Source organism: Pseudomonadota bacterium, from assembly GCA_016195085.1.
Taxonomy (GTDB): Bacteria; Pseudomonadota; Alphaproteobacteria; order SHVZ01; family SHVZ01; genus JACQAG01.
Window position 1 is genome coordinate 1 of sequence record JACQAG010000084.1, and the last position, 57,671, is coordinate 57,671.

44 protein-coding genes, 1 tRNA gene, 1 pseudogene and 1 riboswitch (1 of these 47 running past the window's edge) are annotated in these 57,671 nt (G+C 66.4%); of the genes and pseudogenes, 28 read left to right on the top strand and 18 right to left on the bottom strand.

The annotated features are described in order from the left end of the window. Nucleotides 1–290: 290 nt before the first annotated feature. From HY058_21660 to HY058_21700, 9 genes are all read right to left on the bottom strand, one after another. The gene (locus HY058_21660; GenBank protein ID MBI3499914.1) at nucleotides 291–1,529 is read right to left on the bottom strand and encodes an aromatic ring-hydroxylating dioxygenase subunit alpha; all 1,239 of its coding nucleotides are present in this window, start codon (nucleotides 1,527–1,529) and stop codon (nucleotides 291–293) included. A 52-nt stretch (nucleotides 1,530–1,581) separates the two neighbouring features. Beyond that, nucleotides 1,582–2,658 carry an ABC transporter ATP-binding protein gene (locus tag HY058_21665; GenBank protein MBI3499915.1) on the bottom strand — a complete coding sequence of 359 codons (1,077 nt, stop codon included), beginning with the start codon at nucleotides 2,656–2,658 and terminating at the stop codon, nucleotides 1,582–1,584. After that, nucleotides 2,646–4,271, bottom strand: a complete 1,626-nt coding sequence (locus tag HY058_21670; GenBank protein MBI3499916.1) for an iron ABC transporter permease — start codon at nucleotides 4,269–4,271, stop codon at nucleotides 2,646–2,648. Before HY058_21670 ends, HY058_21665 begins: the two co-directional genes overlap by 13 nt. 232 nt (nucleotides 4,272–4,503) lie before the next feature. Beyond that, the gene (locus HY058_21675; GenBank protein ID MBI3499917.1) at nucleotides 4,504–5,481 is read right to left on the bottom strand and encodes an ABC transporter substrate-binding protein; all 978 of its coding nucleotides are present in this window, start codon (nucleotides 5,479–5,481) and stop codon (nucleotides 4,504–4,506) included. Between the two features lie 156 nt (nucleotides 5,482–5,637). Next, nucleotides 5,638–6,012, bottom strand: a complete 375-nt coding sequence (locus tag HY058_21680) for a carboxypeptidase regulatory-like domain-containing protein (protein ID MBI3499918.1) — start codon at nucleotides 6,010–6,012, stop codon at nucleotides 5,638–5,640. Continuing rightward, nucleotides 6,009–6,821, bottom strand: coding sequence for a carbohydrate ABC transporter permease (locus tag HY058_21685; protein MBI3499919.1), 813 nt, complete (start codon nucleotides 6,819–6,821; stop codon nucleotides 6,009–6,011). Before HY058_21685 ends, HY058_21680 begins: the two co-directional genes overlap by 4 nt. A 10-nt stretch (nucleotides 6,822–6,831) precedes the next feature. Next, nucleotides 6,832–7,764 carry a sugar ABC transporter permease gene (locus HY058_21690; GenBank protein ID MBI3499920.1) on the bottom strand — a complete coding sequence of 311 codons (933 nt, stop codon included), beginning with the start codon at nucleotides 7,762–7,764 and terminating at the stop codon, nucleotides 6,832–6,834. Nucleotides 7,765–7,912: 148 nt separating this feature from the next. Beyond that, entirely contained in the window at nucleotides 7,913–9,163 is a 1,251-nt protein-coding gene (locus HY058_21695; GenBank protein ID MBI3499921.1) for a sugar ABC transporter substrate-binding protein, read from the bottom strand. A 74-nt stretch (nucleotides 9,164–9,237) separates the two neighbouring features. Then, nucleotides 9,238–10,281, bottom strand: a complete 1,044-nt coding sequence (locus HY058_21700; GenBank protein MBI3499922.1) for a Gfo/Idh/MocA family oxidoreductase — start codon at nucleotides 10,279–10,281, stop codon at nucleotides 9,238–9,240. Between the two features lie 170 nt (nucleotides 10,282–10,451). Between HY058_21700 and HY058_21705 the strand changes: the two genes are divergently transcribed. Next, the gene (locus HY058_21705; GenBank protein MBI3499923.1) at nucleotides 10,452–11,495 is read left to right on the top strand and encodes a succinylglutamate desuccinylase/aspartoacylase family protein; all 1,044 of its coding nucleotides are present in this window, start codon (nucleotides 10,452–10,454) and stop codon (nucleotides 11,493–11,495) included. 232 nt (nucleotides 11,496–11,727) lie between these two features. Here the strand turns inward: HY058_21705 and HY058_21710 are convergent, their stop codons facing one another. After that, on the bottom strand, nucleotides 11,728–12,585 hold the full coding sequence (locus HY058_21710) for a glucosamine-6-phosphate isomerase (protein MBI3499924.1): 858 nt from the start codon (nucleotides 12,583–12,585) through the stop codon (nucleotides 11,728–11,730). A 163-nt stretch (nucleotides 12,586–12,748) separates the two neighbouring features. On the opposite strand from HY058_21710, the gene HY058_21715 reads away from it, so the two are divergent. The 3 genes from HY058_21715 to HY058_21725 all read left to right on the top strand — a co-directional run bounded on the left by HY058_21715 (nucleotide 12,749) and on the right by HY058_21725 (nucleotide 16,271). Then, complete coding sequence (locus HY058_21715) at nucleotides 12,749–13,978, top strand: MFS transporter (GenBank protein ID MBI3499925.1); 1,230 nt, start codon at nucleotides 12,749–12,751, stop codon at nucleotides 13,976–13,978. A gap of 355 nt (nucleotides 13,979–14,333) precedes the next feature. Beyond that, a complete protein-coding gene (locus HY058_21720; GenBank protein MBI3499926.1) occupies nucleotides 14,334–14,669 on the top strand; it encodes a cupredoxin domain-containing protein in 336 nt (111 codons plus the stop codon). Between the two features lie 15 nt (nucleotides 14,670–14,684). After that, the gene (locus tag HY058_21725) at nucleotides 14,685–16,271 is read left to right on the top strand and encodes an FTR1 family protein (protein ID MBI3499927.1); all 1,587 of its coding nucleotides are present in this window, start codon (nucleotides 14,685–14,687) and stop codon (nucleotides 16,269–16,271) included. 15 nt (nucleotides 16,272–16,286) lie between these two features. Here the strand turns inward: HY058_21725 and HY058_21730 are convergent, their stop codons facing one another. Continuing rightward, a complete protein-coding gene (locus tag HY058_21730) occupies nucleotides 16,287–17,105 on the bottom strand; it encodes an MBL fold metallo-hydrolase (protein ID MBI3499928.1) in 819 nt (272 codons plus the stop codon). A 138-nt stretch (nucleotides 17,106–17,243) separates the two neighbouring features. On the opposite strand from HY058_21730, the gene HY058_21735 reads away from it, so the two are divergent. Together HY058_21735 and HY058_21740 are read left to right on the top strand one after the other, a co-directional pair. Then, nucleotides 17,244–17,792: a GrpB family protein gene (locus HY058_21735; GenBank protein MBI3499929.1), complete on the top strand. Its 549-nt coding sequence runs from the start codon at nucleotides 17,244–17,246 to the stop codon at nucleotides 17,790–17,792. Between the two features lie 24 nt (nucleotides 17,793–17,816). Beyond that, nucleotides 17,817–18,254 (top strand): hypothetical protein, encoded by a 438-nt coding sequence (locus HY058_21740; GenBank protein ID MBI3499930.1) that lies wholly within the window; start codon nucleotides 17,817–17,819, stop codon nucleotides 18,252–18,254. Between the two features lie 45 nt (nucleotides 18,255–18,299). On the opposite strand, the gene HY058_21745 is transcribed toward HY058_21740, so the two are convergent. Further along, nucleotides 18,300–19,190, bottom strand: coding sequence for a DMT family transporter (locus HY058_21745; protein ID MBI3499931.1), 891 nt, complete (start codon nucleotides 19,188–19,190; stop codon nucleotides 18,300–18,302). A gap of 81 nt (nucleotides 19,191–19,271) precedes the next feature. On the opposite strand from HY058_21745, the gene HY058_21750 reads away from it, so the two are divergent. Then, nucleotides 19,272–20,204 carry a LysR family transcriptional regulator gene (locus tag HY058_21750; protein MBI3499932.1) on the top strand — a complete coding sequence of 311 codons (933 nt, stop codon included), beginning with the start codon at nucleotides 19,272–19,274 and terminating at the stop codon, nucleotides 20,202–20,204. 82 nt (nucleotides 20,205–20,286) lie between these two features. Here HY058_21750 and HY058_21755 read toward each other — a convergent pair whose 3' ends face one another. Next, a complete protein-coding gene (locus HY058_21755) occupies nucleotides 20,287–21,780 on the bottom strand; it encodes a M81 family metallopeptidase (GenBank protein ID MBI3499933.1) in 1,494 nt (497 codons plus the stop codon). 534 nt (nucleotides 21,781–22,314) lie between these two features. Here HY058_21755 and HY058_21760 point away from each other — a divergent pair. Continuing rightward, nucleotides 22,315–23,160 carry a universal stress protein gene (locus HY058_21760; GenBank protein ID MBI3499934.1) on the top strand — a complete coding sequence of 282 codons (846 nt, stop codon included), beginning with the start codon at nucleotides 22,315–22,317 and terminating at the stop codon, nucleotides 23,158–23,160. Nucleotides 23,161–23,248: 88 nt separating this feature from the next. On the opposite strand, the gene HY058_21765 is transcribed toward HY058_21760, so the two are convergent. Continuing rightward, on the bottom strand, nucleotides 23,249–25,084 hold the full coding sequence (locus tag HY058_21765; protein ID MBI3499935.1) for a peptidoglycan DD-metalloendopeptidase family protein: 1,836 nt from the start codon (nucleotides 25,082–25,084) through the stop codon (nucleotides 23,249–23,251). Nucleotides 25,085–25,326: 242 nt separating this feature from the next. Continuing rightward, nucleotides 25,327–25,428: riboswitch (TPP riboswitch) on the top strand. Between HY058_21765 and thiO the strand changes: the two genes are divergently transcribed. From thiO to HY058_21810, 9 genes are all read left to right on the top strand, one after another. Beyond that, nucleotides 25,397–26,599, top strand: coding sequence for a glycine oxidase ThiO (gene thiO / locus HY058_21770; GenBank protein MBI3499936.1), 1,203 nt, complete (start codon nucleotides 25,397–25,399; stop codon nucleotides 26,597–26,599). It overlaps the preceding riboswitch by 32 nt. Beyond that, complete coding sequence (gene thiS / locus HY058_21775; protein ID MBI3499937.1) at nucleotides 26,596–26,808, top strand: sulfur carrier protein ThiS; 213 nt, start codon at nucleotides 26,596–26,598, stop codon at nucleotides 26,806–26,808. The genes thiO and thiS overlap by 4 nt, the downstream gene beginning before the upstream one ends. Before the next feature lie 8 nt (nucleotides 26,809–26,816). Continuing rightward, entirely contained in the window at nucleotides 26,817–27,587 is a 771-nt protein-coding gene (locus HY058_21780) for a thiazole synthase (protein ID MBI3499938.1), read from the top strand. 17 nt (nucleotides 27,588–27,604) lie between these two features. Continuing rightward, nucleotides 27,605–28,231: a thiamine phosphate synthase gene (locus HY058_21785; protein MBI3499939.1), complete on the top strand. Its 627-nt coding sequence runs from the start codon at nucleotides 27,605–27,607 to the stop codon at nucleotides 28,229–28,231. A 70-nt stretch (nucleotides 28,232–28,301) separates the two neighbouring features. Beyond that, nucleotides 28,302–29,321 carry an alpha/beta fold hydrolase gene (locus HY058_21790; protein ID MBI3499940.1) on the top strand — a complete coding sequence of 340 codons (1,020 nt, stop codon included), beginning with the start codon at nucleotides 28,302–28,304 and terminating at the stop codon, nucleotides 29,319–29,321. Nucleotides 29,322–29,650: 329 nt separating this feature from the next. After that, on the top strand, nucleotides 29,651–31,222 hold the full coding sequence (locus HY058_21795) for an ABC transporter substrate-binding protein (GenBank protein MBI3499941.1): 1,572 nt from the start codon (nucleotides 29,651–29,653) through the stop codon (nucleotides 31,220–31,222). Between the two features lie 148 nt (nucleotides 31,223–31,370). Continuing rightward, complete coding sequence (locus HY058_21800; GenBank protein ID MBI3499942.1) at nucleotides 31,371–32,123, top strand: class II aldolase/adducin family protein; 753 nt, start codon at nucleotides 31,371–31,373, stop codon at nucleotides 32,121–32,123. A 272-nt stretch (nucleotides 32,124–32,395) separates the two neighbouring features. Further along, nucleotides 32,396–34,342: a CocE/NonD family hydrolase gene (locus tag HY058_21805; GenBank protein ID MBI3499943.1), complete on the top strand. Its 1,947-nt coding sequence runs from the start codon at nucleotides 32,396–32,398 to the stop codon at nucleotides 34,340–34,342. Between the two features lie 3 nt (nucleotides 34,343–34,345). Next, complete coding sequence (locus HY058_21810) at nucleotides 34,346–35,581, top strand: MFS transporter (protein MBI3499944.1); 1,236 nt, start codon at nucleotides 34,346–34,348, stop codon at nucleotides 35,579–35,581. Nucleotides 35,582–36,478: 897 nt separating this feature from the next. Here HY058_21810 and HY058_21815 read toward each other — a convergent pair. Then, a complete protein-coding gene (locus HY058_21815) occupies nucleotides 36,479–36,748 on the bottom strand; it encodes a hypothetical protein (GenBank protein MBI3499945.1) in 270 nt (89 codons plus the stop codon). Nucleotides 36,749–36,937: 189 nt separating this feature from the next. Here HY058_21815 and HY058_21820 point away from each other — a divergent pair, with 189 nt between their 5' ends. After that, on the top strand, nucleotides 36,938–40,870 hold the full coding sequence (locus HY058_21820) for an AAA family ATPase (GenBank protein ID MBI3499946.1): 3,933 nt from the start codon (nucleotides 36,938–36,940) through the stop codon (nucleotides 40,868–40,870). 568 nt (nucleotides 40,871–41,438) lie between these two features. Here the strand turns inward: HY058_21820 and selD are convergent. Continuing rightward, nucleotides 41,439–43,670: pseudogene (gene selD, locus HY058_21825) on the bottom strand (selenide, water dikinase SelD). A gap of 254 nt (nucleotides 43,671–43,924) precedes the next feature. Here selD and fdnG point away from each other — a divergent pair. From fdnG to HY058_21875, 10 genes are all read left to right on the top strand, one after another. Continuing rightward, on the top strand, nucleotides 43,925–46,999 hold the full coding sequence (gene fdnG, locus HY058_21830; protein MBI3499947.1) for a formate dehydrogenase-N subunit alpha: 3,075 nt from the start codon (nucleotides 43,925–43,927) through the stop codon (nucleotides 46,997–46,999). Nucleotides 47,000–47,010: 11 nt separating this feature from the next. Further along, nucleotides 47,011–47,910, top strand: a complete 900-nt coding sequence (gene fdxH / locus HY058_21835) for a formate dehydrogenase subunit beta (GenBank protein ID MBI3499948.1) — start codon at nucleotides 47,011–47,013, stop codon at nucleotides 47,908–47,910. Further along, a complete protein-coding gene (locus HY058_21840) occupies nucleotides 47,907–48,554 on the top strand; it encodes a formate dehydrogenase subunit gamma (protein MBI3499949.1) in 648 nt (215 codons plus the stop codon). The genes fdxH and HY058_21840 overlap by 4 nt, the downstream gene beginning before the upstream one ends. Nucleotides 48,555–48,721: 167 nt before the next feature. Continuing rightward, nucleotides 48,722–49,654: a formate dehydrogenase accessory protein FdhE gene (gene fdhE, locus HY058_21845; protein MBI3499950.1), complete on the top strand. Its 933-nt coding sequence runs from the start codon at nucleotides 48,722–48,724 to the stop codon at nucleotides 49,652–49,654. A 94-nt stretch (nucleotides 49,655–49,748) separates the two neighbouring features. Continuing rightward, nucleotides 49,749–51,140, top strand: a complete 1,392-nt coding sequence (locus tag HY058_21850) for an L-seryl-tRNA(Sec) selenium transferase (protein MBI3499951.1) — start codon at nucleotides 49,749–49,751, stop codon at nucleotides 51,138–51,140. Between the two features lie 3 nt (nucleotides 51,141–51,143). After that, the gene (locus tag HY058_21855) at nucleotides 51,144–51,926 is read left to right on the top strand and encodes a sel1 repeat family protein (protein ID MBI3499952.1); all 783 of its coding nucleotides are present in this window, start codon (nucleotides 51,144–51,146) and stop codon (nucleotides 51,924–51,926) included. After that, nucleotides 51,923–53,839 carry a selenocysteine-specific translation elongation factor gene (selB, locus tag HY058_21860; GenBank protein ID MBI3499953.1) on the top strand — a complete coding sequence of 639 codons (1,917 nt, stop codon included), beginning with the start codon at nucleotides 51,923–51,925 and terminating at the stop codon, nucleotides 53,837–53,839. Before HY058_21855 ends, selB begins: the two co-directional genes overlap by 4 nt. A gap of 23 nt (nucleotides 53,840–53,862) precedes the next feature. Then, nucleotides 53,863–53,958 (top strand) — tRNA-Sec (locus HY058_21865). A gap of 44 nt (nucleotides 53,959–54,002) precedes the next feature. Then, nucleotides 54,003–54,470, top strand: a complete 468-nt coding sequence (locus HY058_21870; GenBank protein ID MBI3499954.1) for a hypothetical protein — start codon at nucleotides 54,003–54,005, stop codon at nucleotides 54,468–54,470. A gap of 16 nt (nucleotides 54,471–54,486) precedes the next feature. Next, entirely contained in the window at nucleotides 54,487–54,870 is a 384-nt protein-coding gene (locus HY058_21875; GenBank protein ID MBI3499955.1) for a hypothetical protein, read from the top strand. Nucleotides 54,871–55,010: 140 nt separating this feature from the next. Here HY058_21875 and HY058_21880 read toward each other — a convergent pair whose 3' ends face one another. Both HY058_21880 and HY058_21885 read right to left on the bottom strand, forming a co-directional pair. Continuing rightward, nucleotides 55,011–55,460 carry a glycine cleavage system protein H gene (locus tag HY058_21880; GenBank protein MBI3499956.1) on the bottom strand — a complete coding sequence of 150 codons (450 nt, stop codon included), beginning with the start codon at nucleotides 55,458–55,460 and terminating at the stop codon, nucleotides 55,011–55,013. An 8-nt stretch (nucleotides 55,461–55,468) separates the two neighbouring features. Further along, nucleotides 55,469–57,671, bottom strand: the 3' portion of a protein-coding gene (locus HY058_21885) for a hypothetical protein (protein ID MBI3499957.1). It continues 965 nt past the right edge of the window; 2,203 of the gene's 3,168 nt are visible here — the last part of the coding sequence; its start codon lies off the right edge, out of view — the gene reads right to left on this strand; the stop codon is at nucleotides 55,469–55,471.

The following is a 57,671-nucleotide window of genomic DNA, read 5'->3' on the forward strand; positions in this document are numbered from 1 at the left end:
CCCGCTCGATCAGCCAATCCGCCCGTGCCGCAACCCGAACGTCCCCAAAGGCCATGGCAAAGCCTCCGGCAAAACCAGCCCTACTCCTTTGAATCAGATTCGCATTCACCACGGAATCATTTCCGTGAACGCCATAGCCCATGGGGAGAGGTCGCGAGCGATCCCGAGCGGGTGAGGGGAAGCGGTAGGTGGGACGCTCGGTGAGGCACAGCATGCGGCCATCGCCACCCCTCACCCCAGCCCTCTCCCTATGGGAGAGGGAGAAGGAATGCGATGCCGATCTGCCTCCATCAGCGCTCGCGCTGATACTGGATCGCCGCGTTCTTGTACCAGTTGGTGAATTTGAGGACGCCCTGTTCGGCTAGCTCGGAATAGGGACCGGGGATGTAGGAGGCGGCGTTGACGCCGCGCTGGTTGTTCTCGGCGAGCCAGCGGTCCTGCAGATTGGTCTTGTCCCAGACCTCGATCAGCTTGGCGAGGTCGTAGTCCACGCCTTCGACGGCGTCCTTGTTGACGACCCATTTGGCCGTTACCACCGTCTCCTCGGGCGCGGTCGGCAGCGCCTGGAAGAAGAAGACATAGTCGCCCACCGCGTGATTGAAGCAATTCGGCTGCATCGCCCAGCGCATGGAGCCGACGTCGCCGTCGCCGGTCCGGCCGAGGGGCTTTGCCACGGCGGGACTTCCATCCATGGTGATGGATTTGGCGTCCCCCAGCAGCGGAAAGCGCGAGGCTTCCCAGAACGCGCCGCTCACCGGCCCCGAGGGCAGTCCTTCAGCTTCGCAGCGCGCCGCGAACTCCCGACGTCTCGCCTCGCGCTCCGCATCATCGCCGTCGACGCCGCGGGCGGGAAAGCTGCGCACCAGCTCCCGGTGCTTGGCGGGGCAGTGATAGCACTCCCGCGCGTTCTCCATGACCAGCTTCCAGTTCGCCTTCTCAACCAGGGTGGCGGTGTGGGCGAGCTTGGCGTTCTGCAGATCGTGGGGCGCCAGCAGCCTCTCGATGGCGCTTCGGAACGGCGCCAAATCCGGCGGCGAGGGGGCGAGCGAGACATAGACCACGCCCGCCACCGTCTCGGCCGCGACCGGAACCAGGCCGTGGCGGTCGGGCTCGAAGCTTTCCTGCATGCGACCGGCATAGACGAGCTTGCCGCCGAGATCGTAGGTCCATTGGTGATAGGGACAGACCAGTCGGCGGAGGCTGCCCTTCTCCTCCTGGCAGATCTGCGCGCCGCGATGGCGGCAGGTATTGAAGAAAGCGCGGATGCGGCCCGCCTCGTCGCGGAGGATGACGATCGGCGAGGTGCCGACGATCATGGTCAGGAAATCGCCGGGTTCGGGAATCTCGATCTCCAGGCATGCCTGCAGCCAATGCCGGTGGAAGATCGCGCGCAGATCGAAGTCGTAGAGAAGACGATCGTTATAGAAAGGCTGCGGCAGGGTGTGGCCGGGTTTGCACGCTTCCAGCAGACGATCGATCGTCGAGGCGCCGATGGGCGCGTCTTCCGCGTAGGCCCGCTTCGAGGTCATTCCTATTTCCTTCTGTCGCCAACAAGCGTTGTTGATTCCGAATGGGTTCCCACTAACCGAAGAGGCGCTCCGGGATGACCCAGCCATCGACCACGGCGAGCTGCATGCTGGTGCCCTCCGCGGGTGCTTCGTGGGCGGGCAGAGCGACCCAGAGCGGCATCTCGGCGCGCCCATCGGCGATCGCCTCGACCAGCACGCTCCCGCCTCGATAGATGACCCGGTGCACGCGGGCGGCAATCGAATCCGCCCCGGCCGCGACGATCTTGAAGCTCTCCGGCCGAAGACAAAGCGGGCCGGCGCCCGGGGCTTGGCCGGTCTCGGCGCGTACTTGGATCTGCTTGCCGAAGGCCTCGACCGTGACCTGTCCGGCGCGCTCCCGCTCCAACACGCGCGATGGCACCACCGTGCCGCCGCCGACGAAGCGCGCGACCATGGTCGTCGCCGGCTCGCGGTAAAGGCCCTCAGGCGATGCCACCTGGACGAGACGTCCGCCATCCATGACCGCGATCCGATCCGCCAGCGCCATGGCCTCGCTCTGATCGTGGGTGATGTAGATCATGGTTGCCCGGGTCGCCTTGTGCAGCGAGGCGAACTCGTCCTGGAGCGCCATGCGGAGATGCACATCGAGGCTCGCCAAGGGCTCGTCCAGGAGCACCAGCGAGGGTTCCATGATGAGGCAGCGCGCCAGCGCCACGCGTTGGCGTTGACCGCCGGAGAGCTCAGCCGGCCGCCGCTCCTCGAGGCCGGAGAGGCCGACGGTGGCCAAGCTCTGGTGGATGCGGCGCCGGTACTCCTCGCCGTTGACGCCCCGGACGCGGAGCGGATAGCCGACATTGCCGGCGACCGTCATGTGCGGCCAGAGCGCGTGCGACTGGAAGACGACGCCGATGCGCCGCCGCTCCGCCGGCATGTGCTGGCCCCGGCCGGAGACCAGCGTGGCGCCGACGTGAATGGCGCCGGCATCGAGCTCTTCGAAGCCGGCGATCAACCGGAGGAGCGTGGTCTTGCCGCAGCCGGAGGGGCCCAGGATCGCCACGAACTCGCCGTCGGCCACATCCAGATCGAGATCGGCCACCGCCTGGGTCGCCCCGAAGCGCTTGGCGGCCTTGGCGACGGTCAAGCCTGCCATGGCAAGATCCCCGGCGGCAGGCGACGCGAGAAGAACCAGCCTGCGGCCATGGCGGCCACGGTGGCGATCACGGTGAGCACGGCGACGGCAGCGGCCGAGACCGAGTCCCCGCCCTGCTCCAAGGCGAAGAGGATGACCCCCACCGTCTCAGCCCCGGCCGACCACAACAGGGCCGAGACGGTGAGCTCGCTGAAGGAGATCAGGAAGACGAGGATGGCACCGGCCGCGGCGGCGGGCGCCACCAAGGGCAGGATCACCTCCAGCCAGCGCCGGAAGAATCCGGCCCCGGCCGACTCCGCCGCCTCTTCGAGCGCGCGGTCGAGCTGGCGATAGCCCGCCACCGCCGGGCGCAAGGCGATCGGCAGGAAGCGGGCGAGGTAGGCCGCGAAGATGATCCAGAGGGTGTTGTAGAGGGAGATGCCCAGGATCGGCAGCGGCTTCAGGAAAATGAGGATCATGGCGACGGCGAGCACGACACCCGGGAGCGCATAGGGAATATCGGCCACGTAACCGGTGAGCCGGGCGAGGCGGCTGCCGCGCCAGGCGATGAAATAGCCCAAGAGCGAAGAAACCGCCATCAGCGCCAAAGCCGCGCCGGCGGCAAGGGCGAAGCTGTTGCGGAAGGCGCGGCGGGTGGCGCCATGTTCGAACAGCACATAGGCATAGTGCTCGAGAGTGGAGCCTTTCCAGGTGAGCCGGACGCCGTAGGCCGGCGTCAGCGAGGTCGCAACCAGCGAGGCCAGCGGCAGGACGAGGACGAGGGCAAGGAAGCTCCATGAGGCGACCTCGATCGGCCGGCGCCAGCGGCCGAGCGGCCACAGCGTGCGGGCCCCACCCTCGGGGATGAGCCTGGCCTCGCCGCGGAGCAGCCAGCCTTGCAGCGTGATTCCGGCAATGACGATGCCGCCCAAGAGCAAGGAGAGGGCGGCGACCTCCGAGAGCACCGCCGGGCCGAAGCCGGCCAGGCGCTGATAGATGAGGGTGGTCAGCACCGTGTAGCCGCCGGGGATGCCGAGAAGGGCCGGAATGCCGAAATTGCCGATGGCGGAGGTCAACGCCAGCATGGCGCCGGCGGCGAGGCTCGGCATCATCAGGGGCAGGATCACGGTTGTTAGAATGCGCGTGCGCCCGGCGCCGGCGGATTCCGCCGCCTCGATCAGCTCCCTGGGCAAGCCCCTCAATCCGGCGCGCAAGGTCAAGAACACCAAGGGCGCGTGCTGCAGCCCCAGGAGGAGCGCGATGCCGCCCGGCCCATGCAGCGGATTGGGCGAGCCCGGCGCCGGTGCTATGCCGATTGCGGCCAAAAGCGGGCTCGACGGCCCGAAGACCTGCAGCCAGGCGAGCGCCGTTACTTGCGGAGCGATCAAGAGCGGCAGCATGAAGGCGAACACCAGCAGCGCCTTGCCGCGGATGTCGGTCAAGCCGATGGTGAGCGCGATCGTCCCGCCGATGGCAAGGGACAGCACCGTGCCGGCGATCGCGGTTGCGAGCGTGTGGCGGAGTGCCACCCAGGTCTGCGGCCTGGCGAAGGCGCCGGCGACGATCGCAAGATCGAGCCGTCCGCCGGGCGCCACTCCCTCGAGCGCCAGCCTGAGCAGCGGCCATAGCGACAGGACGGCGACAAGCGCAACGAGGAGGGCATAGACCCAGCGCTCGCTCCCGAAGCGCCAGGGATTCCAGGTTGTGTCCACTAGATTGGATTCCGATGGGACAGATCGACGACCCTAAGTTTCCCTTCACCCTAACCCTCTCCCCATGGCAGAGGGAACAGGAGTAGCCGCTCACCTCCTTCCGACTCCCCCTCCTCCAGGGAGGGGTGAGGGACCTTACGGTGCGCGCCTGGAGCTATCCGCCGAAGAGATCGGCGAATCTCCGCTTGTTCGCCTCGTCATGGGCGATCACGTCGGGGACGTCGACCGGCATCAGCTCGACCTCGTCGACCTTGGGAAAGCCCGTGGGCGGGTCGACGTCGCGGCGTGCCGGCAGGTAGCCCTGGCTCGCGGCCAAAGCCTGACCTTCCTTCGACAAGACGAAATCAATGAAGGCGCGCGCGGCGGCCGGATTGGGCGCGGTCTTCAGCATGGCGACGGGCTCGGTCACGGCGGAGACGCCTTCTTCGGGAAAAATGAAGTCGACCGGCGAGCCCTTCGCCTTGGCGTTCAATGCCATAAACTCGACGATGACGCCGTAGAACCGCTGGCCGCCGGCGACCGCGGTCATTACCGCGCCGTTGCCGCGCGCCGCGATCGCGCCGTTCTTGGCAAGCGCGTCATAGAAGGCGGGACCGATGCGGCGATCGGCGCCGAGTGCTCCCATATGAATGGCGGCGGCGCCGGAGTAGAGCGGGCTCGGCAGGATCACCTGGTTCTTCGCCTCCGGCCACAACAGATCGTTCCAGGATTTCGGCCGCATCGGCGCCGCCGTGTTGATCATGATGCCGGTGGTGATGAGCTTGGTGCCGAAGTATGTCTTCTGCGGATCGTAGCTGCCGGGCGGCAGCTGGCTCACATCGGCGGCCGCATAGGGTTCGAGCCTGCCATCGGCCTTGAGCCGCTCCATGGTGACCGCATCGGCGATGAACACCACATCGGGCTTCGGCTGGCCCGCGGCGAACTCCGCCTGCAGCTTCGCCATCACCTCGGTGGTGCCGGAGCGGAAGATGTCGACCTCGATCTCGGGATTCCGCTTCCTGAACCCGGCCACGGTCCTGGCCGCGTCCTGGTCAGGCTGGGAGGTGTAGAGAACGAGGCTCGACCCGGCCCGGGCGGCAGACCCCGAGGCGAGGCTCGCGAGCAGGAGAAGGCCGAGGAGGAGTCTAGCCATGGTCGTTGGTCCCTTTGCGGTGGGCGCCTCGGAAGCGGCCGGAGCATGCCGCCCGGCCGGTGACGGAACGGAGACGGTCCGGTGACCTATTCATTACACCATCGCATCATCAAGCCGTGGCTCATCGAGCCGTCGGCTTCTGAAGCAGGCGGCTTCTCATGCCGGCGGCTTCAGTACCAGAGGTTCGGCCAGAGTGCGATCCTGACCCCGGAACCACAACCGGAGATCCAGGCGCTCGGATCTGCCGCTGGGAGAATCGGCCATGAGCTGGACGTGGTGGGAAGAGTTGTCGGCAAAGCGGAAAATACCGCCCGCGTCGGTCGTCGTCCGGGCCTTTTCGGCGTAAGTGGTGACGTTGAGGACGAGCAAGGTGACCGTGGCGCCGGCCACCGGCCCGCCCGCGGCGTCCATCACCCGGCCCAGGATGACCCCGCCATTGTTGAAGGAGACATAGAGGTTCCAGGCGAAGGCGCCGATCAGGATAGCACCTGGCACCAGCACGAAGCGATTGATGAGCCAATCCCGTCTCATCCTCTGGTCGCTCCGGTGGTGAGGCCGTGGATGAAGTCGCGCTGCGCCATGAGGAAGAGCAGGATGCCGGGCGCCAGCACCATGATGCAGAAGGCGTAGAGCGCGCCGGTCGTGTCCTCGTGATAGGAGAGGAAGCGGGCCAAGCCCAGCGGCAGGGTCTGCAGATCGGCGTCGCGGGTGATGATCAACGGCCAGAGGAAATTGTTCCACGACCAGGTGAAGGCGAGGATGACGTTGGTGGCGATCGCCGCCCGGGACAAGGGCAGCATGATCTTCTGGATGATCCGCCATTCCGCCAGCCCGTCGATCCGGGCGGCATCGATGAGCGAGCGCGGCACCGCATCGAAGCTCGCCTTGAACACGAAGATGCACACGATGGTGGAGAAGAGCGGCAGCGCCAGGCCGAGATGGCTGTTGAGGAGGCCTAGATAGCCGGTGATGAGATAGGCCGGGATGATGGTCGCCTGGAACGGAATCATCATGCAGGACAGAAACAGCATGATGACGAACCCCTTGCCCTGGAACGGCAAGGTCAGCGCATAGCCCGCCATGGCGTTCAGGATGACATTGGCGGCGACCGCCAGGCCGGATACGATGATGCTGTTCATGAAGTAGCGCAGGAACGGAATGAAGTACCAGACGTCGACGTAATAGAAGAGGTGCAGATTCCTCGGGATGACGGCGGGCGGATAGGCGAAGATGTTGTCGCCGGTGAGGCTGGTCTTGATGACCCAATAGAAGGGCAGCAGCATGATCGCGCTCACCAGAATGAGCACGAGATGAATGGGCCATGTCGGGCTCGCTTTCATGGGCGCCGGCTCAGCCCCTCTCAACCGCGCCGGCATCGCCGCCGGTCGCCCGATTGCCGGCCCAGGTGAGCGCCAGCAACAGGAGAAACAACACCACCGTCACCGCGGCGGCGGTATCGAACTTCGTCTGCACGAAGCCGAGCTTGTAGATGTAGGTCACCAAGAGCTCGGTCGCGTGACCGGGGCCGCCATTGGTCATGATGTAGACGAGATCGAAGCTGGTGAAGGAGTTGAGCATGCCGATGACGAAGCAAAGGAACATCGACGGCCTGAGGAGCGGCAGCGTGATGCGCCAGAACCGCGCCCCGGCGTCGGCGCCGTCGATGGCGGCCGCCTCGTAGAGCTCCCTCGGGACGCTCTGCAGGCCCGAGAGCAGCACGATCATGTAGAATCCGAGGATCTGCCAGATGCTGGCGATGATCACCGCCGGCAAGGACCAGGCGAAGGACTGCAGGAAGGCGATCGGCTCGCCGATGAGTCCCAGCGCCCGCAGCACGAAGTTGATGAGCCCGACCCGCTCGTCATACATCCAGCGCCAGATGATGCCGACCGCGACCGTCATCAGCGGATAGGACAGAAAGACGATGGTGCGATAGGCATCGCGGCCGCGGATGTCGGCATCGACCAGGACGGCGATGCCGAGGGCAAACGCTATTCCGACCGGGGCCGAGGCCATGAAGATGAGGGTGTTCCAGAAGGCCTGCCAGAACACGTCGTCGTAGAACAGCATCTCCTGGTAGTTGTCGAGCCCGGCCCAGCGCGCCGGCCGGTAGGGCGACCATTCCTCGAAGGAGAGCAGCAGATTCCAAAGGAGTGGAAGAATGCGATAGGCGAGGAAGATCAGGAGCGAGGGGGCAAGAAAGCACCAGATCAGCACCCTCTGGCGCACCTGCTCGCGCCCGAAGAAGCCGGGGCGGCGGTCAAGTCCGGCTAGGCTTGCCATGGCTTCCGCGCGCGTTGCCCCCACCCCATCCCTCCCCCAACAAGTTGGGGGAGGGTGCAGCAAGCGATCCTTCTACCCCCTCCCCCGCGCGTCAGCGTGGGGGAGGGCCGGGGTGGGGGCATGCGACAGAGCGTGTGCGGCAATCGCCTCAGCCGCGCTTCAGGAGCCGGTTGACCTTGCGCTCGGCTTCGGCGAGCGCGTCCTTGGCGGAGCGTCGGCCCAAGAGGCAGTTCTGCAGCTCGGGATAGAAGGCTTCCTTGATCTGCGAGTCGATGGGCACGCGCCAATTGCCGACGAGCTTGTCGGTGTGCTCGAGCTGGGTGCGCAAGACCGCCTCGGCCAAGGGATCGTCCTTCTTCAGGCTCTCGAGCACGCTCGCGTCCGACTTCGCGTGCGCCGTCAGAACTTTCCGCTCGCTGGCAAGGCGCAGCGTCCATTTCTCGTTGGTGATCATCTTCAGGAACTCCCAGGCCACTTCCGGGTTCTTCGAGCCTTTGGAGATGCCGAGCCCGTGCGAGTTGGGCGTAGCGTAGCCGCCCGGCAGGTGGGAGACGCCGAGAGTATCGCCATTCACCCATTTGCCTTGGCCGCGCACGAAGAAGAAGGCCGGGGCGTGGGCGTGGTGCATGCCGACGTTGCCGGCGGCGAACGCGCCGTTGTTTTCCACCCAGCGTCCGGTCCAGGACACCTTGTTGATGCCGCCGGAATCCGTCGCCTTGGCCAGCCGCTCCAAGACCTCGATCGCCCTCGGCGTGTTGAACGCCGCGGCCTTGAAGTCGGGCGTCATCAGCTCGACGCCGTTCATGGCGAAAAGCGGCCAATACAGCCAATCGAAGTTGAGGGTGACGAAGCCGGTGTTCTCGCCCTTCGCCATCTTCTGAGCGAAGCCAAGGATGTCGTCGAAGGATTGCGGCGGGCCCGCGAGCCCGGCCGCCTTGAACATGGTCTTGTTCCAGAACAGCAGCGTCTTGCTGATATAGAAGGGAAGCATGAAGCTCTTCCCCTCATAGACCCAATTGGAGAGATAGTCGGCGTTGAACCGCGCCTTGACCTCCGGCTCCTTGGCCAGCATCGGCGTCATGTCGAGGAGCGCCCCATTGGCGGCGTATTCGAGCCAGAGCGCTCCTTGGGTGTTGATGATGTCGGGCGGCGTGCCGGCCACGAGCTGGGTCTGGTAGAAGGTCGGCAGCTCCGGCCCCTTCTTGTCGAGCCACTCCACCTCCGCATCCGGGCGGATCGTCCGGAACTCGGCGATCCAGTCCTTGATCAGCGCCTCCAGGTCCGGGATGTTCCAGGTCAAGATGCTGATTTTCTTTTTACTTTGCGCTTTCGCCAGACGCGGTAGCGAGAGCGCGGCGGCGGTGCCGACCGCACCCTTGAGGAGAGTTCTGCGCTTCATGGCCATCCTCCCTGATGTTGTCTTGATTGGCTCAGATCCTGCCGCAGCGCGGTCGTGCTGGCAAATCGGCGTCTTTAGAATGTGAGCGGCTGGGCGCGGCCGGTGGCGACCGACTCTTCGGCGGCGAGGCAGACGGCGATCCGCTTCCTTGCCTCCTCGGCGCTGACCAGCGCCCGTCCGGCCGCAAACGCCTCCGCCGTCAACTGGATCTCCTCTTCCAGCTCGAACACCTCGCCCGATTTCTCCAGATGGATGGTCTCGGCCTGGTCCTGGCCGCGCCTCTTGACCTTGAGCTCATGGCGGGGCTCGAGGGTCCGGTCCATGACCCCGGACCACCACGTCCGGGCAGCACCCTCGCTGCCGACGATCTCCACCACGTGGTGGTGCTCGAATCCGGCCAGCGTCTGCGTCACCACCGCATGCACGCCCCGAGGAAAGCTCAGAAGTGCCGTGAAGTTGTCGTAGCGGCCGCGCCCGCCCTTGCCGTCGTCGCGGGGCTTGGCATTGCCGAAGGCGACCACCGAGTGAGGATCGCCCAAGGACTCGAAATACCACATCAGCATGTCGAAGAAGTGCACCGGCTCCTCCAGGATCCAGGAGCCGACCCGTCCGGGGTCGTGGCGCCAACCACCCGAGCCCAGCCGATAGGGAAAGCGAAACAGGCTGACATTGGCATAGAGCGGCCGGCCGAGCTCGCCCGACTCCAGGAGGTGCTTCAACAGGCCCCATTGGCTGGAAATACGGAACTCGTGGCCGATAGAGAGCTGCTTGCCGCTCCGGCGCCGGGCTTGGATCAGCCGGTCGCAATCGGCGAGGCTGGTCGCCATCGGCTTCGCCAGCAATACATGCTTGCCGGAATCGAGCGCGGCGACGCCGACCTCGGCATGCAGATCGTTCGGCAGCACGATGTCGACCGCATCGATGCCGGGATCGGCGAGGAGAAGACGCCAGTCGCGATGGACGGCAAGGCCGGGATAGGCCGCTCTCGCGGCCGCCTCCGTCGCCTGGCTCTGGCAAGCGATCGCCGCCAGCTCGGCAGCTGGCGCCTTGAGGATCGCCTCAGCGTGATATTTGCCCCAGGCGCCGAAGCCGATGAGGCCGAACCGCATGACACCCATCGCCGTCTCCCGCGCCCGTTGCAGCCTCTCCGCCGGCAGCCTCGCATGGTGCGATGCCGGACGGTCATCGGCAAGCGGACCCAATGAAGCGGCCGCACCATTCCCTTGGCGTCGGGCGGCCGGGCGAGGCATCCTCACGGGTTCTCCCTCCGATCGACCGAGGTAAGCCCATGCGCAGCCTGCCGGACACCAACAGCCAGCCGCCGCGCGTGCGCGCCGACATCGATTTCGACCATACCGGCAAGCACTACGGCCATATCCGCGTGCCGCGGCCGCATACCCATTCCGGTTTGGGCGTGATCGGCATCCCCGTGGTCGTGATCAAGAACGGCACCGGACCCACCTTCCTGTTGACCGCAGGAACCCATGGCGACGAGTACGAGGGGCAGGTGGCGTTGATGAATCTCGCGCGCGAGCTCGACGCGGCTTCCATTCAGGGGCGGCTCGTCATCGTTCCCTCCCTCGATCTGCCGGCGGTCAAGGTGGGGCACCGGCTCTGTCCGTTCGACGGCAAGGATCTGAATCGCGTCTTCCCCGGCCAGCGCAACGGCAGCTTCACGGAAATGCTGGCGGACTATGTGACGCGCGTGCTGTTGCCGATCACCGACTACAACATGGACATCCACACCGGCGGCACCTATCACGACACCGGCTTCAACACTTGCTCGCACTTCGTCGACGATCCAAAGCAGATGCGGGCCAACATCGATCTAGGCCTTGCCTGGGGCGCGCCTTACCACGCGGTCCTGCGCGAGAGCGATCACACCAACAGCTTCATGACCATCGCCGACCAGCTCGGCGTGCCCGCCTTGAGCTCGGAGTTCGGCGGGCTGGCGCGCATCGGCAACGCGGCGCTCGCCATGGTCGAGCGGGGCTTGCGCAACATCCTGAAGCTGCACCGGGTGATCGAGGGCGTAATTGAGAAGCCCGATGCCCCGACCCGGCTCATGGGCGTGCCGGACCCGGCCAAGGCCATCGTCTACGCACCCCATGGCGGGCTGTTCCACGCCTTCCACAATGGCGGCGATTGGATCGAGGAGGGCGAGGAGGCGGGCCGCATCTATGATTTCGAGGATCCGGCGCGACCGCCGACGGTGATGCGCTATCCCCGCTCCGGCTGCCTGTGGGCGGTGCACACCGGCGCCCGGATCGAGGCCTTCGATGCGCTCTGCATCGTCATGAACGAGATCGACCGGTCGACCGTCGGACTTTAATAGCCTGATCGGGACGTTCGTCAGTCGTGACGAAGGCTTGGATCACTGCCGTGCGTGCTCCGACAAGCTCAGCATGAGGCTGTTCTTTCTGCCATTTCGATCTTTGTGCCACGCACAAATCCCTCTCATCCTGGGCCCGTCGAAGGACGCACACCCGGCATGCAGGTGCTGCCTTATCCGACGAACGTCTCCATCAGGACACTAGCCGGTCCGAGACCCCCCTCCGCCCGCCTCAGCTCAGCGTCGGCTCCGGCACGTCCGTCACATAGGATGCCGCGGTCACCTCGGCGTCTTGGTGGCGCTGCACCAGCGAAGCCGGCACGGCGGCGCTGACCGGCCCGTGCAGCATCCGGCGCAATATCGCCGCCTGGTAGTCGCGCCGCATATAGAGCCGGAGCTTGCGGGAAGCCAGGATCTCCCGCATGCCGACGGTCACCGCCAGCGGCGGCAACCGGTCGACATTGCCGCGGCAGGCATTGATGGCGTTGATGAGCCTGGTCTCGCGGCTAAGCTTGACGACCCGCGTGGAGAGGCGGGCGAAATCCTCGAGCTGGATGCTCTCGCCCGGCTCCGGCGGATCGTTGAAGGCGATGTGGCCGTTGATGCCGACCCCGGCGAAGCAGACATCGACGCCGCCCAGCCCTTCGATCATGCGGCCGATCGCCGCTGGTTCCTTCGGATCCGGCCACACGCATTGGCTGGCTGGCGGCGACAAGGTCGGTTCGATGAGCCCGTAGAAATGGTCCTGCATGTGCCGGCGGAAGCTCAAGGGATCGTCGGTCGGGATCAGCGCCTTGCCGTCCGGGGTCAGATACTCGTCCATGTTGATGATGACGAGATCGGCGAGGCTTTGGCGCTCGTCGTTGCAACGCTTGGCGAAGCGGTCGTATTGGCCGACCGGTCCGACCGGCACGATGAAGACGACCTTATCGCGGCCCGCTTGCTTCGCCGCCCGATACTCGCTGAACAGCGCATCGGCGAAGGCCTGGATGACCTGGTCGGCGGTGGCCACCACGCGCAAGCCGATGCTCGAGCCTTGGCCCAGCTTTTCCTTCGGCATCGCGAGCGCGGTGCGGGTCGCAAGATCCATTGGTTCACCTACGGGATTCGTCTTTAGGATGCGTCGAGCGGAGACCGACAGGGTGCCGGCATAGTGCCTTGTCCCTCTATGGAGGATCCCCGGGTATGAGTGCAAGGTACCGCTTCGCCACCGGTCTCTTGGATGGCCACGCATGACGTGGGAGCGCGCACCCATGGCCGCGGGTGAGGTCGCATCGAGCCCGGCCGAGCTTTCCCGCGGCTTGCGCGATATCCCGCGGGGCGTCTGGGCACTCGGTTTCGTCAGCCTGTTCATGGACATGTCGAGCGAGCTCATTCACAGCCTGATGCCGATCTTCATGGTCTCGGTTCTGGGTGCCAGCCTCCTGTCGGTCGGGCTGATCGAAGGGGCGACCGAGGCGATCGTCGCCGTCGCCAAGGTGTTTTCGGGCTGGCTCAGCGATGCGAGCGGCAAGCGGAAGCCCTTGACCGTCATCGGCTACGGCTTGGGGGCGCTGACCAAGCCGTTCTTTCCGCTGGCGACCAGCCTCGAATGGTTGCTGGCCGCACGGCTCGTCGACCGCTTCGGCAAGGGTCTCCGGGGCGCGCCGCGCGATGCCATGGTCGGCGATTTGGCGCCCCCCGACTTGCGCGGCGCCAGCTACGGGCTCCGCCAATCCTTGGACAATATCGGCGCCTTCATCGGCCCGCTCATGGCGATCCTGCTCATGCTTTGGCTCGAGGGCGACATCCGCCAGGTCTATTGGTGGGCCTCGGTGCCGGCGCTCTTGTGCGTGCTGACTTTGGTGTTCGGCGTGAGCGAGCCCGCTCGGCCGCCCTTGGCATCCGGCGCCGCGCCGGCGCCAATCCGGCTCGCTGATCTCGCTTCCATGGGCGAGCGCTATTGGTGGCTCTTGGCGATCGGCACGGTCATGACCTTGGCGCGCTTCAGCGAAGCCTTCCTCCTCCTGCGCGCCCAGAGCTTCGGCCTTGCCGACGCCATGCTGCCGCTGGTGTTCGTGGCGATGAATCTCGTCTACGCGCCGTCTGCCTATCCGGTTGGCCGGTTGTCCGATCGGATCGGCCGGACCGGACTGTTGTTCGCCGGGTTTGCCGTCTTGATCCTGGCGGACCTTGTGCTGGCATTTGGCGGCAGCCTCGCCTGGACTTTCCTCGGCGTCCTGCTCTGGGGCCTGCATATGGGCCTGACCCAGGGGCTCATTTCGACCATGGTGGCGGACTCGAGCCCCGAGCGTCTCCGGGCCACGGCCTTCGGTGTCTTGAGCCTGGTCTCCAGCGTGGCGCTGCTGCTGGCAAGCGGCTTGGCCGGGCTGTTCTGGGATCTTTACGGTCCCGCCGCGACGTTTCTCGGCGGTGCCGTTTTCGCGTCTTTGGCGCTGATCGGCCTGGCGTTTGCCGAGCGCCGGCGCCGCGATCGGTGGTGAGGGGCGCTCCGCCGGGGAAGGGAGGGAGGCCGGCCGTTTCGGGCTCGGCGTCTGGCGCTGCGATCGCCGCGGCATCGCGCCGCACCTGACCACGCCGCCGGCGGTTGCCTGGGTCACCGACTGCGCCTTCGGCGGACACGGCAACCGATTGCTGTATATGGCGGATTCGGGCGCCTGTCGGATCCTCGTGGCAGTGCCGCCGGTGCCCAGGCGCCCGCCGTTTTCCTACCCTTGGGGGGCGCGCGAGCAAGGGTTCGCCGTGCAAATCTCCTTGCAATTGCAAGTCGCTTGCATTTAGCTCGGGCCGTTGTCTAATAATGCAAGTCAGTCGCAGTCGCAGGAGGATGGGGTGAGCTTGTTGAAGCTGTGGTTTTCGGCCCTGGCGGTGCTGGTGATCGTGCTGGGGGGCGTTGCCGCATCGGCCGATGAGCCTGTCTTCATGCTGACGATCAAGAACCACCAGTTCGAGCCGACGGAAATCATCATTCCGGCCGACACCAAGGTGAAGCTCCTGGTCAAGAACGCCGACGCCACGCCGGAGGAGTTCGACAGCAAGGATTTGCGCCGCGAGAAGGTGATCCCGGCCGGGCAGGAGGGAACGATCTTCATCGGGCCGCTGAAGGCCGGCACCTACAACTTTATCGGCGAATTCAACCCGGCGACGGCCAAGGGCCGGGTCGTGGTGAAGTAGCAGGCGCGCGGATCCATGCTCGGCACCGCCATCATCGTCTTCCGCGAGGTCATCGAGGCGGCCCTCGTCGTCAGCATCGTCATGGCGGCCTGCCGGGGGCTCGTCGGTCGGGGCTTCTGGGTCGGAACGGGCATCCTGGGCGGGCTCGCCGGCGCCGGCTTGGCCGCCCTCTTCGCCGGCAGGCTCGCTCAAGCCGCCGAAGGCATGGGGCCGGAGCTGTTGAACGCCGGCATCCTGCTCCTCGCGGTGGCGATGCTCGGCTGGCACAACGTGTGGATGGCGCGTCACGGCCGCGAGCTGGCGAACCAAGTGCGCGAGGTGAGCCGGGCGGTGCTCGCCGGCGCGCGTCCGCTCTATGCCTTGGCGATCGTGGTCGGCGTCGCGGTCTTGCGCGAGGGTTCGGAAACAGTGCTCTTCGTCTACAGCATCGCCACCAGCGAAGGTGCCGATGCAGCGATGATGCTGACCGGCGGATTCATCGGTCTCGTGCTCGGCGCCGGCCTCGGCGCCGGGCTCTATTTCGGCCTTCTCAGGATCCCGATGCGCCACCTCTTCACCGTGACCAACGCGCTCATCCTGATGCTCGCCGCCGGCATGGCGGCGCAAGCCGCCGATTTCCTGATCCAGGCGAATGTGCTGCCGGCTTGGGGCGAGGCGGTCTGGGACACGTCCTCGATCCTGGATGAGCGCAGCATCCCCGGCCGCGTGGTGCACACCCTGACCGGCTATGTCTCGCAGCCGACGGGCATGCAGGTGCTGTTCTATGCAGCGACGCTCGCGATCATCCTTCTCCTCATGCGCACGATCGGGCGCAATGGCCAGGAGGCCGGCAAGCGTCCGCCCGGTGCGGCCATGCATGCGGCGATCGGCACGCTCGTCGCCGGCGTCTCCCTCGGCGCCGTCGCGACCGAGGCCAGCGCCGATTTCAAAGTGCGCTCACCGATCGTCGAGCAAGGCGAGATCGAGCTCGAGCACAACGGCTCGGTTACCTTCGACAAGAGCAACTCGGGCAAGGACAACGCCCGGAGCTACACCAACTCCATCGGCTATGGCGTGACCGAGTTTTGGAAGACCGAGCTCGAAGGCGAATGGGGTGCCGATCCCGGCAGCACCCTTCGCTACAGCGCCACCACCTGGGAGAACGTGTTCCAGCTCGTGGCCCAGGGGCAATACTGGGCGGATCTCGGCTTCTTTGCCGAGTATTCGCGCGCCGCCATCCGCGGCTCGGCGGATTCGGTCAAGTTCGGTCCGCTCGTGGAGAAGGAGTGGGGCGACAGCCTGCACACCGCAAACCTGCTGTTCGAGAAGGAAGTTGGCCAGGGCCGCACCGAGCGCACCGGCTTCAGCTATGCCTGGCAGTCCAGGCTGCGCCTACATCCGCTGTTCGAGCCCGGGGTCGAGCTCTATGGCGAGGTTCCCGACATCCATAGTCCGGGCAAGCCGGCCGATCAGCAGCATCGTATCGGTCCGGTGGCGGCGGGGCTCTATGACGGGCTGCCATTCGGCAAGCTCAAATTCGAGGTGGGGTACCTCTTCGGTCTCACCCCGGCGACCGAGAAGGGTGCGGCCCGCTGGCGCCTGGAATACGAGTTCAGATTTTAGCCCGGTCCAACGCGCTCAATAGCCCGGCAGCACCAGCACTTCCGGCTCGTTGGGTAATCTTGCCCGCGAGGTGACCACGCTCGCCACCTCCGAGATTTTGACCGGATGCAGCAAGGCGATCCGCTCGAGGAAGCGCGCGAGCGTGCTGGTGCCGAAGAAGTGCATGGGGATGATCAGCTTCGGCTTGATCTGCTGGATCACCTCCATCATGTCGTCCTGGCTCATCGTCCAGGCACCGTCGACCGGCACCAGCAGCACATCGATGCGGCCCAGCACCTGCAGATCGGCCGGCGTCAGCGTGTGATGCAGATGGCCCAGATGGGCGATGCAGAGATCGGCCACGTTGAAGATGAAGATCGAATTGCCGTTGACGCGGGTGTCGCCGCCGAAACCACGGATGCTGGTCGGCAGGTTGCTGACCCGCACATCCCTGAATTCAAGATCGTGATGCGCCGGCACGCCATTGGTGTCCCAACCCTTCAAGGGGAAGCGGATGCCCGCCACTTGGTTGGTGTTGTGGGTGGCGTGCGCGATGTTCATGGTGACGATGTCGGGGGTGAAGGGCGGCCGGTTGAAGCCGTTGTAGTCGGTGACGATGGCAACACCGCCCGGGCTCTCGATGAGGAAGCTCGCATGGCCGAGGAAGGAGATCCTGACCTCGCCCTGGCTCAGGAGCTGGGCCCAATCGGCCGAGGCCGAGGCAAGACGCAACGGCGTGGCGGCGACCCGCTCCTCGCAGGCCCCGGCCAGCGCTGCGGTCGGCGAGGAGAAGAACCAAAGCGCCGCCAGCGCCAACGCGGTCTTTCGTGCGAGCCGCCTCCAACCGAAGCGCATGGGGAAACTCCCGGGCTTGTCCCGTCCGCATTCGATCAAGGAACCGGCGCCTCTGTCGAGACGAATTCGGCGACGGATCGATGACGGAGGCCGGTCTGCCGTTGCCCAAACATGAGGCATTCGCTACTGACTGTCGCCATGACGCCTTTGGACTTTCCCGTCGAGCTGTTGCCGCATTCGCCGGAATGGGAGATCCAGGCGCGTCACGAGGCTGAGCGGCTCGGTGATGCCCTGGGCGAGCGCCTCATCGTCGTCCACCATATCGGCTCGACGGCCATTCCGGGCATCGCCGCGAAACCCATTCTCGACCTCATGCCGGAGTTCGTCAGTCTCCCGATACTGGATGCGGCCGAGCCGGTGTTGCGGCGCCTCGGCTATGAATGGTGGGGCGAATACGGCATCCCGACGCGCCGCTATTGCACACTCGCGGACCCGCAAACCGGCCGCCGGCGCATCAATCTCCACAGCTTTGCGCAAGACTCTGCGGAGATCGAGCGACATCTGGCATTTCGCGACCATCTCAGGCTTCACCCCGCCAAGGCGCGCGAATACGAAGCGGTGAAGCAGCGCTGCCGTGACCTGCATCCGACCGACCTCGGTGCCTACACGGAGGCAAAGGGATCGTGGATCAAGGCCACAGAGCTGGAGGCGCTCGCCTTCCGGCGCATGCGGGCGCTTGGCTCATAGGTCGCCGCTGCCGATCTGCCGCCGTTGCGTGCCGATCGCAGAGCGCTGCTGCAGGTCCTCCTCAACCTGCTCAACAACGCGGTCAAATTCACCGAGCCGGGCGGCACGGTGACGCTGTCGGCGTCGGTGATGCCCGGCAAGGAATTCGCGATCGCGGTCGTCGACACCGGCATCGGCATCGACGCTCGGCGTCTGCCGCATGTCTTCGAGCCGTTTCAGCGCATCGACCCCTATTGCAGCCGGCGGCACGGCGGCAGCGGCCTCGGGCTGTCGATCAGCAAGATGATCGTGGAGCGGCATGGCGGGCGACTCTCGATCGAGAGTCGGCTCGGCGTCGGCACCACGGTGACGATCCATGTTCCCCCCGAACGCCAGCTGCTCCTGGCCGAAGGCAAGCCGACAAAAGACGCGCGAACCGCCCGGCCGACGCGGATCCGCGCGCCAGCCTATCCGGGAGAGTGAAAAGGGCTCGGCCCGAAGCCGGAGGCTGACAACGCCTGATGCGGGTCAGGTGTGGCCTCTCCGGTTCCACGCGGCGCACCCGATGCCGAGGATCACCAGCGCCAGACCGGCCGCCAAGGTCCAGCTCACTTCCTCGCCCAGGAACGCGGCACCGAGGAAGGTGGCGACGATCGGGTTGGCGGTCACGCTGATCGCAACCCTCGTGGGCGTGGTGTGCTCGAGCGCCCACACCCAGAGGAAGAAGGTGAGCGCGCAGCCGATGATGCCAAGGAAGGCGATCGCCGACCAACCGCCGGTGCCGAGCTCCCCTGGGACCGCGAGCCAGCCGCCGATCCAACCGAGGATGAGGAGCACAAGCGTGCCGGCGAGGAGGCAGAAGCCGGTGAATGCCAGCGCCGGAAAGCGCCTGAGATAGACGCGCGAGGCGACATTGTAGATCGCACCTGAGGCGGCAGCGCCGATCATCAGAAGGTCGCCCTGCCAGGTCGCGCCATTGCCGGCGATGCCGGCGCCGAGCGCCAGCGCCACACCGCCGAAGGCGATGGCGACGCCGAGGAGCTTGGTCCAGCCGAGGCGCTCGGCGCCGACGGCGCCGGAAAGAGCCATGGTGAGGAGCGGCAGGGTGGAGAGGGCGAGTGCCCCATGGGCGGCGGTCGTCCGCGCCAGCGAAGCGTTGAAGAAGAGCGGAAAGAGCGCGCAAAAGAGCGTGCCCAAGCCCGCCATCGCCAGCCAGTCGCGGCCTTTCGGCAGCGCTCTCCGCCCGTCCAGCCATAACGCCAGGGGCAGCAAGCAGGCAGCGCCGATGCCGTAGCGCATGAGCGCCAGCATCAAGGGATCGACCCTGCCCGCAATCGACCGGGTGACGGCGACGGCGCTGCCGACGATCAGGCTGGAGAGAACCGCCGCCAGCACGCCCAGGAGATCCGATCGCTGCATGATGCGGCAATGCTAGGGAACGCCATTTGATCAACAAAGAGAATATCTGTTATATTTACTATCATGTTTCGTGATGCAACAATCCGCCGCGCCATGCTCGACGGCGAGCTCTTGAGCGTGTTTGCGGCGGTGGCCCGCAGCGGCAGCTTCACCCGCGCCGCCCGGCAGCTGAACCGCACCCAATCGGCGGTCAGCATGCAGATCAAGCGTTTGGAAACCGGCCTGGGCGCCGTCTTGTTCCGGCGCCACGGCCGCAGCATCGAGATCACGCGCGAAGGCGAGAGGCTGCTGGGATATGCCAGGCGCATCCTCGCCCTTGGCGAAGAGGCGGCGGCGGCGATGGCCGAGGAGCGGGTCGCCGGACGCGTCCGCTTGGGCGCCATGGACGATTATGCAACCCGTCTGCTGCCGCCGATGCTGGCTGCCTTCGCCCGAGCCCATCCCGGCATCGAGGTCGAGCTGCATACCGGCCTCACCCTCCAGCTCCTGGAGCGCCTCGGCGGCGACTTCGATCTGGTGCTGGCCATGCACCCGGCCGGCAGCGGCCGCGGCACGGTGCTCTGCGAAGACCAGCCGGTCTGGGCGACATCGGCCAAGCACGCGCTCGAGCACCGCACGCCCTTGCCGCTGGCACTTTCGCCCCAGGGCTGCCTGTTCCGGCGCTGGGCGACCCAGGGTTTGGACGATCTCGGCCGGCCCTGGCGGCTCGCCTATATGAGCCCGAGCCTGGGCACCGTCGAAGCCGCCGTCATCGCCGGTCTGGCGGTCGGCGTGTTCAAAGCGAGCACGATGTCGCCCAAGCTGAAGATCCTCGCTGCGACGGAGGGATTTCCCGATCTGCCCCGGGTCGAGATCGCGCTCCACCGCGCATCCGGCGCCGAGACTCGCGCTGTGGTGCTTCTGGCCGAGCATTTGGAAGGGAGACTGAGAACCGAAGGCCAAGGCTTTGCTCAGCAGCCTGCGATGTGCCCCCACCCCAGCCCTCCCCCACGCAAAGCGCGGGGGAGGGGGTAGAAGGCTATGTCCACCACTCCCTCCCCCACGCAGGTGGGGGAGGGTTGGGGTGGGGGCATGCAGAGCCGGGCACGCGCCTGTCCTACGCCACCTTGTCGATGGGCCAGATCGGGTGGCGGACGCGCTTGTAGACGCCTTCCTTGTAGTTCTCCGAGCAGAGCGAGCCCGAGTCGACCAGGATCACCTCGCGCGCGATCGGCTGGAAGGCGGCGCGGAAGTGGTGCATCGACTTCACGAACACCGTCTGCTTGCGTGCGGGATCGATGCCGAAGGCGGTGAACTGCGCCAGATCGGTCGCCTGGGCGTTGTTGGTCACCACCACGATCTCGATGCCGTCCAAGCCGCCGAGGCGGAATACCATGGTCAAGCCATGGTCGCGCTTGACGCCGCCGCCCATCGGGCCCCAGGCGGTGTACTTGCCATCGGCGATGAGCCCGACCTCGCCCGTGAGCTCGACGGGTCCCCCACCCATCGCCGGGTCGACCTTGCCGCCGAGCTTGATGGTCGCGGTCTTGCCGACGCCGGCGGCTTGGCCTGCCAGCACCGCGTCCGGATCGCAGATCGCATGGAAACCCACACCCCTGAGGCCGGCCTCCACCATCGCCTTCAGGACCGCGGTCGAGTCGCCATAGCCGCCGCCGCCGGGATTGTCGGTGTAGTCGGCGATGACCAAGGGCTTGTCGCCGGGCTTGCCCTGCCGGGCGCGGTGGATCACCTCGGGGATCGGTAGGAGCTTGATCGATCGGTAGGCGCGCTCGGCCCAGGCATAGTCCATGAACTCCTCGGCGATCTTCTCAGCCTTCGGATCCGCGCCGTTGCTGGTGACGGTGACCGTCGGGCCGACATCGTGGATGTCGGCGGCGGTGAAGCCGGCGCAGATGCTGACCACCAGCGCATCGCCCTTGGTCTCGATTGCGTCGGCGCGGCTGAGGAGCTCGGCCATGGGGCCGCCCTGGGTGCGGCCATGGTCGAGACCTTCCAGCATCGGCCGGCGCGCCAGCACCGTCTTCGGCCGGATCTCGCCCCGCATCGCGCGCTCGAGCAGATCCGCACCCTGCCAGGCGCGCTCGTACTGATCGATATGCGGATAGGTGCGAAAGGCGATGAGCGCGTTCGCGTGCCGGCACATGGCCCCGGTCACGTTCGCATGCAGATCGAGGGTGACGATGATCGGAATGTCCGGGCCGACCTTCTGGCGTATGCGCTCGAGCAGCGCCCCTTCGCCGTCCTCGTGGCTCTCCGTCACCATGGCGCCGTGCAGATGGAGCAGCATGCCGTCGATCGGGCCCTGGCGCAGGATCGCATCCAGGACCGATTTGGTCATGGACTCGAACGCCGCATCGGTGACCAGGCCCGCAGGATTGGCCGACGCGGAGATCGGATGGACGAGCGTCCAGCCATATTTGTCGGCGGCCTCGAAGGTGGCGCCGAAGGCCGAGCGGGTGCCGCGGAAGGCCTGGGGGATCTCGTTGTCCAGATAGAAGGTGCGGCGGCGGAAGGCCGCCATGTCGGTCTTGACCCGGCTGAAGGTGTTGGTCTCATGCATGATCGCAGCGGAAAGCACGCGCTTAGGCATGGAAGTCTCTTATCAGGGGCGGGGATCGGTCGGTCGGCGGGCCCGAGTGTTCCAGAAATCGCCGCATAGAGAAACCCCGCCAACTGTCCCTGGCGCCCGAGGGCGGGGATGGGCGGGGTTTCGGTTTGCGGAAGCGGAGCTCCGCGCCCGGTACAATGACCGGGCCAATAGTATCTGAAGACGCCAGATTGTCTTGCCAGCGGCGCTGGTGTGGCGGCCCGTCTGATGTGGCAGCCCGGGCGGCTGGCCTCTAGGACTCCTCCGGTGGAGTCATGGTTTTATCCACCCTCCCTTTCGAGCCTGGCCCCGCATGGGCCAAGCAGGGGGACCGCTCCCCCCAGGCCGGCAGGCTCGACGCCTACAGTTATAGCGTGGGGACCGCGGCCCCGGTCGTCAACGGTTGCCAAGGGAAATCTTTAGGTCAGTTTTCGGAACCAATCCCATGCGGTGACCAATGCCGCATTCATGGTTATTCTAGTCGGCGTCTGGACACACTCGGGGTCAATCCGGGGAATAGACAGGGGGAGCCTGACGATGAAACGAATTTTGGCGGCGGCCAGCGACAACCCCGCTGCGGTCTACGCGACCGCGCTCCTGGTGGCGCGGCGCTTCGATGCCCGGCTCGTTGGTTTGGGCGCCCGCTCGGTCGAGACCGTGGTCATCCCCTGGGGGGAGATGGGCGGCTCGGTGCCGGTCGAGGCCGACCGGCTCTTGGAACGCGAGAGCGAGGAGCGGCGGCGCCAGGCAAGGCAGGCTTTCGAATCCTTCATGGCCGCGCAAGGCGTGCCGGTGGGCTCGGCGGGCGAGGGCCACAAGGGCCCCTCGGCGGAATGGCGCGAAGAGGACGGCCCGCAGAATACCGTGGTGGGCGCGCTCGGCCGGGTCTTCGATCTGATCGTGGTGGAGCGGCCGACCCGGCTCACCTCCTTGGCCGAGGTCACCCTCGAGGATGCGCTGTTCGAGAGCGGACGCCCGGTGCTGATGGCCCCCGACAAGCCGGGGACCAGCGTCGGCGAGATCATCCTCATCGCCTGGAACGGCTCCACCGAGAGCGCCCGCTCGGTGGCGCTGGCGAACTCGTTCCTGAAGCGCGCCAAGCGGGTGGAGGTGGTCAGCATCGAGTCCGGCATGACCCCAGGGCCGAGCAGCGAGGAGCTCGCCCGCAGCATCGCCGCCCAGGGCATCCCGGCGATCGCCCGCCACGTCAACGCCAAGGGACGCACGCCCGGCGAAGCCTTCCTCGACGAGGCGAAGGCGATCGGCGCCGATCTCATGATCAAAGGCGCCTACACCCAGAGCCGCCTCAGGCAGATGATCTTCGGCGGCGCCACCCGCCACATCATCAACGCCGCCGAGCTGCCGGTCTTGTTCGCGCATTGAGACCGACGCGGCGCCGGTCCGATCCGGGGCTGGCGCCGCCGTGCGCAGTCTCGACCGGTGCCCCCGCACCGGACATCCGCCACGCCGCTTAGAACCGGTACCGCGTCAGACGAATCGGCCGCCCATTCGGCAGCGTCAGTATTCCGTCGGTGTCGCTGGTGAACTGAACCACGACCGCACCCCGGTCGCCGGCGAGCGACGGCGATCGATAGGAGCCGGTCAGGGCCTGACCGCCTGCATATTCCAGCAGCCGTCCTTGATAGGTGAGCGGAGCGGTCAGCGTGTTTTCCGTGACATACCAAACGGGCTGGCCGGCGGCGTTGTACATGTAGGTGCTGAGGAACAGGGTCGATCCCTGTATTTCGGCAAAATAGCCGCGACCGCTCTCCGCCGCACTCCACCACCAGCCGGTCTCCGGCGCATCGTTGGTGGGACCAGTCGCGACCCCGCCGCTGACGATGTCGAACCGCTGAATGGGAATGGTGCCGCCGGGCCAGGTCAGCGTTGCCGTGGTCGGGCTTGCGAAGGCAATGCTGATCGCTCCGGAAGAGCCGAGCAATGTCGGGGCCTGGTAGGAGCCATCCAGCGTTTGGCCGCCGGCGTATTGCTGCAATGTCCCGCTATAGGTACTGCCGCTGAGCGCGCCGCTGGACACGAGCCAGAGCGCGGTTCCGTCGGTGGCGTAAAGATACGTCGATAGGAAGAGATTGTTGCCGCGCCGCTCCATCGAGAAGCCGCGTCCGCTTTCGTTGGGATTCCACCACCAGCCGGATTGAGGATCGATGGCGGCGGCGGTGGCGCCTACGGTGAAGCGATGCGCGTAGACCTGGCCATTGTAGGCGACCTGGAAAACCCAAGTCCCGGTCGTGGCCGTGCTCGGCAGCGGGTAATACCAATAATAGTAGGCATCGGTGTACGTCGTGGGAAACGTATAGGTCCAAGCGCGCTCAGTATTTCCGGCGGGGTCGAGCACGGTGAACGAAGCCGACTGGCCCGCCTGCAGCTCGCGCAGGTAGATGGCATAGTAGACGGTGGCACCTGGCTGGAACTGGTCGCTGAAGTTCGGCGTTTCCACCTTTGGGCAGGCAGGAAACACCGGTGGCGCCGATTGGGTGGCGATCAGATTGATCGCACTGTCGTAATAGGGCGGCTGCACCGCCCAAGACGATGTCGATGTGTTGCATTGGCCGGAGTGTGCCTCGATGACGTTATCGGCCGAATCGTGCAATTCGAAATGCAAATGAGGGCCGGTGGAGTTTCCCGAGCTGCCAACCAAGCCTAGAAACTCGCCCATCTCGACCGATGCACCGACCGGCTTGGTCGTCACCGAGCCCTTTTTCATGTGCAGGTACCAAGCAACCGAACCGTCGGCGTGCCGGATATAGACGGCGTTCGCCGTCAGATTTCCTAAACGGCCACAGCTTTGGTCGTCGTACCCATCGTCCTTGGCGACAATCACGCCGGCCGCGGCAGCGACGATCCGCACATCGCTGCTTGCCATCATCAGCCATCCAAACGGCCACAGCCCGAAATCGGTGCCCGCGTGGTGATAGCCGTTTGGATTGTTGTAGGAGCGTGTGCCGCAATTGTAGTCGAGGATGGGGCCTATGGATGGGCTGAGATCAACGAAATTGCTTTGGTCGGCATAGCCGTAATTCTTCCGGCCAGTGGCGAGCCGAAGCGGCCAGCCCAGATTCTGCACGACGCTGATCGCGGCCGGAGGTGCGATCGCCCCTTGGCGCTGAAGCGTCGCAATGTTGCGATTGATCCTGGCCTGAATTGCCTCACTCTGCGCCGGCGACAGCTCATCCTCGATCTTGGGCCCTTCGCCACCGCCGTTTGGTGGCACTTCCTCACACCACGCCGGACCCTGCGCAACGACGGCGACGAGCACTAACGCCGGGCCGATCGCCGCACGCCGCATCCCAAACCACCGCATTCTCGTTCCCCGCCCGATGGTGGTGGAACGATCTTGCCCTGATCCGGGAGCATCTTCAAATCGGCCGAGATCCAGGCCTCTCTTTCGATCTGTCGTCCCTGCGGCAGGCCGTCTTCAATCGACATTTCTCGGGGCACCGCCGGATCCTGGACCAAGCCGCCGGCATCGGGCGCAAGATCGCGCACACCGTCGAACCCGCTTGCGCGGGGCCTCGATCACTGCTGAACTGAAGACGGCTGGGGTGCCGTGCGCCGATGGCGCGCGGCTGAGAGCACACCCATCGAACCTGCCTGGGTCATGCCAGCGAAGGGAGCCGATTTGAGCGAAGCTCCGGGTCAATCTGCGCATGCGGCGGGCCGCGTCGCCATCCTCGGCGGCGGCATCATCGGCTTGGCGATCGGCTGGCGCCTGGCCGAGGCCGGAGCGGCGGTCGACATATTCGAACGCGGCACCGCCGGGCATGGCGCCAGCTGGGCCGCGGCCGGCATGCTGGCCGCCGGGGTCGAGACCGAGCCTGGTGAAGAGTCCTTGCTGCCCCTGGCGCGCCTGAGCCAGGAGCTCTGGCCCGCGTTCGCCCGTGGGCTCGAGGCCGCCTCCGGCATGGACGTCGGTCTTAGCGAGGCGGGGACGCTGGTGGTGGCGTTCGCCCGCGACGAGGCCGAGCAGGTCCGGTTTTCCTTCGAGCTGCAGCGTCGCCAGGGCGTCCAGCTCGAATGGCTCGCCCGGGATGCGGCACTGGAGCTGGAGCCCCATCTCAATCCGCGCCTGGCCGCGGCCTATTTCAGCCCTGGGGACGGCCAGGTCGACAATCGCCTGGTGGTAACCGCGCTGGCCCGCGCGTTTCGTCTGGCCGGCGGAAGGCTGCACGAAGAGGCGCCGGTGGAGGCGATCGACATCGAAGCCGGTCGCGCAAGCGGCGTCGTCGTCGCCGGCAGACTCCACCCAGCCGATTGGGTGGTGCTCGCCGCCGGCGCCTGGTCCAGAGAGATTGCAGGCTTGCCGGAGCCGGCCCGTCCGCCGGTGCGTCCGGTCAAGGGACAGATGCTGGCGCTCCGCATGGACAAGGCCGCCCCGCTCCTTCGCCATGTCGTCTGGGCGCCGCGCGCCTATCTGGTGCCCCGCGGCGACGGGCGGCTGCTGGTCGGCGCCACGGTGGAAGAGCGCGGCTTCGAGCCGTCCTTGACGGCAGGCGGCCTGCTGGCACTCCTCGACGGCGCCTGGCGGGCGCTGCCCGCCCTCGAGGAGTTGCCGATCCAGGAAACCTGGGTCGGCTTCCGCCCGGGCTCTCCTGACGATGCGCCGATCCTGGGGCCGAGCCAGATCCCGGGCTTGGTGCTGGCTTGCGGCCATCATCGCAGCGGCATCCTCTTGGCGCCGATCACCGCTTCTCTGATCGCCACCTTCGTGCTCGAGGGCAGGCTCGCCGAGGCGATCCGTCCCTTTGCCATCGATCGCTTCAACCGCCGATCGGCGCCGCCAGCGGACAGGAGAACGGCATGACGACTGCGTCCTTGGAGGTGAACGGCAAGCTGGAATCCGAGATCATCGGCACCATCGCCGATCTGCTGCGCCGCCGCGGCATCGATCCCGCTTGCCGGTTCCTTGCGGTCGCGGTCAACGGCAGCGTGATCAAGCGCAGCGACTGGGAGCACGCACGGCTCGAGCCCGGCGATGCCGTCGAGATCGTAGCGCCGCGCCAGGGGGGATGATGGCGTCCATGGATGACCCTTTTCAGCTCGGCGGCGAGCGCTTCGCCTCGCGCCTCCTCATCGGCACTGCCGGCTATCCCAACCAGCAGCTGATGCTGGATGCGATCCAGGCGAGCGGAGCGGAGATCGTCACCGTCTCGATCCGGCGCATCAGCCTCGAGGGCTATGCCGAGAGCCTGGTGGACGCGCTCGGCGGCCGCTATCGGCTCTTGCCCAATACCGCGGGCTGCGCCACCGCGAAGGACGCGGTCTTGACCGCGGAGCTGGCGCGCGAGGCCTTGGAGACCAATTGGGTCAAGCTCGAGATCATCGGCGACCGCGAGACCTTGTGGCCCGACATGGAGCAGCTCCTCGGCGCGACTCAGACGCTGGTGCGCGCCGGCTTCGTGGTGCTGCCCTATTGCAGCGACGACCTCGTCCTCTGCCTCAGGCTGGCCGATCTCGGCGCCGCCGCCGTGATGCCGCTGGGCTCTCCCATCGGCTCCGGGCGCGGCATCGCCAATCCCTTCGCCATCGAGCTCTTGGCCCAGCGCAGCCCGGTTCCGGTCATTCTGGATGCGGGCATCGGCACCGCCTCCGACGCGGCACTCGCCCTGGAGCTCGGCTGCGCCGGAGTGCTCTTGAACACCGCAGTCGCTAAGGCGGCCGATCCGCGCCTGATGGCCGATGCCATGCGCCAGGCGGTGATCGCCGGGCGCCAGGCGCGCCGTGCCGGCCGCATTCCCAAGCGTTCGCACGCCGAGCCGTCGAGTCCGCAGCTGGGCTTGGTCGGCTCGTGAGCGGCAATCCGTCGGCTCTGCCGGAGCCGCCGCTCATGGTGATCACGGACGCCGCGCAGGCGTCGCCCCGCTCGCTGGTGGACACGATCGCCCGGGCCATTCTGGGCGGTGCGCGCTGGGTCAGCCTCCGGGAAAAGGCGCTGCCGCCGGACGATCGTCTTGGGCTGTTGGCAGGCCTGGTCGAGCTTGCCCGGCCGACGTCCACCGCCGTGTTCGTGCATGGCGACGTCGAGGCGGCGGCCGCGCTCGGCCTTGCCGGCGTGCATCTGCCGCAGGGAGGCGACATCGCCCTCTGTCGGCATCGTCTGGGCCGGCGGGCGGTGATCGGCATCTCCACCCACACGCCGGCCGAAGCCGTCCGGGCGGCGGCGGAAGGCGCCGACTATGTGAGCCTGAGCCCGATCTTCGCCAGCGACAGCAAGCCCGGATACGGGCCCGCCCTCGGCCTGGACGGGCTCCGCGACGCCTGCCGAAGGGCGTCCTGCCCGGTGATCGCGCTGGGCGGGATCATGCCTGGCTCGGCCGCTTCGTGCGTCAGCGCCGGTGCCGCGGGGCTCGCCGTGATGGGGCCGATCATGCGGGCCCGCGATCCCGCGGCCACGGTCCGGAGCTATCTCGCCCGGATCCCTGGAGCTTGTCGTTGACCGCGGCAACGCAGCCCGTGCCTACTCTCCACGAAGCCAGCGTTCATCGAACCTTCAAGCGGAGTGGCGAATGGCCGACTATCAGACTTTCGAGGCGGGCGACGTGGTGCTGCAATCGGGCCTGACGCTCCGCGGCGCCAAGCTCGCCTACAAGACCTATGGCAGCCTTGCCCCCGACAAGTCGAACGCCATCGTCTATCCCACCTCCTACGGCGCCCAGCACTACGACACGGAGTGGCTGATCAAGGAGGGACACGCGCTCGATCCCAGCCGCTACTTCATCGTCATCCCCAATCTGCTGGGCAACGGGCTCTCTTCCTCGCCCAGCAACACCGCCTCCCCCTTCGATCGCGGCCGCTATCCCAACGTCACCATGCACGACAATGTGCGCCTGCAGCATCGGCTGATGACGGAGGTGTTCGGCGTCGAGCGCATCAAGCTCGCGGTCGGCTTCTCCATGGGCGCCATGCAGTCCTTTCACTGGGGTGCCTTGTTCCCCGACATGGTCGAGCGCATCGCCGTCATCTGCGGTGCGGCCCGATGCTCGCGCCACAATTTCGTGTTCCTCGAAGGGGTGAAGGCGGCGCTGACGGCGGATGCCGCCTGGCGCGACGGCTGGTTCTGGGAAACGCCGGTGCGGGGGCTGCGGGCCATGGGCCGGGTCTATGCCGGCTGGGGGCTGTCCCAGGCCTTCTACCGCGAGGAGCTTTACAAGAAAATCGGCTTCTCCTCGCTCGAGGACTTCCTCGTCAGCAATTGGGAAGGGAACTTCCTAAAGCGCGACGCGAACAACCTCTTGGCCATGCTGTGGACCTGGCAATACGCCGACATCAGCCAGAACCAGCTCTACAACGGCGATTTGAAGCGGGCGCTGGCGGCGATCAAGGCGCTCGCCTTCGTCATGCCCTCGGAGACCGACCTTTACTTCACGGTCGCCGACAACGCGCTCGAGGTTCCCAACATGCCCCATGCGGAGCTGAGGCCCATCCCCTCCATCTGGGGCCACCGCGCCGGCAATCCGGCGCAGAACCCGGCCGATTTCCAGTTTCTCGACCGGGCGCTCAAGGAATTGCTAGGCCGCCAGGGCTGAAGCAGCTATTGGCGGGCGCGGTTGCGCTGGCGCCGGCGCTTGGCCGCAAGCTTGCCTTTGCGGCGGTTGTCGCGATAGCGCTGCTTTATGCTCTTCATCGAAGCCTCCTCGGGCTCTATGGGAATGGATTGACCCGCCCCGGCCGGCGGCGGGCGGTCATGGGGGCCGGCAACCTAGCAGATCGGCGCGGTCTGCAGTTAAGGCGAAATCGCCGGCCGGCCCCGGGGCGGTTTCCGATCCGATCACAATTTTACGATCGGGTTGCGTTCGGGCAGGGCCGCCTCTAACGTTGAGGCAAAACCGCATCATCCAGCAGGGGAGCTCGTGAAATGACATCGAAGCATCGGGGCGGGTTGGCGATCGTCAGCGTGGCCAGCGTCCTGGCGGTGGTCTTGGCGACCGCGCCGGCATCGGCGCAGAAGAAGGGCGGCAATGTCATCGTGGCGCACCAATCGGCGCCGCCCTTGACTGACGCCCAGGCCTCGACCGCCGAGGCCAGCCGCAATGTCTCCTTGCATTGGATCGAGACGCTGTACGCCCGCGACGAGAAGACCGCCGCCATTCCCGACCTGGCCCAGAAGGTCGATATCTCCGAAGATGGCCTCACCTACGCCTTCACGCTGCGCGAGGGCGTCAAGTTCCACAACGGCCAGGAGATGACCGCCGAGGACGTCAAGGCCTCGCTCGAGCGCTACGCCAAGGTGGGCGGCAGCGCGCCGATCATGAAGCCGGTCGACTCCATCACCGCCACCAGCAAATACGTGGTCACGGTCAAGCTGAAGAACGTCGTGCCGGGCTTCGTCGAGCTGCTGTCGAGCCCGCGGGCACCGGCCGGCATCATGCCCGCCTCCGAGGGCGGCAAGGAGCGCGGCCAGATCAACCATATCGGCACCGGGCCCTACCAGTTCGTCGAGTACAAGCCCGACAGCCATGTGTCTTTGAAGCGCTTCGACGGCTACAGCGCCAACACCAACTACACCAAGCGCGACGGCTTCGGCGGCAAGAAGACCGCCTATTTCGACACCGTCACCATCCGCCACATTCCGGAGGCGGGCGCTCGCACGGCTGCCCTGGAAACGGGCGAGGTGCATTGCGTCGACAGCGTGCTGCCTCCGCAATACAAGCGCATCACTGAATCTGGCAACAAGAACATCAAGTTCTATCCCTCGATCCCCTGGGCCTACCAGACGATCATCATGAACGCCTCGCAGGGTGTGACGGCCAACATCAAGGTGCGCCAGGCGATCCAGGCAATCCTCGACGACGAGGAGATCTTGGCAATCGCCGGCGACGGCCTCTACCAGCTCACCCATGGCTGGCAGCATCCGGGCTCGACCTACTTCGCCGGCGATGTCGGCAAGGAGTTCTACAACGTCAAGGACGTGGCGAAGGCCAAGGCCTTGCTGGCCGAGGCCGGCTACAAGGGCGAGGAGATCGTCGTGCTGACCGACAGCACGATCAAGAACCACAACGACACCGGCGTGGTTGCCGCCGAGCAGCTCAGGAAGGCTGGGCTCAACATCAAGCTGAACGTCGTCGACTGGCCGACCGCCTTCCAGATCCGCTTGAAGCCGGAGGGTTGGAACATGTGGACCCTCGGCTTCGGCATCGAGCCCTATGAGGGGCCCTACAACGTCGCCTCGTTCTTCACCACGGAGAATGACGGCAAGGGCGCGCAATGGGTCTCCGATCCGGAGCTGCAGCGCGCCAACCAGGTGCTGAACAGCGCCCTCAAGCTCGAGGACCGCAAGAAGGCCTTCGCCGACTTCCAGAAGCGCTTCTTCGAGTTCGTGCCGGCGATCAAGGTGGGCGACCTCGGGCGTTATTTCGCCTGCCGGGCGAATGTCGCGGGCTTCGCTCCCTACCGCATTCCCCGGATGTGGGACACCTGGTTCGAATAGACGAACGGCACTGAGACCCAACGGAGGGGGACGTCATGTCCCCCTTCGCATGTCTGGGCTGGCCTTGCTTGGGACGCAATCGAGCCCATTCCGCTCCGGCGCCAAGACCGGTAAACTGCTTTCCAATGGGAAACATTACGAGGGTGCCATGACTGCGTTGCGCCAGGTCGACAAGCGGGAGCAGCTGGAATGGCAGCTGCGCACCGACCTTGCGGCCGTCTTTCGCCTGACCTTCCGCTTCGACTGGAACCGCGGCATCGGCAACCACTACAGCCTGATGCTGCCCGGCAGCACGGACGAGTTCCTGGTCAATCCCAGGGGCATGCTGTTTTGCGAGGTGACCGCCGGCAACCTCATCGTCGCCAACTTCGCCGGCAAGGTGGTGCGCGGCAAGGGCGAGATCCGCGAGGTCGCCTATCACATTCATGCGCCGATCCATAAGGCGAACCCGAACGCGCAGGCATGCCTCCACGTGCATCCGCCCAACATCACCGCCCTGTCTCTCCTGGAGGACGGGCGTTTCGCGCTTGCCCACCACAACAACCTCATCTTCAACGACCGGATCGCCTATGACGACGCGATGACCGGCCCCGCCTGTGATTGGGAAGAGGGCGACCGCATCGCCCAGGCACTCGGGGACAAGACCATTCTGGTCATGGCCAATCATGGCGTGACCGTGGTCGGTCCGACCGTGGCCGATGCCTTCAGCGAGCTTGCCGTCGCCGAAAACACCTGCGGCGATCAGCTCCGTGCCATGTGGACCGGCTTGAAGCTGCGCCAGCAGGCCGATCATCTGCGCTGGCGCCACCGCGGCGCCTGGAGCGAACGGGTCGATGCCCGCCTCTCCCTCGATGCCTGGCGGCGGATCCTCGACAAGGAAGAGCCGGACTACAAGAGCTGACGCTGTTCGTACATAGAGTCACAAGCAAGCGACTGCTTGCAGCAGACCCTCACCCTCCCGCGCTGACGCGGGTCCCTCCCTCTCCCGCCTGGGGTGGAATTTGGGAGGGGGTGCGGCGCACCCCCTCCCCGACCCTCCCTGGGCGGGAGAGGGGCTTAAGAGCGAGACCTTCGTAGCCCCTCTCCCGCATCGCGGGAGAGGGTGCCGAGCGCGAGCGAGGCGGGTGAGGGTCGGCGTGCCCAGAATTTCAAGTAGATAGGGATCCTCGGCACGTGGCGTCCAAGAAACCTACCTCGAGGCCATCCAAGCCGGAATTCGGCGTCATCGTCGCCCATGACGTCATGGTGGCGATGCGCGATGGCGTGCGCTTGGCGACCGACATCTATCGCCCGGCGCTGGCCGACGGCGCGCCGGCACCCGGCCGGTTCCCGACCATCCTGACGCGCACCTCCTACGACAAGTCGAACCCGGTGATGCAGGTGGAGCCGGTCGGCATGTTCTTCGCGCGGCGCGGCTATGCCGTCGCCATCCAGGATCTGCGCGGGCGCGGCCACTCCGAGGGGACCGGCGAATACTCCCACACCGCCAATCCCAAGGAAGGCTTGGACGGCTTTGATAGCATCGAGTGGATCGCCCGCCAGGCCTGGTCGAATGGGCGCGTCGGCATGGTCGGCAGCTCCCACAGCGGCATCGTGCAGAACGTGGCGGCCCTCCACCGCCCGCCGCATCTCAAGGCACTCTGGGTCGACGTGGCGCCGACCAGCGCCTTCGACTGGGAGGCGCGCCAAGGCGGCGCCCAGTCCTTGCACATGTTCGCGGCCCTCTTCCTCCATGGCTACGATGCTCAGGAGATCCGCGACGATAAGGTGGCGCAGCGGCGGATCGAGAGTGCGGTCGAAAACATCCGCGACGAGCTCATGAAGATGCCGTTCAAGCCCGGCCACTCGCCCCTCTCCGTGCTCCCGAATTTCGAGCGGGTGCTGGCGCACTACACCTATGACGGCGCCCACAACGAGTGGTGGGGCATGGAGGCGATGGAGCAGAAGACCCGCTGGAAGCGCTTCGCCGACATTCCCGCGGTCTTCTCCAGCGGCTGGTACGACCCCTTCGTCGCCGACGTGACCGAGCAATTCCAGCATCTGGCCAAGCAGAACAAGGCGACCCAGCGCCTCATCGCGGGGCCCTGGAACCACACCGCCATGCGCGGCGGCGGCACCTTCGTGGTCGAGGTCGATTTCGGCAAGGACGCCGCGTGGGGCTACGGCGTCTACAACGCCGCGCGGCTGCGCTGGTTCGACCGCTGGCTGAAGGACTTGCAGACCGGGGTCGAGAAGGACCCGCCGGTCCGCTTCTTCGTCATGGGCGGCGGCAGCGGGCGGCGCACCGAAGCCGGCCGCATCGATCACGGCGGTGAGTGGCATCGAGCCTCTGCCTGGCCGCCCCCGGCCAAGGCGCAATCCTGGTATCTCAGCTCGGGCGGCGGGCTTTCGACCGAGCCGCCCGGGGCCGACGAGCCGTCAGTCTCCTGGACCCATGACCCGGAGAATCCCGTGCCCACCATCGGCGGGGCGGTCTCCGGATTCCTCGAATGGGTGACGCTGCCCGACGGCATGGACAAGAGCTACGTCTCGCCCCGGGCGCGTATGCATTCGGTCGTGCCCGATGGCCCCATGCATCAGCGCGAGCGCCAGGGCCATGTCGGCTGCCGACCGCCCTATCCGCTCCTTTCGGAGCGCCATGACGTGCTCGTCTTCGAGAGCCCCCGGCTGGTTGAGGCGGTCACCGTCGCGGGGCTGATCGAGCTGCAGCTTTGGCTGAGCTCGTCCGCGCCGGATACCGACGTCACCGCCAAGCTCATCGATGTCTGTCCGGCCAATCCCGACTGGCCCGAAGGCTTTCACCTGCCGCTTGCCGACACCATCCTCAGGCTCCGGTTTCGCCAGGGCTTCAAGCGCGAGGTGCTGCTGGAGCCGGGAAAGCCCGTCCGGCTCACCATCAAGCTGCCGCCGATCGCCAACCAGTTCGCCGCCGGACACCGGATCCGGCTCGACATCGCCTCCAGCAACTTCCCGCGCTTCGATGTGAACCCCAATACCGGCGAGAAGCTTGGCCGGCACACGCGCATGGAGAAGGCGCTGAACACGCTCTATCTCGATAAGAAGCGCGCGGCCCATCTGGTGCTGCCGGTGCTGGCGGAATCGAAGACGCGGGCTGGCTGAACGATGGTCGACACCGCCGCCGCCATCCGCCGCGATACGATCGTCATCGGTCTCGTCGGCTCGGCGCATTTCCTCAGCCACTTCTTCCAGCTGGCGATCGCACCCTTGTTCCCGCTGCTGCGCCTCGAGTTCGATGTGAGCTACACAGCGCTGGGATTGGTGGTGACCGCGTTCTATACCGCGTCGGGCCTCTGCCAGGCCTTCATCGGCATCCTCGTCGACCGCTACGGGGCGAGCCGCCTGATGTTCCTGGGGCTCGGCCTGTTGGCGAGCTCAGTGGCGCTCTCGGGTCTGGTGTCGGCATTCTGGATGCTGCTGCCTCTGGCGGTGCTGGCCGGCATCGGCAACAGCGTCTTTCATCCGGCCGACCTCGCCATCCTGTCGACCAAAATCGGCAAGACCCGTCTCGGCCGCGCCTATAGCGTGCACGGGCTCGCCGGCACCTTGGGCTACACCGTCTCGCCGGTCGTCGTCGGCAGCGTGGCGGCGCTCTACAATTGGCGCGCCGCCCTGCTGGTCGCCGGCGCGCTTGGTCTCGTGGCGCTCGTGGTCCTGATGCGGTTCGGCGAGCGGCTCGCAACCGAGTCCCAGGCCCGGCGGGAGAGTTCCGGCAAGCCCGGTCGGCCGATCGGCTTCGCGGCACTGCTCGCCACCCCGGCCATCGTCATGGCGCTGGGCTATTTCATTTTGAGCGCCATGGCCGGGATCGGCTTTCAGACCTTCTCGGTGACCGCGCTGACCCAGCTCTACGGGGTGCCGATCGGGCTCGCGACCACCGCCCTGACCGCCTACCTCATCGGCAGCTGCGGGGGCGTGCTCGTGGGCGGCGTGCTCGCCGATCGCACATCCCGGCACGATCTCATCGCCGTCTCCGGCATGAGCGTGTCGGCGGCGCTCATGCTGGTGATCGCAGGATTCGACCCAACCTTCGTCTCGACCGTGGCGCTGATCGCCTTGTCCGGCGCGGCGGTTGGGGCGACCGGTCCCTCGCGCGACATGCTGGTACGCGCCGCCACGCCGCCGGGGGCGGCCGGCAAGGTCTTCGGCTTCGTCTATTCCGGCCTCGACCTCGGCTCTTCCGTGGCACCCTTGCTGTTCGGCTGGCTCATCGACCACGGCCAGCCCCGCGGCGTGTTCGTGCTCATCGCCGGTCTCCTGGTGCTGACCATCGGCACGGTCGTGCAAGTCCGCCGGCGATCGGTCGTCGGCCGAATCGCACCGCTCAAGGGTGCGGATTAGGGCTTGGACTCATAAAGCCGCGGCGCAAGCCTGATGAAGGCAAGATTGTTGGCTGCGAGCTTGTCGTATCGGGTGGAAAACGCCTCGTGCGGGGCCTTCCGCTTTTAGGGGTCAAGCGGACAGATCGGCATGATCAGTCGATCGACGTAATTGACCCTAAGCCGACTCCGGTCACCCACTAATCAAACGTAAATTGGTGTGGTTTGAAGATTGCGGTCACCTCGCATGGCAAGCCCCTGCGTTGGGTCTCGCGCGTTCGTCCGTTCGGTGCAATCCGCTTGAAGCTGGCGCACCGATTTCCCATTCGCAGACATCCGAGAATAGGGTGTCGCGCGAAAGCCCTCGGTTGTGAAGCTCGGCGTCGGGAAGCCGAATGAGTTGGTCATAGAGAGCCGCAGCGGCGCAGTAATCGACGCAGCCGTTCACCCATGTCCTGACGTGCTGACAGAGTTGCTTGATCGAACTGGAGAGCGAAGCTGCCGTCTTGCTGAGCGGTACGGCGTCGGTGCCTGACAAGTGTTCGGATAGGGTCATGACGACGGTCCTGCGAGGTTCGGTTTGCGAGAATGCGTGGCGAACGGCGCAATGGCCTATCGACTAGCTTGCGCCGTCCCTCCGCGCTTACTGGTTGTGAACTGAGTTGCGGCGCCTCTCGCCGATTCTTGCGGATTGGAATGCTCACCCGCTAGAGGCCGCGTGCTCTGGCCTCCCAGTCTCCCTCACCGCGCGGCGAGGACCAGATGGTAACGAGGGCGCGCAACAGTCGTCGTAGTAGGCCCAACTTGTTCTGCGACTCGGTGAAGTCCTGCGATGTAACGAGCGTGTTCATGTGAGCGTCTCCGATTTGGTAAGAATCCGCGCCGGCTCGTAGAGGCCGGTCCAGGTCGCCCTGGGGTGTCAGAAGTCGGTGAGAGATCGCCAGCGCTGCCAAGACGCGTCCATGAGGGCCAGCTGCTCGGGCCGGGTCAGGTAGTCCTTGGGTTGGATATCGACCCTGCGAAGAGCGGGAGGGGAGGCTCCCTGGGCATTGGACAGGGTGCCGGCGACCTGGGTGCCTTGGCGCTCCGGGGCGGAAGCCAGACCGGATGCCGACTGCTGTGCGACGTATAGCGTCGCGGCGCCGAGCATGAGTGTGCAAAGTCCCGCAGCAAGGGGGCGACTGAGCATGAGTTCCTCCTTCGTTCGAGGAGCGTTCGGCCTGAGGTGTCCCGGGCCGCTCCACTGCTATTGGAGCCTGTCGCCGTAAGTCTCAGCGTGAGCGGCGCGTTATTGCTGCGTAAAACCTGTCGCAACTTCGTGAAAAATGCGGATAGTACGATCGAGAAAGGGTCCCGAAGGTGAAACGACGGGGCGCAGGTGGGGGGCTTGCCGCTACCGAGATACCGGCTGGCGCTTCTAGGTCGTTTCGAGCTAAGCGGGCTGAGCGGACCCGTCGACCTGCGCAGCAAAAAGCTCTCCAGCCTGCTGGCCTACCTGGCCTGCACGGCGCCCGCGCCGCAATCGCGAGAGAAGTTGGCGACCCTGCTTTGGGGCTCGCATTTCGAGACCCAGGCGCAGCAGAACCTGCGTCAGGCGCTCTATCGGCTGCGGCGAACGCTGGGCGACGATGCCCTCAGCAGCGACGGCGATGACATCCGGCTGGCGCCGGGTGTGATCGATTGCGATGTGGCCCGGCTCGAGGCGTTGATCGGCGACGGCAGCCGTGCGTCTCTCGCCGCGGCAGGCGACCTCTACCATGGTCGCCTGCTTTCCGATGTGACCATAGCGGAAGAGGCTTGGGCGGATTGGGTGGCCGGCGAACGGCAGCGGCTGGAGGGATTGGCGCTCGATGCCCTGGTCAGGTCCGGGGAGATCGAGCTGGCGGCGGGTCTCGCGGACAAGGCGCTCGAAGCGGCGCATCGTGCGCTGGCGATCAATAACCTTCGCGAGGATGCCCATCGCCTGACCATCCAAGCGCTGGCCGCCGCCGGACGCCAGGCCGAAGCGCTCAAGCACTATCAGGACCTTACCGTGCTGCTCAAACGCGAGCTGCAGACGGAACCCGATGCGCTAACCAAGTCGCTCGTCGCCGCGCTTGGCAGCACACAGAAGCTGATGAGATCGCCTGCGGTCAGAGACCCTGAGCCGACTGTAAACGCCGAGAACCCCGCAGCTGGGGGCGATGAGCCATCGCTTGCGGGCACCGTCCGCTCGGGCAGCCTCGAGCAGCGCCAGTTGACGATCATGGTTTGCACCATGGTCGGCACAAATCCTCGTCGGGCAAGCCGTGACCCCGAGGACATCCACGATCTGATCGCCGCCTTCCACAAACGTGTCGCCGATACGGTGGCCCGGTTCGACGGATTCGTCGCCCAATACCTGGGTAATGGCGTGCTCGTCTATTTCGGCTACCCAACGGCGCGCGAGCATGACGCCGAGCAGGCCGTGCGCGCCGGCATCGCCGTCCTCGAGGCGGCGGGCACGCTGAAAGCGCCCTCCGGCATGACCCTTCAGGCAAGCGCCGGCATCGACACCGGTCTCGTCGTCGTCGGCGACAAGTCGGAGACCGGCGATGCACGCAAGCCGGTTGCGATCGGCCAGACTCCGTACCTGGCAGCGCGGCTGCAGGCCGCGGCAGCGCCGGGCGAGATCGTGATCGCGGCCAGCACGCGGCGGCTGGTGGGATCGATGTTCGACTGTCGCGCGCTCCCGGCCATCGAGGTGAAGGGGCTGGCCGAGCCGGTGGAGGCGTGGCAGGTGCTGGGCGAAGCGCCCGGCGTCAGCCGGTTCGAGGCGCGGCGCGCAGGCGCGCTCACCCCGCTCGTCGGCCGGCAGGAGGAGATCGACCTCATGCTTCGCCGTTGGGATCAGGCCAAGCGCGGCGAGGGCCGGATCGTGCTGCTCTCCGGCGAGCCCGGCATCGGCAAGTCGCGCATCGCCGAAAGCCTGCTGGCCAGGCTCGAGGGCGAGCCGTATGCGCGGCTTCGCTATTTCTGCTCTCCCCACCATACCCATAGCGCGCTCTACCCGTTCATTGCGCAGCTCGAGCGAGCGGCGCGCTTCGAGCCCGGCAGCGACTCCGGAGCGAAGCTCGACAGGCTGGAGGCCCTGCTCACGCCGACGACGACCAGTGCGGCACGCGACGTGGCGCTCATTGCCGAGCTGCTGGGGGTGCCGGCGGACGGGCGCTACCCGGCGTTGCCGGTCAGCCCGCAGCAGAAGCGAGAGATGACGCTCACGGCGCTTCTCGACCAGCTCGACGGCGCTGCGGCTGAGGGCCCCGTATTGATCGTGTTCGAGGACGTCCACTGGATCGATCCGACATCGCAGGATTTGCTCGATCGAACGGTGGACCGTGTCGCCAACTTGCCGGTGCTGCTGGTCGTCACGGTCCGGCCGGAGCTGCAGCCAAGCTGGGTCGGCCAGCCGCACGTTACGATGCTGCCCTTGAGCCGCCTTGGCCGTCGCGACAGCGCCAGCATCATCGCCGGCATCACCAAGGGCAAGGCGCTGCCCGACGCAGTCGTCGAGCAGGTCCTTGCGCACACGGATGGTGTGCCGCTGTTCATCGAGGAGCTGACCAGCACGCTCATCGAGAGCGGGCTGTTGCGAGAGACGACGGACAGCTATGTGCTCGACGGACCGCTGCCGCCGCTCGCCCTGCCGATGACACTGCAGGCTTCGTTGGTCGCTCGCCTCGACCGGCTTGGCCCGGTCAAGGATGTGGCGCAGATCGGCGCCGCGATCGGACGGGAGTACTCCCACGGGCTGATCGCCGCGGTGTCGGACTTGGCGCCTAAGGACCTCGAGGCGGCGCTCGCGCGGCTGATGGAATCCGGCCTCGTCTCCCGGCGCGGCGCGCCGCCGGATGCAACCTACTCGTTCAAGCACGCGCTGGTGCAGGACGCCGCCTACGCCACGATGCTGAAGAGCCGGCGGCGGCAGTTGCATGCGAGCATCGCCACAGTGCTGGTCGAGCGGTTCCCGGCGATGGCCGAAACCCTGCCCGAGGTCGTCGCCCACCAATTCACCGAGGCCGGGCTTGCCGGTGAGGCGATCAGCTATTGGCTCAAGGCGGGTCGGCTTGCGTACGCGCGAGCGGCCAACCGCGAGGCTGTGGAATTCTTCGAGCGGGCACTGCATCTCCTCGAGGCGCTGCCGGAAGCCCGCGAGAGGCTGGAGCAGGCCATTGATCTTCGCTTTGACCTGAGGACTTCGCTCCTGCAGCTCGGAGAGTTCGAGCGGATCGTCGGCTATCTTCGTGAAGCCGAGGGCCTGGCCAGGACCCTCGACGATCAACGTCGACTCGGCGAGACGTCCGTCTATATGTGCCACAACCTCTGGATGACCGGGCATCCGACGGAAGCGGTCGCGTTCGGCGAGAGCGCCCAGGCTATTGCCGAGTCGCTCGGAGACGTTCCGCTCCTGGTGACGGGAAATCTCTACCTAGGTGCGGCCTGCATGTGGATGGGAGACTATCGACGGGCCGAGGACCTTCTCCTGAAAGTCTTGCGGTTGCTCGAAGGCGATCAACAGCTTGGCCTCGACAGACGTTCTGCCGAGAGGGTCCGCTCCTATCTGACTCTGACTCTCGCCGCGCAGGGAAAGTTCGAGGAAGGGATCGCCCACGGCCAGGAAGGCATCCGTCTCGCTGAAGCGCTGGATGACCCCTACAGTCTCACCAACGTGCGCCTGTGTCTCGCCAGTCTCCACATCACCAAGGGAGAGATCAGCCGCGCCGTCGACCTGCTTGAACGCGGGCGGGAACCAAGGCGCCAGTGGAACCTGACCGTCGAGGTACACACGGCGAGGCTTGGCTATGCCTACGCGCTCTCGGGGCGGATTGCTGAGGGCATCCCGTTGATGGCGCAGGCGCTGAGCGTCAGTCAGGCTATGCGGTACGGAATCGTCCAGCCGCAATTCTTGATGTATCTGGGCGAAGCGTACATCCTCGCCGACCGGCTCGAGGACGCTCACGAATGCGCCGGGCGAGCCCTGACCGTCGCCCGTGAGTGCGGCCAACGCGGCCACGAGGCGATGGCCCTTCGCCTCCTCGGCGAGGTCAACGCCCGCCGCGATCTCCCGGAGCACGCTGAGGGCCACTACCGTGACGCGCTGGCGCTCGCCGAGGAGTTCGGAATGCGCCCCCTCGTCGCCCACTGCCACCTCGGCCTCGGCAAGCTCTACCGGCGCACGGGCGAGCGGGATCGGGCTCGTGACCAGCTTGCCGCCGCGACGACGATGTACCGTGAGATGGACATGCGGTTCCGGCTGGACGAGGCCGAGTCCGAGATGCGTCGACTGCCGTAGGCGTCGCTGCGGACTTCACTCGCAGACAGGCTGATCGACATCACATTGGAGTGCGGGGATTTTCCGACTTGGACCGCAATCACAATTTGGACCGCAATCTCAATACTGGGCCGGGCGCATATGGCCGCTCCTGGCACATTCCGGACTCGCCGTTTGCCGCGGGTGGCGGCCGTTTAGTGATCCAAAGCAGGCTCTGGCAAGCCGCCCTAGGGCGTGTTTATGAGTTCACTCCCTAAGCGACTCGCCGTTTGCCGCGCTCGCGCCCTCGCGCGCGCTAGGCAGGGCGCTCGCGAGCGGCTTCCTGTCCCAGCCGATTGGGCCGGAATCCTCTCGACGTAGCAATTATTTACGGTCGGTGCGGGTGCGCTGTCCCGGTGTCCCAGTCCCGGGCACGCGCAGGGTGGGACAGCGATGGAGTGGACTGCACCTCGGGGGTGGACTTTGGGGTCGGGGCCGCGAAGAGCGGACCGACGGTGGTTCCACCCCCTCCCCAACCCTCCCCGGGTGTGAGACACGGGATTAGGGACAGGCGTGGATTGCCGCATGCGGGTCACCCTCGCGAGCAGGGCTAGCCAACGAGCGTGATTGCAGCGCTGTCGCCCGCACGGGCTACCACGCGGCCGATCACACTCGCTTGCGCGTAGCCCGCCTGGTGGAGCGTATCGAGACAGGCATCCGCCGATTCCAGGGGAATGCCCGCGATGAGTCCACCCGCCGTCTGCGGATCGTAGAGGAGCGCAGTCGCGGCCCGGTTTGTCGCGCTGGTGCGATCCTCGACGGCGACGCCGAGCTTGAGGTTGCTGGGGGCCATGGTGCTGGCGATGCCGGCGTCCAGCGTCTCGAGGGCGCCTTCCAGCGCCGGGATGGCGCCGAGGCTGAGCTCGGCGTCGAGGGATGATGCCCGCAGCATCTCCAGAAGATGACCCGCCAGTCCGAACCCGGTTACATCGGTCACCGCATGCGCACCGTGGCGCCTGAGCACGCCGGCCGCTTCACGGCTCGACTGCAGCATCGAGGCGAGGGCCGCTTCGATCCAGCGCCCCTTCGCCTTGCCGCGCATGGCGGCGGCGAACAGGGTGCCGGTGCCGAGCGGCTTCGTCAGCACCAGCACCTGATCGGGTGCCAGACCGACTTTGCGGGTGAGGCGGTCTCGGTCGACGAGCCCGTTGACGCTGAGGCCGAAGGCGAGCTCGGCGCCTTCGCCGCTATGGCCGCCGATCAGGCTCGCCCCAGCATCGCCGAGCGTCGCGAGCGCACCGGCCAGGAGCTGTTCCAGATCGCGCTCCTGCCAGGATTCCGGGCCGACCGGCAAGGTCGCCATGGCGAGTGCCGTGTGCGGCTCCGCCCCCATGGCATAGAGATCGCCCAGGCAATGATTGGCGGTGATGCGCGCGAAGAGAAAGGGGTCGTCGACGATGGCGCGGAAAAAGTCGACGCTCTGCACCAGGAGCTTGCCCTGCGGCACCGCCACCACCGCCGCATCGTCGGCTTCGGCCAAGCCCACCACCACATCGGGGTGGCCCTTGGGCGCCACGCGGGCGAGCACCCGGGCCAAGAGCCCGCCGTCGAGCTTGGCTCCGCAGCCGCCGCAGCGCATCGCCGGCATCGCCGCCGCCGTGGACCGGCCTGCCATGGCTATGGGCGCCTGGGCCATGGTGCCCGCCGCCATCCGCTCCGGGTGCTGGTACATCGCCATCCAGCGCCGATCGATCCAGTCCTTGAACCGCCAGACCCAGGCGCCCTCCCAGGCCAAGGCACCGCGCGAGCCGACGGCGTATCGGTTGCCGGTGGAGATCAGGCTCAAGAAGTGCCGCTGCGGCCGATAGCGGATGAGCGGCCGGGAGAAGGCGGCGCGCCGCAGATTCTGGGCGAGCGGCGGCCCCTGGCGGACGGCATAGACCCCGGCCTTGGGCAGATTGTGGTTCACCATCGCGGCTGCATCGCCGCTGGCGAAGACGAAGGGATGCGAGAGCGAGCGGAGCGTGTCGTCGACCGCGACGAAACCGCCGGCATCGGTGGCGAGCCCGCTGGCGGCGAGCCACGGCGCCGGTGCCGCCGTGGTGGTCCAGCACGCATGGTCGAACGGGATCACCTCGCCCGAAGCGGTGATGAGACGCTTTGCCTCGAGGCGGGTGACGCGTTGATCGGTCATCACCGCGATGCCGCGTTCCGCCAGCACGCGCCGGAAGCGGCGGCGCACGCCGTCGGGATGGCCCGGCAGAATCTCCGGCAGATCGGTGAGGATGACGAAGCTCACCCGATCCGGGTCGCCGCCCTTGCCGGCGAGCTCGGGTCGGAGCCGGTGCTGGAGCGCCAGTGAGAGCTCGACGCCGCCGGCGCCGCCACCGACCACGGCCAGCCGGACCGGCCGGGTTTCGGCGAGGATCATCCCCTCGATTCGCGCCCAGCTGGCGAGGAATCGGTCGACGGGCTTGATCGAAAGCGCGTGCTCGGCGGCGCCGGGAATGCCCGAGCGGGACGGGCGCGAGCCGATGTCGAGGGAAAGGAGGTCGAAGGCAATGGGTGAGCGGCCTTGGATCAGGAGGCGTCGCTGGGCGAGATCGAGCCCGACGGCCTCGCCCTGGACGATGCGGGCGCCGGCGGCCATTGCCAGCCTCCTCAGGTCGATATGGGCGTCCTCGAAGCGGTAGTGACCGGCGATCAGGCCCGGCAGCATGCCGGAATAGGGGGCCTCGACCTCGCGGGCGAGCAAGGTCAGGCGCAGCCCCGATTCGGGCGCCATCGCAAAGCGACGCAGCACTTCCACATGACTGTGGCCGCCGCCCACAAGGAGGAGATCGGAAAAGGCGTGGGCAGGATCGACGATTTCTGGCGTGGGCAAGGTTTGTCCAGTATTAGCCTTAAATTCTGCTGCCGCTGTGGCGCAATTCTAGGGTGCGTGCGCTTGACGGTCACGCGCCCCTAAACGTAAGATTACTAACAATTTTACATAGGCTCCGCCGATCGCTTGGTTGGAGACCTAAAGCAAGAACAAGACCTCCGACCCGCGGGGGCGGCCGCGATGGCCTTTATGGGGAGTGAACCGCGATGACCATGCTGCAAGTCACGCGCCGGCAGTTCTTCCGCTATGGCGGTAGCGCCTTGGGCGCCTCCACGCTGACCGCACTCGGCTTCTCGCCCAAGGACGCGCTGGCCGACGTCAGACCGTTCAAGCTCGAGCGCACGACCGAGACGCGCAACACCTGTCCGTATTGCTCGGTCGCTTGCGGCGTCATCATGTATTCGATCGGCGATCGCTCGAAGAACGCCAAGGCCTCGATCGTCCACATCGAAGGCGATCCGGATCACCCGACCAACCGCGGCACGCTCTGCCCAAAGGGTGCGGCGCTCATCGACTTCATCAAGGCGCCGACCCGGCTCATGTATCCAGAGTACCGGGCGCCGGGCACGAAGGAGTGGAAGCGCGTCTCCTGGGATTGGACGGTGGAGCGCATCGCCAAGCTCATGAAGGAAGACCGCGACAAGAACTTCATCGCCAAAAATAATGACGGCGCCACCGTCAATCGCTGGCTCAGCACCGGCTTCCTCGCCGCCTCCGCCACCTCGAACGAAACCGCGTTTCTGACCTACAAGGTCGTACGCAGCATGGGGATGGTCGTCTTCGATAATCAGGCGAGGGTTTGACACGGACCGACGGTGGCCAGTCTGGCCCCAACATTCGGTCGCGGCGCGATGACGAACCTGTGGGCGGACATCAAGAATACCGACCTCGTCGTCATCATGGGCGGCAATGCCGCCGAAGCGCATCCCTGCGGCTTCAAATGGGTCACTGAGGCGAAGGCGCACAACAAGGCGAAGCTGCTCGTCGTCGATCCGCGCTTCACCCGCTCGGCCGCGGTCGCCGACCTTTACGTGCCGATCCGGCCGGGCACAGACATCGCCTGGCTCGGCGGCCTCATCAATCATCTGCTGCAGAACGACAAGATTCAGCACGAATACGTCAAGTCGTTCACCAACGCCTCCTACCTGGTGAAGGACGGCTACAGCTTCACCGACGGGCTCTTTAGCGGCTATAGCGAGGAGAAGCGTGACTACGACCGCTCCAGCTGGGACTACCAGCTGGACGAGCAGGGCTACGTCAAGATCGACGAGACCCTGCAGAACCCGCGCTCGGTCTACCAGCTGATGAAGGCGCATTACGCCCGCTACACGCCCGAGATGGTCGAGCGCATCACCGGCTCGCCCAAGGACAAGCTGGCCGAAGCCTGGGCGCTCATCGCCACAACCTCGACGCCCGATCGGGTCATGACCAGCATGTACGCGCTCGGCTGGACCCAGCACTCCAAGGGCTCACAGAACATCCGCACCATGGCGATGGTGCAGCTGCTCTTGGGGAATATCGGAGTGCGCGGCGGCGGCATGAACGCGCTCCGCGGCCATTCCAACATCCAGGGCCTGACCGATCTCGGCCTCATGAGCAACCTGATACCGGGCTACTTGACCTTGCCCGGCGATCGCGAGGTCGATCGCGCCACTTATATGTCCACCCGGCAGTTCAAGCCCTTGCGCCCCGGCCAGCTCAGCTATTGGCAGAACTACGGCAAGTTCTTCGTCAGCTTCCAGAAGGCGATGTGGGGCAAGGCCGCCACCGCGGAGAACGACTACGCCTATGACTGGCTGCCGAAGCTCGATGTCGGCTATGACATCCTCCGTGCCTTCGAGCTCATGCATCAGGGCAAGATCAATGGCTATTTCTGCCAGGGCTTCAACCCGCTCATGTCGTTCCCCAACCGGGCGAAGGTCCGGGCGGCTTTAGCCAAGCTCAAATACCTCGTGGTGATGGACCCGCTCGCCACCGAGACCGCGAGCTTCTGGGAGAACCACGGCGAGTACAACGACATCGAATCCGCCTCTGTGCAGACCGAGGTCTTCCGTCTGCCGACGACCTGCTTCGCCGAGGAAGACGGCAGCCTGGTCAACTCCGGACGTTGGTTGCAATGGCATTGGAAGGGCGCCGACGCACCGGGCGAGGCGATGTCGGACATCCAGATCATGGCCCGGCTGCAGCTGAAGGTGCGCGAACTCTACGGCAAGGAGGGCGGCGCCTTACCGGAGCCGATCGTCAATCTGACCTGGCCCTACCGGCGGGGCGATGAGCCGCAACCCGACGAGATCGCCCGGGAGATCAACGGCTCGGTGTTGGAGGACGTGGTCGATCCCAAGGACCCGACCAAGGTCATTCTCGCCGCCGGCCAGCAATTGAACCTTTTCGCCGAGCTCCGCGACGACGGCAAGACCGCCTGCGGCTGCTGGATCTATTGTGGCTCCTACACCCCCGCCGGCAACCAGATGGCCAGGCGCGACACCTCGGACCCGGCCGATGCCGGGCTCACCCCGGGTTGGGCCTGGTCCTGGCCGGCCAATCGCCGCATCCTCTACAACCGCGCCTCCGCCGATTCCAAGGGCAAGGCGTGGGATCCCAAGCGCAAGCTCATCGAGTGGAACGGCCAGCGCTGGGCCGGCATCGATGTGCCGGACTTCGTCATCACCTCCAAGCCGGAAGACGGCATGGGCCCGTTCATCATGAATCCGGAGGGCACGGCGCGTCTGTTCACCCGCGGCATGATGCGGGACGGGCCGTTCCCGGAGCACTACGAACCATTCGAGGCGCCGGTCGCCAACGCGCTGCATCCCAAGGTCGGGCCCAATCCGGTCGCGCGCGTGTTCAAGGGCGATCTCGAAGTCTTCGGCAAGGCCGCGGACTTCCCGATCGTCGCGACCACCTACCGTTTGACCGAGCACTTCCATTTCTGGTCGAAGCACACGCGCATCAACGCCATTCTGCAGCCGGAGGAGTTCGTCGAGATCGGCGAGGCGCTGGCGGCGCAGAAGGGCATCAAGAACGGCGAGCGCGTCCAGGTGCGCTCGAACCGCGGCCGCATCAAGGCGGTCGCCGTGGTCACCAAGCGCATCAAGCCGTTCAAGATCGACGGCAAGGACGTGCATCTGGTCGGCATACCCCTGCATTGGGGCTTCACCGGCCAGACCCGCAAGGGCTTCGGCCCCAACATGCTCACTCCCTATGTCGGTGACGCCAATATCGAGACGCCGGAATACAAGGCGTTCCTGGTGGACATCGAAAAGCTGCCCGCTTCGGCAGTGAGCTAGGGAGGCGCGCCATGGCCAGCTTGCAAACCCTCGACATCAAGCGCCGCTCCGCCACCACCACGCCGCAGCCCAGCGTGCGCGAGACGGTGGAAGTGGCGAAGCTCATCGACATCTCCAAATGCATCGGCTGCAAGGCCTGCCAGGCGGCCTGCCTCGAATGGAACGATCTCCGCGAGGAGGTCGGCTTCAATGTCGGGGTCTACGACAACCCGGCCGACCTCACCGAGAACAGCTGGACGGTGATGCGCTACACCGAGACCGAGGCCAACGGCAATCTCGAGTGGCTCATCCGCAAGGACGGCTGCATGCATTGCGCCGATCCGGGCTGCCTCAAGGCCTGTCCGGCGCCGGGCGCCATCGTGCAATACTCCAATGGCATCGTCGACTTCATCTCGGAGAACTGCATCGGCTGCGGCTATTGCGTGCGCGGCTGCCCCTTCAACATCCCGCGCATCTCCCAGAAGGATCAGAAGGCCTACAAGTGCACGCTCTGCTCCGATCGCGTTGCGGTCGGCCAGGCGCCGGCTTGCGCCAAGGCCTGTCCGACCCAGGCGATCTATTTCGGCACCAAGGAAGACATGATCCGCCATGCCGATACTCGGATCGCCGACTTGAAGGAGCGCGGCTACGCCAATGCCGGGCTCTATGATCCCAAGGGCGTGGGCGGCACTCATGTCATGTATGTGCTGCAGCACGCGGACAAGCCCGAGCTCTATGCCGGTCTGCCCAAGGATCCGCGCATCAGCCCCTTGGTCGAGCTGTGGAAGGGCGTCACCAAGCCCTTGGCCCTGGTGGGCCTGGGCCTGACGGCGCTCGCCGGGTTCTTCCACTACGTGACCAAGGGACCGAACGAGGTCGAGGAAGAGGACGAGGCGAAGGCGGATCGAGTCCAGCACGGATACGACGCATGAGCGCGCGCAACACGGTCGGCCGCTACACCGCCTGGGCCCGGGCGAACCATTGGCTGACGGCGATGACATTGATCCTGCTCGCTCTGAGCGGCATGTCGTTCTTCCATCCGGCCTTGTTCTTCTTCTCCTCCTTGTTCGGTGGCGGCGTGTGGGCGCGCATCATCCATCCCTGGCTGGGGGTCGTGCTGCTGGTGAGCTTCACCGGCCTCTTCCTTAGATTCTGGCGGCACAATCTGTGGGAGCGGAGCGACAGCACCTGGATGGGCCGGATCGCCGACGTGCTGGCGGACCGCGAGGAAAACCTGCCCGAAGTCGGCCGCTACAACGCCGGGCAGAAGATCGTGTTCTGGGGGATGACGCTGTTGATCCTGTTGCTGTTCGCGAGCGGCCTGATCATGTGGGATGCGTATTTCCGCGATTACACCACGATCGATCAGAAGCGTCTTGCCGCATTGCTGCATGCGGCCGGCGCCGCGGTGATCATCGGCATCTGGATCGTCCACGTCTATGCCGCGATCTGGGTCAAAGGCACCGTGCGCGCGATGACCCGCGGCTCGGTCACCGGCGGCTGGGCCTGGAAGCACCATCGCAAATGGCTGCGCGAGGTGGTCGCCGGCCGCAGCGGCGAGCACAACGCCGACTGAGCTTGCGCCCGGCGCTTCGGTCCTGTTTTCTGTCAACAATGCATGCCCCCACCCCAGCCCTCCCCCGCCAGACGGCGAGGGAGGGGGCATGACAGCACGTCAGCTCCCTCCCCCAACTTGTTGGGGGAGGGCTGGGGTGGGGGCTTGTTTCGACTGCGGGTGCTGCCATGACCGTCAAAGGCCCAATCGTCGAAGCGGTCGATATCGGCAATGTCGCCGATGCGCCTTTCGCCCGCTTGCCGAACTTGCAGCGGTTGTTTCAACGCCGGGCCTCGCGCCTGAAGCACCTGGCCGAGGGCCATGCGCTCCGGCCGTTCCTCCTGTTCATGGCCGAGATCGCCCAGGCCCAGCATGAGGCCGTGCAGGCGATGCCGCCGGGCACGCTGCCCTTGGCCGGGGATCTCGACCTCCTGCGCGAGCATCGCACCGCGCCCTTGGACCGCATGACCTGGCGCCGCGATTCCTCCTGGCGGGCGGCACTTGCTCATATGCTCCATGCGCTCAAAGCGGCACCCATGCCGGAAGCCGCCGCGAAGGCGCGCGACCTCGTCCTCTGCATGGGCGAAGGCGCGCAGGAGCAGCTGGCCCTGCGCGTGCTGGAGGGGACGGTCCGCGGCGAGGAGCTGGCGCTCGCCAGCTTCGTTGCCGCCGCGTTGCAGGCCTATTGGAGCCGCATGGCGGCCTTGCTGGACCCGGCCTCGCTCGGCCCGCTCGAGCGGCAATGCGACTGTCCGGTTTGCGCCTCGCCGCCGATCGCCAGCCTCATGCCGGCGACCCCGTCGCTCGAACGCACGCGCTATCTCGCCTGCGCGCTCTGTGCGACCGAGTGGCACTACGTCAGGATCAAATGCGCCAATTGCGAGAGCACCAAGGGCATCGCCTATCAGGAGATCGCCGGCGCCAAGGCCCACGTCAAGGCCGAGACCTGCGAGGAGTGCAAGACCTACACCAAGATCTTCTATGGCGAGCGCGACGCCGAGATCGAGCCCTTGGCCGACGATCTGGCGAGCCTCGGTCTCGACGTTCTGGTGGGCGACGCCGGCTGGCACCGGGCCAATCCCAATCCCTTCCTATTGCCGGGAGAGGTCGTCACGCATTAGTGTGCCGGTTCCGAAGTTCGCCGGGCTCGTTGGCGAACTTCGGAATGGTCGACACTAGCGTGGGCCTTCACCCGAACGGGGTCTCTGTCAGGTGCTGACGAAACCGACCCGTGCTTCCTCGCCTCTGCCTTCGGTGGATAGCGTTCTGCGCGGGACGGAGGGGATCCGCCTCATCGCCCGCCATGGCCGCACCGCGACATTGGCTGCCGTGCGCCTGGTGCTGGCCGAGCTCCGCCACGCCAAGGGTTCGGCTTCGGTGGATACCGTGGCGGCGGCGGCGGCGGCCCGGCTGGAATCGGCATCCCTCCAGTCGCTCCGCCCGGTCTTCAACCTGACCGGCACGGTTCTCCACACCAATCTCGGCCGCGCCCCCGTGGCGCCGGAGGCGGCCGCGGCGGCGGCCGGCGCGCTCGCTGCAGCCGTCAATGTCGAATACGAGCTGGAGAGCGGCGAGCGAGGCGAGCACGATCACCATGTGGAAGCGGATCTGAAGGATCTCACCGGCGCCGAAGCGGCGACGGTGGTCAACAACAATGCCGCGGCGGTGTTCCTCATCCTGAACACGCTGGCGCTCCGCCGCGAGGTTCCAGTCTCCCGCGGCGAGCTCATCGAGATCGGCGGTTCCTTCCGCATGCCGGACATCATGGCCCGGGCCGGGTGCCGCCTGGTCGAGATCGGCACCACCAACCGCACCCATCTCCGGGATTTCGCGGCGGCCGTCACACCGCGGACAGCGATGCTGATGAAGGTGCATCCTTCAAACTACGCGATCCAGGGCTTCACCGCCGCGGTTGGCGATGCCGAGTTGGCGAAACTCGCCCACGAACATGGCGTTCCCTATGTGGTCGACCTCGGCAGCGGCACCTTGGTCGATCTCGCCCGCTTCGGCTTGCCGCATGAGCCGACGCCGCAAGCGGCGCTCGCCGCCGGTGCGGATCTGGTCAGCTTCAGCGGCGACAAGCTCCTGGGCGGACCCCAGGCAGGCATCGTCGTCGGTCGAGCCGAGCTGGTGCGGCGGCTCAATCGCAATCCATTAAAGCGGGCACTCCGCCTCGACAAGGCGCGGCTTGCAGCACTCGCCGCCACGCTCAAGCTTTATGCCGATCCCGATCGCTTGGCCGAGCGCCTGCCGACGCTTCGGCTGCTCTGCCGGCCGGTCCTGGAGATCGAAGCGCTCGGCCGCCGGCTGCTACCGAGGCTGGCGAAAGCGCTCGCGGGCAAAGCCGAGGCGGTGCTGGAGGAGACCAGAAGCCAGATCGGCAGCGGCTCGCTTCCGGTCGACCGCTTGGAATCGCGCGCGCTGTCGATCCGACCGATCGGCCCGCGCAAGAGTGCAGGAAAGTCCCTCGAGGCGCTGGCGACTGCCTTCCGCCGGCTTCCGATCCCGGTGGTTGGACGCCGGCAGGACGGCGCGCTCAAGCTCGACCTCCGCTGCCTGGAGGACGAGGAGGGGTTCCTTAGCCAGCTCGACCGCTTGGCGCTTTGAGCGATGTTTGCCTGGCTCGCCCGCCGCCGCACCGAGGCGTCCGCAAAGGCTCATGACGCCGCCATGGCGGCGGCGCGGCAGGCCTTCGATGCGGGCGAATTCGCAAAGGCGCGGGAGATCTGGGCGGAGCTCGCCCAATCGGGGCTGGCGCGGGCTGAGAGCAATCTCGCCGGGCTCTATGCCGAAGGGCTCGGCGTCGCCCGCGACCCGGTCGAGGCGGCACGGCTCTTCCGCCTGGCGGCCGAGGCAGGCGATGCGATCGCCCAGCAGAACCTGGCGCTCCTCTATTACGAGGGCCGCGGCACCGACGGCGACCTGGCGCTGTCGGCGACGTGGTATCGGCGCGCCGCCGAAGCGGGCCTGGTCGATGCCGCCAACATGCTGAGCTGGATGCACTACGAAGGCGTGGGTGTCGAGCGCGACTACGGGGAGGCAAAGCGGTGGGCGGAAGCGGCCGCCGCCAAGGGCAGTGCGTCCGCCGCCTGTCGGCTGGGCCAGATCCACCACAACGCCCAGGGTGTCCTGCGCAATCCGGCCGCGGCAGCACGCTGGTTCGAGATTGCCGCGCGCGCCGGCGACGGCGAGGCGCAGGCGATGCTGGGTGCGGCCTACCATCTCGGTCTCGGCATCGAAGCCGATCAGGCGCAGGCCCATCGGTGGCTGAGCCGTGCCGCCACCCAAGGCAATGAGACCGCTCGGGGTTTTCTCGTGCGCGTCGGCGAGCGCCTCACCAAGGCCGAACGGGCGCGGGCAGACGCGCTCATCGCTGAAGGAGATCAGGCGTGATCGTCGGCACGGCAGGCCATATCGATCACGGCAAGACGGCGCTCATCAAGGCCTTGACCGGAATCGACGCCGATCGCCTGCCGGAAGAGAAGGCGCGCGGCATCACCATCGATCTGGGCTTTGCCTATCGGCCGATCGCCGGCGGAGAGACCTTAGGGTTCGTCGACGTGCCCGGCCATGAGCGCTTCGTCCACAACATGCTGGCCGGCGCCACCGGCATCGACTTCGCGCTCCTCGTGGTTGCCGCCGACGACGGACCGATGCCGCAGACCCGCGAGCATCTCGCCATCCTGGATCTGCTGGGGGTCAGACAGGGCGTGGTGGCGCTCAGCAAAGCCGACCTGGTGGGGCCGGATCGCCTCCTCGAGGTGAGCGAGGAGCTGAACGCCCTTCTCGAAGGCACCTTGCTTGCCGGCGTGAAAATCCTGCCGATTTCGGCGCTTTCCGGCGACGGCGTGCCGGCCCTCGAGCGGCTGCTCTTGGACGCCGCAGCGAGCCTGCCTGAGCGCCAAGCGGGGGGCCGGTTCCGGCTTGCCATCGACCGCAGCTTCAGCCTGACCGGCGCCGGCACGGTGGTGACCGGCACCGTCGCCTCGGGCAGGGTCAAGGTCGGCGACCGGCTGCTCATCAGCCCATCCGGTATCGAGGCGCGGGTTCGCGGCATCCACGCGCAGAACCGCGAGGCGAAAGAGGGCCATGTCGGCCAACGCTGCGCCGTCAACCTGACCGGGACCGGCGTCGATCGAGAAAAGATCCATCGCGGCGACTGGCTCGTCGATCCGGCGCTGCATACCCCCACCGACCGCATCGACGCCCGCCTCAGGCTGTTGGCGAGCGAGGACCGCCCTCTCCGCCACTGGACGCCGGTGCATCTGCACCTGGGTGCCGCACATCTGCCGGCGCGCGTGGCGATTCTCGAGGGCGAGACGGTGGCGCCGGGCGAAGAGGCTTCGGTGCAGCTCGTGCTGGATCGCCCGATCGGCGCGCTCACCGGCGACCGCTTCATCCTCCGTGACCAATCGGCCCGCCGAACCATCGGCGGCGGCCGCATCCTCGATCCCTTTCCGCCGTCGCGGGGACGCCGTCGGCCGGAGCGCTTGGCGGCCCTGGCCGCACTCGCCGAAGCGGAGCCGGAGTCAGCGCTCGCCCGCCTCATCGAGATCGAGCCGGGCTGGGTCGATCTCGCCCGTTTCGCGCTCTCCTTCAACCTCGGCGATGCCGAGGCGCTGTGGCGGAAGCTCGGCCTGGTGATCATCGCCGACGGCCGGCAGCGCTTCGGCCTCAGCCGAAGCCGCACCGCGTCCCTGGGCAGCGAGCTCAAGCAGGCGCTTGCCGCTTATCACGCGAAGACGCCGGACAGTCCCGGCTTGGAATTGGAGCGTCTCCGGCTGGCGCTGGCGCGCCGGCTGCCGCCCGCGGTTTTCGCAGCGCTCGCCGCCTCGCTCCTGGCCGAGAAGGCGATCGAGGCCGACGGCCCGTGGCTCCGAATGCCCGGCCATGCGGTCAAGCTCACCCCGGCGGACCAGAAGCTCTGGGCCCGCATCGAGCCGACGCTCGCGCGGGAGCGCTTCCAGCCGCCCAGGGTCCGCGATTTCGCCCAGTCCCTGGGTCAGCGCGAAGAGGACGTGCGCAAGCTCTTGAAGCGGCTTGCGCGCATGGGAAAGCTGATCGAGGTCGCCCATGACCACTTCTTCCTGCGCAGCAACGTGGCCGCCCTCCTCGCCATCGCCGGCGAGCTCAGCCGCCCGGGCACGTTCACTGCCGCGCAATTCCGCGACCGGATCAGCACCGGGCGCAAGCTGGCGATCCAGATCCTGGAGTTCTTCGATCGCACCGGCGTCACGCTCCGCGATGGGGATTTGCGGCGGCTGCGCGCCGATCGCCTTCATCACTTTGGTACCGGCGGCGGATGAGCTATCGTTCCTCGGTGCCGAGGGGAAGGGAAGCGTCCCTGGTGGGGCGGCTGGACTTCAAATCCAGTAAGGGTCGTAAGCCGGTCCTTGGTGGGTTCGACTCCCACTCTCTTCCGCCATCGGCCCAGCGAGCGGAGAAGGTTGTCAGCGAGGACGCTTCGAATTGAGCCGGGACTATCTCAACGCGCTGCAGAAGATCGCGCTCGCCAGCGAGGACGAGGAGCGGCAGTTTCGCCGCGACGCCCAGCGCCGGATCGCCCTGCTCGCGGCGGCGAGAACGGAGGCCTACCGGCGCTACAATCTGCTGAAGGCAATGGTGGAAGCGGCCGCCGCCCACGCGGACTGCGAGTCCTCAGCGGCCGCCCAGGTCTCCCGCATCGCCGCCCTCACCGGCTGGTCGGAAAGCGACTCGGGCTGGCCCGATTTCAAGGGGGCGCTCGCCGAGGTCGCCCGCACCATTCATGCCGATCTCCACGGCTCCGGCCGCGACGAGGAGCCGAAGGAGGTTGCCGCAGCGGCGGTGACCGACGCCTTTCGCCGGTTCGAGGCGTGGTATCGCGGGCATTACGGCGCGGAGTTCCTGGCGCTCATGGAGCAGCAGCAGGCGTTCCAACCCGCCGTCGATTTCTGATGCCGGCCGGCCTCGGGTGAGCCTCACCGGTCGCGATTTCGAGCCGTGGCTGGTGCGGCAATTCGCGCGACGAGGATCTTTCACCGTCCTCATCATCCTCATCGCCATCCGCGAGCCGACGCTCTTCCCCATCGGAGCATCCTATGCCTCGGTCATCGGCAATGAGATGAGCTGGCCGGAGATGCGGCGCCTGTTGGATGCCTCCGGCCTCAAATGGGATGGTGCCGCCTTGTTCGTGGCTGAGAGCCCAGACGGCAAGCCGCTCATCGATGCCGAGGCAAAGGCCCAGCTCCACGCAATGCAGGAGCGCATCATCGCCGACCACGCGCGCATCAACGAAGGCGCCTTCTTCGACCGCAAGGGAAGGCTGATGCGGGTCGAGGAGATCGAGACGAGTTAGATGGCGCTCGTCGCAGCGAGTTCCGCCAAGTGCCCCCACCCCCACCCTCCCCCAACAAGTTGGGGGAGGGAGTCGAAGGACGTCTCATGTCCCCTCCCTCGCCGTAGGCGGGGGAGGGTTAGGGTGGGGGCATGCGGCGCCTAAGAAGGCCCTTCGCAGCCCGGGAAGTCTTCCTCGCGCATCTTCCGGAGATAGGGTTCGGCGACTTCGGGCCCGGGCGTCAGCGCCGCCTTCGCCGACGGCCAATCCTCCGGCTTCACCCGCACCAGCCAGCCGGCACCATGGGGATCGGTGTTGATCGGTCCAGGCCGATCGAGGAGATCCTCGTTGCTGGCGAGGATCTCGGCGGCGAAGGCGATCTTGGCGGCGCCAATGAGCTTGCCCGCCTCCACCACAGCGCAGGCCTGGCCCGCTTCGAGACGGCGACCGGGGCGCTTCGGCGTTACCGCGATGATGTGGCCGACCATGGCGGAAGCGACCGCGGTGATGCCGACCTCGACCGACCCGTCCGGGAGCTCGCGATACCAGAGCTGGTTTCGAACGTCGTAGAAGAGATCGTCCGGCAGATGGCAGCCATTCACCACCGGCATCGCTGGCCTCAGAAGGTGAAGCGGGTGAGCGAGATCTGGCTGCCGTTGGGAAGCGTCATCGTCGCCGTGGTCGTGCTGGTGAACTGGATGGTGACGGTGCCTTGGCCGGCAAACAGGCTGGGCGCCTGGTAGGGTCCGCCCAAGGCCTGCCCGCCACGATACTCCTGCAAGGTCCCCTGAAAGAGCGTGGTCGAAGACATCGCCGCCTGGCTGATGTACCAGGCCGCTTGGCCGCGGCTGTCATACATGTAGGCCGACATGAACATGGTCGAGCTCTGCACCTCGAAGAAGTAGCCGCGCCCGGGCTCATTGGCATTCCACCACCATCCCGTCTGCGGCATGCCCGATGCGGGGCCGGCGGCGACGCCGCCGGAGACGAAATTGTAGCGCTGGATCGAAATCGTACCGCCGGCCCAGGTGAGCCGGCCGGTGGTCGCGGTATCGAAGCTCAAGGTGACCGTGCCGACCGAGCCCAAGGCGGTCGCCGCCTGAAAGGCTCCAGCCAGGGTCTGGCCGTTGGCATATTGCAGCAGGCTCGCTTGGAAGGTGGAGTTGTTCGAGCGTGCGCCCGACCCGATGTACCAGATCGGCGTGCCGTCGGAGGAATAGAGATAGCCCGACATAAAGATGTTGTTGCCGCTGACCTCTAGGCTGAAGCCGCGGCCGCTTTCCGAGGAGTTCCACCACCATCCCGTCTGCGGGCTGACCGCGCCGGCGCTGGCATCGACCGTTGCTTTGAACATGCCTCGTCCATGGGTCACCGCAACCAAGGTCGTGGAGCTGCCGATGAAGAACAGCTCGTCGACCGAGACCGTTCCGGGACCGTCATTGCTGGTGCTCCAGCTGGAGCCGCCAGTCTCGGAGGTGAATACACCGACCTCGGTGCCGACATAGAGCCAGCTCGCATTCGAGGGGTTGCGGGCGATGCCGCGGATCGGCGCCGAAGGGAGACCCGTCGCGATATTCGTCCAGCTGGCGCCGCCATCCGCCGTTTTGCGCAGATTGCCGCTCGAATAGCCGCCATAGGCAATGTACACGGTATTGCTGGTCGAGGGGTCGATCAAGATGCGGTTGACCATGCGACTCACGCCGACATTGACCAGCGTCCATGACGGCGTGGTCGCGGTGCCGTTGGTCGTGTAATAGACCGCGCCGTTGTTGTGGCCGACCCAGATGAGGTCGCTGTTGCCCGTCGCTACCGCGACCGCGCTGATGTAGTTGCCGGAAGTGGGGGAGGGGGATTTGATCGTCCGCCAGGTCGGCGTCGCCGCCTTGGCATTGTCCGTGACCCAGAGCGAGGCTGCGCCGACGATGAGGCGCGATTGGCTGTTGGGGTCGAGAATGAACGGCGCGATGAAATTCGCCTGCGAGGTGCCGTTGCAATCGAAGTCGCCGCCCTCGGTGATGCCGGTGCAGATCGAGCTCGCCGACAGGCCGCCATTGGTCGAGCGATGCACATCGGCATAGACGTACTCGCCATAGAGATAGTTGCTGTCGGTCTGGTCGATGGCCGCATAGCCGCCATCGCCGCCGAATGCCTGCGTCCACCCTTGGCTGCCGGAGGTGACCAGCGTGCCGTTATCCTGGGCTCCGGCATAGAACCGTGTGCCGTCCGCGGATGCGGCACCCCCGTAGAGCTGGGTGGTGGTGATGCCGGTATTGAGCGCGCTCCAGGTATTGCCGCTGGAGCCGCTGTTGGCCGAGAGGATGTCGGAGGACTTCCACAGCCCGCCATCATTGCCGGCAAAGAGAATGCGGTTCGTCGTGCCGTTGTAGCTTGGATGACTGACCAGGAGATGATGATCCGCGTGGGGCGAGGATGGCCAGGATTGCCAGGTCGTGATCTTGGTGAAATTCGCACCGCCGTCGATCGAGCGGTATTGGTCGATGCCGGCGGTCACCACCACCTGGCTGTTGGTCGGATCGATCCAGATGGTGTTGTCATACCAGCCCTGGTTGCCCAAGTGCCCGGGGGAGCTGACGAGGCTCCAGGTGGCGCCGCCATCGCTCGATTTGTAGATCTCGCCGCTGTTGTTCTCGACCGATGCGTAGATGAGGCCGGAGGTCGCCGGCGCGTAGGCGAGCTCCACGCGCTTGCCGCCGGAGACGACGGTAACCGACGTGCTGCTCCACGTGGCGCCAGCGTCCCGTGAGTAGATGATGGTACCCGCGCCGGAATCGGAGCCGCCGCCGCCGGCGATCGCGTTGTTC

Coding starts and splice junctions, on each gene's coding strand:
- HY058_21700 (MBI3499922.1), bottom strand. CDS start 10,281: ATGGGTGTCATGCGGTTCGGCCTCATCGGCTTCGGCGCCTGGGGCAAA.
- HY058_21710 (MBI3499924.1), bottom strand. CDS start 12,585: ATGGATCTTGCGACCCGCACCGCGCTCGCGATGCCGAAGGAAAAGCTG.
- HY058_21765 (MBI3499935.1), bottom strand. CDS start 25,084: ATGCGGCGTGCGGCGATCGGCCCGGCGTTAGTGCTCGTCGCCGTCGTT.
- thiS (MBI3499937.1), top strand. CDS start 26,596: ATGACGACTGCGTCCTTGGAGGTGAACGGCAAGCTGGAATCCGAGATC.
- HY058_21790 (MBI3499940.1), top strand. CDS start 28,302: ATGGCCGACTATCAGACTTTCGAGGCGGGCGACGTGGTGCTGCAATCG.
- HY058_21685 (MBI3499919.1), bottom strand. CDS start 6,821: ATGAAAGCGAGCCCGACATGGCCCATTCATCTCGTGCTCATTCTGGTG.
- HY058_21735 (MBI3499929.1), top strand. CDS start 17,244: ATGACGCCTTTGGACTTTCCCGTCGAGCTGTTGCCGCATTCGCCGGAA.
- HY058_21745 (MBI3499931.1), bottom strand. CDS start 19,190: ATGCAGCGATCGGATCTCCTGGGCGTGCTGGCGGCGGTTCTCTCCAGC.
- HY058_21780 (MBI3499938.1), top strand. CDS start 26,817: ATGGATGACCCTTTTCAGCTCGGCGGCGAGCGCTTCGCCTCGCGCCTC.
- HY058_21725 (MBI3499927.1), top strand. CDS start 14,685: ATGCTCGGCACCGCCATCATCGTCTTCCGCGAGGTCATCGAGGCGGCC.
- HY058_21815 (MBI3499945.1), bottom strand. CDS start 36,748: ATGCTCAGTCGCCCCCTTGCTGCGGGACTTTGCACACTCATGCTCGGC.
- HY058_21690 (MBI3499920.1), bottom strand. CDS start 7,764: ATGGCAAGCCTAGCCGGACTTGACCGCCGCCCCGGCTTCTTCGGGCGC.
- fdxH (MBI3499948.1), top strand. CDS start 47,011: ATGGCCAGCTTGCAAACCCTCGACATCAAGCGCCGCTCCGCCACCACC.
- HY058_21705 (MBI3499923.1), top strand. CDS start 10,452: ATGCGCAGCCTGCCGGACACCAACAGCCAGCCGCCGCGCGTGCGCGCC.
- HY058_21660 (MBI3499914.1), bottom strand. CDS start 1,529: ATGACCTCGAAGCGGGCCTACGCGGAAGACGCGCCCATCGGCGCCTCG.
- HY058_21665 (MBI3499915.1), bottom strand. CDS start 2,658: ATGGCAGGCTTGACCGTCGCCAAGGCCGCCAAGCGCTTCGGGGCGACC.
- HY058_21840 (MBI3499949.1), top strand. CDS start 47,907: ATGAGCGCGCGCAACACGGTCGGCCGCTACACCGCCTGGGCCCGGGCG.
- HY058_21755 (MBI3499933.1), bottom strand. CDS start 21,780: ATGCCTAAGCGCGTGCTTTCCGCTGCGATCATGCATGAGACCAACACC.
- HY058_21715 (MBI3499925.1), top strand. CDS start 12,749: ATGGCCGCGGGTGAGGTCGCATCGAGCCCGGCCGAGCTTTCCCGCGGC.
- HY058_21795 (MBI3499941.1), top strand. CDS start 29,651: ATGACATCGAAGCATCGGGGCGGGTTGGCGATCGTCAGCGTGGCCAGC.
- HY058_21680 (MBI3499918.1), bottom strand. CDS start 6,012: ATGAGACGGGATTGGCTCATCAATCGCTTCGTGCTGGTGCCAGGTGCT.
- HY058_21880 (MBI3499956.1), bottom strand. CDS start 55,460: ATGCCGGTGGTGAATGGCTGCCATCTGCCGGACGATCTCTTCTACGAC.
- fdhE (MBI3499950.1), top strand. CDS start 48,722: ATGACCGTCAAAGGCCCAATCGTCGAAGCGGTCGATATCGGCAATGTC.
- HY058_21800 (MBI3499942.1), top strand. CDS start 31,371: ATGACTGCGTTGCGCCAGGTCGACAAGCGGGAGCAGCTGGAATGGCAG.
- thiO (MBI3499936.1), top strand. CDS start 25,397: ATGCCAGCGAAGGGAGCCGATTTGAGCGAAGCTCCGGGTCAATCTGCG.
- HY058_21730 (MBI3499928.1), bottom strand. CDS start 17,105: ATGCGCTTCGGTTGGAGGCGGCTCGCACGAAAGACCGCGTTGGCGCTG.
- HY058_21855 (MBI3499952.1), top strand. CDS start 51,144: ATGTTTGCCTGGCTCGCCCGCCGCCGCACCGAGGCGTCCGCAAAGGCT.
- HY058_21760 (MBI3499934.1), top strand. CDS start 22,315: ATGAAACGAATTTTGGCGGCGGCCAGCGACAACCCCGCTGCGGTCTAC.
- HY058_21810 (MBI3499944.1), top strand. CDS start 34,346: ATGGTCGACACCGCCGCCGCCATCCGCCGCGATACGATCGTCATCGGT.
- HY058_21695 (MBI3499921.1), bottom strand. CDS start 9,163: ATGAAGCGCAGAACTCTCCTCAAGGGTGCGGTCGGCACCGCCGCCGCG.
- HY058_21675 (MBI3499917.1), bottom strand. CDS start 5,481: ATGGCTAGACTCCTCCTCGGCCTTCTCCTGCTCGCGAGCCTCGCCTCG.